Genomic DNA, 42,720 nt, shown 5'->3' on the forward strand with positions numbered 1-42,720 from the left:
GGGTGGTGGATGACGGGCGGGGTCTGGTGAGGGGCGAACGGTGAATGGAACGGTCCGGCGGAGCTGGACGAGTCAGGTGAGTCGGTTGAGTCGGCTGAGCGGATCTAGCGGTCTATCCAGTGGATCTACACGGGGGTTCGAATGAGCAAGGCGATGCAGGTGCGAGTACGGGTGGCGGGCAGGCTGCAGGCCCTGGCGGACAGGGCGTGGGCGGTGCCGGCGGCCTGGGTGGTGAGGAGGACTTCGGCGGCGCGGAGGGATGCCGGAATGGTGACCTCCGAGTACGCGATGGGGCTGATCGCGGCGGTGGGGTTCGCCGCGCTGCTCTACGAGGTGCTGACCAGTGGGCAGGTCAAGGGGGCTCTGCAGGACATCGTGGAGCGGGCACTCAATGGCCAGTTCTGAGGCGGGGGCGGCCCGTCCAGTACGGGGCCGAGGGCTGGGCCCATTCGTGACCGAGGACCGAGGGTTCGTGACAGCGGAGGCGGCTGTGGTGCTGCCGGTGCTGGTCGCGTTCACGATGGCGCTGGTCTGGGCCCTGTTGGCCGCGTCCGCGCAGATCCAGTGCGTGGACGCGGCCCGGGCGGGGGCACGTGCGGCGGCCCGCCAGGACCCGCCGGACACGGTGATGACGGTGGCCCGGCAGGCGGCGCCGAGCGGGGCGCGGGTCACGGTTCAGCGCGAGGGCGACCTGGTGCGCGTGCGGGTTGCGGCGGAGCCGCCCGGCCCCGACGCGCTGGCCCTCGACCTGGAGCACGAGGCCGTGGCCCTGGCCGAGGAGACGGTGGGGGCGGGCGGATGACGAGGAGAGGCGAGCGATGGTGGGGTGCGCGTAGGAGAGCGTTGTCCTCGGACCGGGGCTCGGCGACAGTCTGGGCCGTCGGCGCTATCGCGGTGCTGTGCGTCGTCTTCGGCGTCGTCCTCGCGATGAGCCAGGCGGTGGTGTTCCGCCACCGCGCGGGTGGCGCCGCCGACTTGGCGGCGCTGGCGGCGGCGGACCACTGGATAGAGGGCGGTACGGCAGCCTGCGCCCAGGCAGGCCGGGTGGCGCGGGCCCAGGGCACCCGCATGGTGCGCTGCGCCGTCTACGGCGAGATCTCGGACGTCAGGGTCGCGGCGGGGCGCGGGCCGTTCACCGCCGAGGTCAGGTCTCGGGCAGGGCCGGCGGGGCCGGTGCCTCCGACGGGGTCTGAGGGGGTGTTGGCCCCGGCGGGATGAGGGTGCAATGGCTCCGTCTCGCCTCTCGGGCGAAGCGGTCGAGCCGGCAGAGGGAGTGACCCGCTGGAGAGGGCCGGTCTCGCACTGGTGGTGGGCCGGGCTCGTACTGGCGGGGGCCGGTCTCGCACCGGTGGTGGACCGGCCTCGCACTCGACGGTGGGCCGGTCTCCCACGGGAGCGTGAGGGGCTGACGTCACCGCCGCGTGTGAGCGGCCGACGTCGCACCGAGGGAAGGGCTGAGCCCCGCGCCGGAGGTGACACCATAGCCGCCCGGCCTCCCGGCCTCGTGCCGACCCCGGTACCCCGGCGCCCGAGCCGGCGGCGGAAGCCGGCGTCCTACTCCTCCGCCCCCTCGCCACCAGCACCCGCTCCCGAGGGGACCCCGGGCTCACGCCCCTCCGGCGCCCCCCGCAGCAGAACCGTCAGCAACCGCACAGCCCCCCGCTTGTGCAGTGGGTCGTTGCCGTTGCCGCACTTGGGGGACTGGATGCAGGACGGGCAGCCGGCTTCGCATTCGCAGGAGGCGATGGCCTGACGGGTGGCGGTGAGCCACTCGCGGGCCGTGTGGAAGGCGCGTTCGGCGAAGCCCGCGCCGCCGGGGTGTCCGTCGTACACGAAGACCGTCGGGAGGAGGGTGTCCGGGTGCAGGGGGATCGAGACGCCGCCGATGTCCCAGCGGTCGCAGGTGGCGAACAGCGGCAGCATGCCGATCGACGCGTGCTCGGCGGCGTGCAGGGCGCCGCCGAGGATCTCCGGGTTCACGCGGGCGGCGTCGAGCTGGTCCTCGGTGACCGTCCACCAGACGGCGCGTGTGCGGAGCGTACGAGGAGGGAGGTCGAGTTTCGTCTCGCCGAGCACTTCGCCGGTGATGACACGACGACGCAGGAAGGAGACGACTTGGTTGGTGACTTCGACGGAGCCGTAGCACAACCGGCCCTCGCCCCAGGGGACTTCGACGTCCGTTTCCAGGACGGAGATGGCCGTGGTGTCGCGGGCGACCGTCGAATACGGCGGGTTGGCCTCTTCGACCAGGGCGACGGAGTCCTCGAGGTCCAGTTCCCTCACCAGGTACGTACGGCCCTGGTGCAGGTGGACCGCCCCGTCGTGGACGCTGGTGTGCGCGGCGCCGGCGTCGACCGTGCCCAGCAGCCGTCCCGAACCGGCCTCGACGACCTGCACCGGACTGCCGCCCCCGCCGCGGATGTCCGTGAGGTCGGCGGCCCGCTCCCGGCGCGTCCAGTGCCACGCCTTCGTACGGCGACGCAGCAGCTTCGCGGCCTCCAGCTGTGGAAGCAGATCGGCGGTAGCCGGGCCGAACAGCGGCAAGTCCTCGTCCGTCAAAGGCAGTTCGGCTGCCGCGGCGCACAAGTGGGGCGCGAGGACGTACGGGTTGTCGGGATCGAGGACGGTGGACTCCACCGGCTGGTCGAACAGGGCCTCCGGGTGGTGGACGAGGAACGTGTCCAGTGGGTCGTCACGGGCCACCAGGACCGCGAGGGCGCCCTGCCCGGAGCGTCCCGCACGGCCCGCCTGCTGCCACAGCGAGGCCCTCGTACCCGGGTAGCCCGCGATGATGACGGCGTCCAACCCGGATACGTCGATGCCGAGTTCGAGGGCGGTGGTGGCGGCGAGGCCGAGGAGTTCGCCCGAGTGGAGGGCCTGTTCGAGGGCGCGGCGTTCCTCGGGGAGATAGCCGCCGCGGTACGCGGCCACGCGCCGGGCCAGGGAGCGGTCGACCTCGGCGAGCCGTTCCTGGGCGATCACCGAGATCAGTTCGGCGCCCCGGCGGGAGCGTACGAACGCGACTGAGCGGACGCCCTGCACGGTCAGGTCGGTGAGGAGGTCCGCGGTCTCGGCGGTGGCGGTACGGCGGACCGGGGCGCCCTTCTCGCCGTGGAGTTCGGTGAGGGGCGGCTCCCAGAGAGCGAACACCAGTTCGCCGCGCGGTGAGGCGTCGTCCGCGACCTCGACGACAGGGAGGCCGGTCAGACGGCGAGCGGCCACCGACGGCTCGGCGGCGGTCGCGGAGGCCAGCAGGAAGACGGGTGACGAGCCGTACCGCGCGCACAGGCGGCGTAGCCGGCGCAGCACCTGGGCGACATGCGAGCCGAAGACGCCGCGGTAGGTGTGGCACTCGTCGATGACGACGTAGCGCAGAGCGCGCAGGAAGGAGGACCAGCGGGGGTGTGAGGGCAATATCCCGCGGTGCAGCATGTCGGGGTTGGTCAGGACGTAGTTGGCGTACTGGCGTACCCACTCGCGTTCCTCGACGGGTGTGTCCCCGTCGTAGACGGCGGGGCGCACCGCGTTGCCCAGAGGATGTGAAATTTCCTTCACGGATCGGCACTGGTCCGCCGCGAGCGCCTTGGTCGGGGCGAGGTAGAGGGCGGTCGCGCCACGGCCGTTCGGGGCTTCGGATCCGTCGAGCAGACACGACAACACCGGTGCCAGATACGCCAGCGACTTGCCCGAGGCCGTGCCTGTGGCGACGATCACGGAGTCGCCGTCCAGGGCGTGCTCGGCGGCTTGTGCCTGATGGGCCCAGGGGTGCTCGATGCCCGCGGCCTGCACCGCGGCGATGACCTCGGAGCGGATCCGGTCGGGCCAGACGGCATGGCGGCCCTCGCGCGGGGGCAAGTGCTCCGTATGAGTGATGCGCGAAGCCCGGCTCGGCCCCGAGGCGAGCCGGTCCAGGACCGCGCCCGGATCGGGGCGGGAAGCAGTGTCCGTCGAGGGTCGATCGGATCGGGGATTCTTGGCCATCGGCATCGAGTGTGTCACTGGCGTGACGGACAATGGGCCTAAGGCGTCGTGCGCGCCTGCCGGTAAGTGATTGAATGCCATCGCGGCTGGCGAACAGTCCCGGGGGCTCTGAAGAGGTGTCCCGAGGGGCGACCGCTCGATAGCAAGGTGCTGGAGGATCCGTGGACCTGTCCCTGTCGACACGTACCGTCGGCGATCGTACGGTCGTCGAAGTCGGTGGCGAAATCGATGTATATACCGCGCCCAAGCTGCGCGAGCAGCTGGTCGAGCTGGTGAACGACGGCAGTTTTCACCTTGTCGTCGACATGGAGGGCGTGGACTTCCTCGACTCCACCGGACTCGGCGTGCTGGTAGGCGGCCTGAAGCGGGTGCGCGCCCACGAGGGCTCGCTGCGACTGGTCTGCAACCAGGAGCGCATTCTGAAGATCTTCCGCATCACCGGCCTCACCAAGGTGTTCCCGATTCACACCTCGGTCGAGGAAGCGGTAGCGGCCACCGACTGAGCGGTCCTCGGTCATGACCGAGCGGCCCTTGGCCGAAGGCCGGTTCCGGGCCCTGTGTCCGGGACGGAAGAAGTCAACGAGGGGGGTTCGGGCCTCGGCGGCCCGGCCCCCTGACAGCACGCCCGAAGTTCCGAGGGGGATGCATGGCCACCGTTGAACTCCGCTTCAGCGCGCTGCCCGAGCACGTCAGGACCGCCCGACTGGTGGCGGCAGCGGTGGCGCGCAGGGCCGGAGTGGACGAGGCCGTCCTCGACGAAGTCAGGCTCGCCGTCGGCGAGGCCTGTACGCGTGCCGTCGGTCTGCACCAGAGCGGCGGCATCTCGGCGCCGGTTCGGGTGCTGCTGATCGAGGAGGAGAAGCAGTTCTCCATCGAGGTCGGCGACGAGGCGCCGCGTACGGTTCCCGGCGAAAAAGTGCCGGGTGCCGACGGCGGAGCCGGCGAGTCGGACGTTGAGACCGAGGAGGACGAGATGGGCCTCGCGGTCATCAGCGGCCTCGTCGACGACGTGGAGGTCACCGCCGGTGAGAACGGCGGACTGATCAGGATGAGCTGGCCCACCACGCCGCCGGCCACGCTCATCTCCTGACCCCCTCGCTCACATAGTTCGGAAAGGGCCCTGCTCAGCAGGGCCCTTTCTCGTGCCCGCGCGATGCCCAGTCGATGCTCTGACGGTGCGCGCACAATGCTCGCGCGTTATCGTGAATGAATTCACGATCAGCCTTATGATCGGCTTTACCGCCCGTCGCGCGTCAACGGATCAAGCGTCAATGCTTTTGGGGCATTACCACTTTCGGGTTCCATGATGGTCCGTGGATCATTTACTGAAGAGCACGTGAAGGCCGATTCCGCTTACCGCGCACTGTTTTGATCAGGTTCCGGTACCTACAATCCGTCCACATCTTGAGCTCAGCCCAAGCGTCAAGGAGGACGAATGGCGGGGCTTTCTACCCCTCATCAGTTTGACCAGCCCACAACTCTCGCGGCCGCGGTTCTGACCGACGACAACCGCCTCATCGTGATCTTCATCGCGGTCGTCGCCCTGGCGGCTCTGGTGGTCGCGGGGATCCTGGTACGCCAGGTGCTCGCGGCCGGCGAGGGCACCGACAGCATGAAGAAGATCGCGATGGCGATCCAGGAGGGTGCGAATGCCTACCTGGGGCGGCAGATGCGCACGCTCGCGGTATTCGCCGTCGTGGTGTTCTTCCTGCTCATGCTGCTGCCCGCGGACGACTGGAATCAGCGCGCCGGCCGATCGGTCTTCTTCTTGATCGGCGCGGCGTTCTCGGCGGCCACCGGCTATATCGGCATGTGGCTCGCCGTACGAAGTAATGTCCGCGTGGCCGCCGCGGCACGGGAAGCGACTCCGGCGGAGGGTGAGCCCGAAAAGGATCTCACCGCCGTCTCGCACAAAGCCATGAAGATCGCTTTCCGCACGGGCGGCGTCGTCGGCATGTTCACGGTGGGGCTCGGTCTGCTGGGCGCCTCCTGTGTGGTGCTCGTCTACGCGGCCGACGCGCCGAAGGTCCTGGAGGGCTTCGGTCTCGGCGCCGCGCTGATCGCCATGTTCATGCGTGTCGGCGGCGGCATCTTCACCAAGGCCGCCGACGTCGGCGCCGACCTGGTCGGCAAGGTCGAGCAGGGCATTCCGGAGGACGACCCGCGCAATGCCGCGACCATCGCCGACAACGTGGGCGACAACGTCGGCGACTGCGCCGGCATGGCCGCCGACCTCTTCGAGTCGTACGCCGTCACGCTCGTCGCAGCGCTGATCCTGGGCAGCGCCGCGTTCGGCGACTACGGGCTCGGCTTCCCGCTGATCGTGCCCGCGATCGGCGTGATCACGGCGATGATCGGCATCTTCGCGGTGGCCCCGCGCCGGGCCGACCGAAGCGGCATGAGCGCCATCAACCGCGGCTTCTTCATCTCCGCGGTGATCTCGCTCGCGCTGGTGGCCGTGGCCGTCTTCGTCTACCTCCCGTCCTCGTACGCGGACCTGGACGGCGTCACGGACCCGGACATCATCGGCAAGGGCGGCGACCCGCGGATCCTCGCGCTCGTCGCGGTCGCCATCGGCATCGTGATGGCCGCGCTGATCCAGCAGCTGACCGGCTACTTCACCGAGACCACCCGGCGTCCCGTACGGGACATCGGCAAGAGCTCGCTCACCGGAGCGGCCACCGTCGTCCTCGCCGGTATCTCCATCGGTCTCGAATCGGCCGTCTACACCGCTCTGCTGATCGGCCTCGGCGTGTACGGCGCCTTCCTGCTCGGCGGTACGTCGATCATGCTGGCGCTCTTCGCGGTGGCACTGGCCGGTACCGGTCTGCTCACCACGGTCGGCGTGATCGTCGCCATGGACACCTTCGGGCCGGTCTCCGACAACGCGCAGGGCATCGCCGAGATGTCCGGTGACGTCACGGGCGCGGGCGCGCAGGTGCTCACCGACCTGGACGCCGTGGGCAACACCACCAAGGCCATCACCAAGGGCATCGCCATCGCCACCGCCGTCCTGGCGGCGGCGGCGCTCTTCGGCTCGTACCGCGACGCGATCCTCACGGCCGCGACCGACGTGGGCGAGACGGTCTCCGGCGAGGACGCGCCGCTGAACCTGATGATGGACATCTCACAGCCCAACAACCTGGTCGGGCTCATCGCGGGCGCCGCGGTCGTCTTCCTCTTCTCGGGGCTGGCGATCAACGCGGTCTCGCGGTCCGCCGGGGCCGTGGTCTACGAGGTGCGGCGGCAGTTCCGCGAGCACCCCGGGATCATGGACTACAGCGAGAAACCCGAGTACGGGCGCGTCGTCGACATCTGCACCAAGGACGCGCTGCGCGAACTGGCCACCCCAGGCTTGCTCGCCGTACTGACGCCGATCGCGATCGGCTTCACCCTCGGAGTCGGCGCGCTCGGCTCGTTCCTCGCAGGCGCCATCGGCACCGGCACGCTGATGGCCGTCTTCCTCGCCAACTCCGGCGGCGCGTGGGACAACGCGAAGAAACTCGTCGAGGACGGCCACCACGGCGGCAAGGGCAGCGAGGCCCATGCCGCGACGGTGATCGGCGACACGGTCGGCGACCCCTTCAAGGACACCGCGGGACCCGCGATCAACCCCCTGCTGAAGGTGATGAACCTGGTGGCGCTGCTCATCGCGCCCGCGGTAGTCAAATTCAGCTACGGCGACGACGCGAGCGTGGGGATGCGGATTCTCATCGCGGTGCTCTCGCTCACCGTCATCGTCGGCGCGGTGTACGTGTCCAAGCGGCGCGGGATCGCCGTGGGTGACGAAGACAACTCCGAACAGGTCGCCAAGTCCGCGGATCCAGCGGTGGTTTCGTAGGCGGCTGCTTCAAGGCCTGGCCTTAACGGCTGGTCAGGTTCCGCTCAACGGGCGGGCGGATGGCGCGTATTGACGTGCTGTCCGTCCGCTCTTGCCGTGTTCACGCCGGGTTCGTGAGCCTTCTCTCGCTTGGTGCAAATGGCTACAATAATGGACCAATCGGACGTTCGTCACGCGGGTGTCGCCCACTTGGCGTGTATGTTCCGGGGCCGAGAGCCATGGAAGGGACCAATCCGGTGAACAAGAAGCTCGCGGCCGCACTGTCCGGCGGTGCGGTACTGGTACTGGCGCTGTCGGGATGTGGCGGCGACGACAGCAGCGACAAGCTGAATTCCTGGGCGAAGCAGGTCTGTGACGCGGTACAGCCGCAGGCGAAGAAGATCGAGGCCGCCAACACCGCGATCCAGAAGCAGACCTCGGACAACAGCACGCCGGCGGACGTCCAGAAGACCGACTCCCAGGCCTTCCAGGACATGTCCGACGCCTACAAGGCGATCGGTACCGCCGTGAACAAGGCCGGGGCGCCGGACGTCGACGACGGCGAGAAGAAGCAGGCCGACGCCGTCAAGGAGCTCAACGGCATCTCCTCGTCGTACGCCGGCCTCAAGAAGCAGGTCGACGCTCTCGACACCAAGGACCAGGGGAAGTTCGCGGACGGGCTCAAGGACATCGCCACCGAGCTGGACAAGCTGAGCCAGAGCGGCAACGTCGCCCTCAACAAGCTGCAGGAGGGCGAGGTGGGCAAGGCGATGGCCAAGCAGGAGAGCTGCAAGTCCGCCTCCGGGTCACCGTCGGCGACCAACGGCTGACCTCAGGGAGACCGATCGTTCGTCAACCGAAAGAGGGCCCGGTACGCGCGCGTGCCGGGCCCTCGGCATGTTGTCCACAGGGGCGCGCGCCCCGTCGGCGCGAGCGGACACAATGGGGGCGTGAGTAACACCAGCCTGGCACCGCTGCCCTCGTCCGACCGTTCCGACGTCACCGCGCGGCTGCGGGACGCCCTCCTGGGGGCCTCCTTCAGCGCCGACGGCCTGCTCGATCTGCTGGGTGCCTCCGCGTACGCGGCGCTGGCCCGGAGCGAGACCGTGCCCGCCCTCCGGGCCACCCGGGGCGACACGCCGCTGGAGACGCTCGTACGGCTGTTCCTGTTGCAGCAGCCCGTGCCGCACGCGCGCGTGGCGGACGTACTGCCGGTTCAGGACTGCCTGGAGGGCGGCTGGCTGACCCGGACCGGCGGTGACGAGGTCGCGGCGGCGGTCGACGTCCGGCCGTACGGCGGACCCGGTGGCGAGGACTGGTTCATCGTGTCGGACCTGGGCTGCGCCGTCGGCGGAGCCGGAGGCATCGGCAACCGTGACGAACGTGTCGTACTCGGTGTGGGCGGCGCGTCCACGACCCTGGCGGGCATCACGGTGCGTACGCCCGTCGCGTCGGCGCTCGATCTCGGCACCGGCTCCGGAATCCAGGCGCTGCATGCCGCACAGCACGCCACGCGCGTGACCGCGACCGACCTCAACCCGCGCGCGCTGCACATCACCGCGCTCACGCTCGCCCTGTCCGGCGCCCCGGCGGCCGATCTGCGCGAGGGCTCGCTGTTCGAGCCGGTGGCCGAGGAGACGTACGACCTGATCGTCTCGAACCCGCCCTTCGTCATCTCTCCCGGTGCCCGGCTCACCTACCGCGACGGCGGGATGGGCGGGGACGATCTGTGCCGCACGCTCGTCCAGGCAGCGGGCGACCGCCTGAACGAAGGGGGGTATGCGCAGTTCCTCGCGAACTGGCAGCACGTGGAGGGCGAGGACTGGCAGGACCGGCTGCGGTCCTGGGTGCCGCGCGACTGCGACGCGTGGATCGTGCAGCGCGAAGTGCAGGACGTCATGCAGTACACCGAGCTGTGGCTGCGGGACGCGGGCGACCACCGTTCGGATCCGGTCGAGTACCAGGCTCGGTACGACGTATGGCTCGACGAGTTCGAGGCACGGAAGGTCAGGTCCGTCGGCTTCGGGTGGATCACCCTGCGGAAGTCGGGAGCCGCACAGCCCTCGGTCGTCGTGGAGGAGTGGCCGCATCCCGTCGAACAGCCGCTCGGCGAGACCGTGCGCGCGCACTTCGACCGCGTGGACTATCTGCGCGCGCACGACGACGCGGCCCTGCTCGCCGGGCACTTCAAGCTCGCGGACGAGATCGTGCAGGAGCAGGTCGGGCTGCCCGGCGCCGAGGACCCGGAGCATGTCGTGCTCCGCCAGAACCGCGGAATGCGGCGGGCCACGAGGGTGGACACGGTCGGCGCGGGCTTCGCCGGTGTGTGCGACGGCACACTGAGCGCGGGGCGCATTCTGGACGCCATCGCCCAGCTGGTCGGCGAGGACCCGGTCATGCTGCGGGACCGTACGCCCGCGCAGATCCGGCTGCTGATCGAACAGGGGTTCCTCGAGCCTGCCGGGTGACGTGGGGCCGACACGGGTGACGCGAACGTGAAGCCGCCACGGTTGGCGTGAAATCGTTGCGGCCACATATTCGAGCCGGGTCGGCGGGGCGGTGTGCAGCGTGAGCCGCACAGCTCTGTCCTCCCGGCGTTCACCGTGGGTTGGTGTGCTCGATTCCCAGAGGTGTCAGCCTCCCGTCCTTGGGCACCCAAGGGCGAAGGGAATGAACCATGGAGAACGGACCGGCGGTCTTCGCGGGATCGGTGTTCGCCCTGTTCGGAGGCGGACTGCTGGTGTGGACCGCGGCCCGGCTGCGGCATCGCGAGCCCGTCGCCGAAGGGGTGAGCCAAGCCGCGTCGGCGATGGTCGCGAGCTTCGCCGGGGCGGCCGCGCTGCTCCTCGCGGTGTGGTGCTTCACGCGCATCTGAGGAGCGCGGGCTGCGGCGCGACTCCCGTCCTGAAGGGTCCCTGGAGCCATGGCCTCCGGTGTGACTTCCGTCCCCGGGACATCGGCCTCCGGCCATGGGACCGCGAGCCTCGGGTCTCCGCAGTGGCGGCCTCCGGCGCTCCGGGGTGTTGGCCTCCGGCGGACCGGAGTTGTCGCTACCGACAGGCCCGGGGCGAGATCTCCAGGGGTCGCGATCTCGTCGTTCCGGTAACTGAGAGGTCACACTCCGGATAGAGCAGAAATGGCAGGTCGGCACTCCGGGCGGCAGGAATGCCGGGAGTCGGGTTACCGTTCGAGTGGCCGTTGCGGGCTTTTCCCGTTTGACACGGGGGCGGGATGTACCGTCACACTCCGCAGCGTCAGCACGACCCGACCCCCGGGACCAGCGTCCGGGGCAGACCCCCTGCGTCGACCGGAGAGAAGAGCGAAGTTGTCCCCGACCAGCGAGACCGCACACGGCGGCCGCCGACTCGTCATCGTCGAGTCGCCTGCCAAGGCGAAGACGATCAAGGGCTACCTCGGCCCTGGCTACGTCGTCGAAGCGAGCGTCGGGCACATCCGCGACCTCCCCAACGGCGCCGCGGAGGTGCCCGAGAAGTACACCGGCGAGGTGCGCCGCCTCGGCGTGGACGTCGAACACGACTTCCAGCCCATCTATGTGGTCAACGCCGACAAGAGGGCGCAGGTCAAGAAGCTCAAGGACCTGCTGAAGGATTCCGACGAGCTCTTCCTCGCCACCGATGAGGACCGCGAGGGCGAGGCCATCGCCTGGCACCTCCAGGAGGTGCTCAAGCCCAAGGTCCCGGTCAAGCGGATGGTCTTCCACGAGATCACCAAGGCCGCGATCCAGGCCGCCGTCGCCAACCCGCGCGAGCTCAACCAGAAGCTCGTCGACGCCCAGGAGACCCGCCGCATCCTCGACCGCCTCTACGGCTACGAGGTCTCGCCGGTCCTGTGGAAGAAGGTCATGCCGCGCCTGTCGGCAGGCCGTGTCCAGTCCGTGGCGACCCGCATGGTCGTCGAGCGGGAGCGGGAGCGCATCGCGTTCCGTTCCGCCGAGTACTGGGACCTGACGGGCACCTTCGGCACGGGCCGCGTCGGCGACAAGAGCGACCCGTCCTCCCTCGTCGCACGCCTGACGACGGTCGACGGCAGGCGCGTCGCCCAGGGCCGCGACTTCGACTCGCTCGGGCAGCTGAAGAGCGCCAACACGCTCCACCTGGACGAGGCGAACGCTCGCGCGCTCGCCGCCGCCCTGGAGAACACGGACTTCTCCGTACGGTCCGTCGAGTCGAAACCGTATCGTCGCTCGCCGTACGCGCCGTTCCGTACGACGACGCTCCAGCAGGAGGCCTCGCGCAAGCTCGGCTTCGGCGCGAAGGCCACGATGCAGGTGGCGCAGAAGCTGTACGAGAACGGCTTCATCACCTACATGCGTACGGACTCCACGACCCTGTCGGACACCGCGGTCGCCGCGGCCCGCGCGCAGGTCACGCAGCTGTACGGCGCCGACTACCTGCCGGAGAGGCCGCGCACGTACGCCGGGAAGGTCAAGAACGCGCAGGAGGCGCACGAGGCGATCCGCCCCTCCGGGGACCGTTTCCGCACGCCCGCCGAGACCGGCCTGACCGGCGACCAGTTCAAGCTGTACGAGCTGATCTGGAAGCGGACCGTCGCCTCCCAGATGAAGGACGCGACCGGGAACTCGGTCACGGTGAAGATCGGTGGCCGCGCCGCGGACGGCCGGGACGCCGAGTTCAGCGCGTCCGGCAAGACCATCACCTTCCACGGCTTCCTGAAGGCGTACGTCGAGGGCGCGGACGACCCGAACGCCGAGCTGGACGACCGCGAGCGCCGGCTCCCGCAGGTCAACGAGGGCGACCCACTGTCCGCCGACGAGATCTCGGTCGACGGCCACGCCACCAAGCCCCCGGCCCGCTACACCGAGGCCAGCCTGGTCAAGGAGCTCGAAGAGCGCGAGATCGGGCGACCGTCGACGTACGCGTCGATCATCGGGACCATCCTCGACCGCGGCTATGTCTTCAAGAAGGGCACGGCCCTGGTGCCGTCCTTCCTGTCCTTCGCCGTGGTCAACCTTCTGGAGAAGCACTTCGGACGGCTCGTCGACTACAGCTTCACGGCCAAGATGGAGGACGACCTCGACCGCATCGCGCGGGGCGAGGCGCGGGCCGTGCCGTGGCTGAAGCGCTTCTACTTCGGCATGGGCGCCGATGGCGTTCCCGGTGCCGCGGACGCCGGGAACGGCGACGGGGACCACCTGGGCGGTCTCAAGGAGCTCGTCACCGACCTGGGCGCGATCGACGCCCGCGAGGTGTCGTCGTTCCCGGTGGGCAACGACATCGTCCTGCGCGTCGGGCGCTACGGCCCGTACGTCGAGCGCGGCGAGAAGGACTCCGAGAACCACCAGCGCGCGGATGTGCCGGAGGATCTCGCCCCGGACGAGCTGAGCGTCGAGTACGCGGAGGAGCTGCTCGCCAAGCCGAGCGGCGACTTCGAGCTGGGGGCCGACCCGGCCACGGGGCACCAGATCATCGCCAGGGACGGCCGTTACGGGCCGTACGTCACCGAGGTGCTCCCCGAGGGCACCCCGAAGACCGGCAAGAACGCCGTCAAGCCGCGTACGGCCTCCCTCTTCAAGTCGATGTCCCTGGACACGGTGACCCTGGACGACGCGCTCAAGCTGATGTCGCTGCCGCGCGTCGTCGGCAAGGACGCCGAGGGCGTGGAGATCACCGCGCAGAACGGGCGCTACGGGCCGTACCTGAAGAAGGGCACGGACTCGCGCTCGCTGCAGTCCGAGGACCAGCTCTTCACGATCACGCTGGAAGAGGCCCTCGCGATCTACGCCCAGCCCAAGCAGCGTGGGCGCGCAGCCGCCAAGCCGCCGCTCAAGGAGCTGGGCACGGACCCGGTCAGCGAGAAGCCGGTCGTCGTCAAGGACGGGCGCTTCGGGCCGTACGTCACCGACGGCGAGACCAACGCGACCCTGCGGTCCGGCGACAGCGTCGAGGAGATCACTCCGGAGCGCGGTTACGAACTGCTCGCGGAGAAGCGGGCGAAGGCGCCCGCCAAGAAGACGACGAAGAAGGCCGCCGCCAAGAAAACGGCCACCAAGAAGGCCCCTGCCAAGAAAACGGCAGCCAAGAAGACGGCGACTTCGAAGACGGCCGCCAAGAAGGCGCCTGCCAAGAAGGCAGCCACGAAGAAGGCGGCGGCTTCGGAGGGCTGAGCTTGGGAGGGCTGAGCCTCGGAGGTCTGGCCTTCGCAGGTCGGACCTTCGCAGGTCTGACCTTCGGAGTGGCCGTCCGGCACGGAGGGAAAGCGCCTGCGGAGGCTCCGCGTCCGGATGTATCGGCCGCCCCTTCGGCGTGTCAGAGCCTCCCGATAGGCTGAAGACATGACGCGAGCGGAGCAGCCAACGGCCCACACCCCGGCCCCAGACGACGCCCTGGTCGCAGATTCACGTGAGCGCGCCGTCCGGGCGCTGCTCCGCGTACCGCAGTTGCGGCGGCTCTGGAGCGCCCAGCTCGTGGGAAGTACCGGTGACGCCCTCGCACTGCTCGTCCTGGTCGTGCTGGCGCTCCAGGCGGCGGTCGCGGAAGGCTCCTTCGGGGGCAACTACCGCGGAGTGGCCTTCGCGGTCTCCGCGGTCTTCGGGGCACGGATACTCGCGACGCTGCTCTTCGGGGCCGTACTCCTCGGACCGCTGACCTCCCTGACCTCCCCGGAGGGGCCCCTCGACCGCCGCTGGACCATGGTCGGCGCGGACGGAGTTCGGGCCGCGCTGCTGATCATCGCGCCCCTGTGGATCGACTGGACGCCCGACGACGCCCTGGCCGTGATCCTGGTGACCGCGTTCGTGACCGGGGTCGCCGAGCGCTTCTGGACGGTGTGCCGGGAGAGTGCGGCGCCCGCGCTGCTGCCCGCGCCGCCCTTGGAGGGCGCTGCGATACGGCCGCTGCCGGACCACACGGAGACGCTGCGGCGCCTGTCGCTGCGTACGGGATTCGTCGCAGTGCCCCTCGCGGGCGCCGGCCTCGTCGTGGCCGGGCTCCTCAACAACCTGCTGGGCGCCGGGATGGCCTGGTTCGACCAGCATCAGGCGGCGCTCGCGTCGTACGTCTCCGCGGGTCTTTTCGCCGCGTCCCTGTCGGTGCTGACCTTCCTCGAGCTGCCCGATGCGCGCACTCCGCGCGCGCGGTCGCCGCTCGAGGGCCTGCGCCGCCCCAAGACGGGCTCCGGCGTCGACAAGGGGCGTACCGGCTCGTTTCCGCTGCTGGTCCTGGCCTGTGGGGCCGTGGCCGGGGCGGTCGCGGCCGCGGTCGCCGTCTCCGTGCTGCACGCCAAGGACCTGGGCGGCGGGCCGGTGACGTACGGGCTGCTGGTGCTGGCCCTGACGGGCGGTGTCGTGATCGGCATCCGCATGGCTCCGAAGGTGCTGCCGCCGCTGTCACGGCGTCGGCTGCTCGCGCTGGCCATCGCCTTCACCGGAGTCGCGCTGCTTGCCGCCGGGCTCGTCCCTGACGTGACCACGGTGATCCTGATCACGGCGCTCGCCGGCATCGGCGCGGGCGTCGCAGCCAACACCGGGCACACGCTGCTCGACCAGGAGGCCGAGGACTTCCGGCGGGCGCGCACGACGGAACATCTGCACGCGGTCGTACGGGTCTACGTCGCCCTGGGGGCACTGGTGGCCCCCGTGCTGGCGGCGGCGATCGGGCCGCACCGGCTGGAGAACGGCAAGTTCGTGTTCGCGCACGGCGGTGCGGCCTTCACGCTGATGCTGGTCGGCGCGCTCCTGCTGCCGGTCGCCGCGCTGGTCCTGGCCAAGGTCGACGACCGGTCCGGGGTACCGCTGCGGCACGACCTGCGGGACGCGCTGCGGGGCGGGGACGATCCGGTGCAGGCGCCTGCCGCGAACGGGTTCTTCATCGCCCTGGAGGGCGGTGACGGGGCCGGGAAGTCGACGCAGGCCGAGGCGCTCGCGGAATGGATCCGGTCCAAGGGGCACGAGGTCGTGCTGACGCGCGAGCCGGGGGCCACGCCCGTGGGGAAGCGGCTGCGGTCGATCCTCCTGGACGTGTCGTCGGCCGGTCTTTCGCACCGGGCGGAGGCGCTGCTGTACGCCGCCGACCGCGCCGAGCACGTGGACACGGTGGTGCGGCCCGCGCTGGAGCGGGGCGCGGTGGTCATCTCGGACCGTTACACGGACTCGTCCGTGGCGTACCAGGGGGCCGGGCGCGATCTGTCCCCCACCGAGATCGCACGGATCTCGCGATGGGCGACCAACGGTCTTGTGCCTCATCTGACCGTGCTGCTCGATGTGTCGCCGGAGGCCGCGCGGGAGCGGTTCACGGAGGCGCCGGACCGGCTGGAGTCGGAGCCCGCCGAGTTCCACGCGCGCGTGCGGTCCGGTTTCCTGACGCTCGCGGCCGCCGACCCCACGCGCTACCTGGTGGTCGACGCCGGTCAGGAGCCCGAGGCCGTCACCACCGTCGTCCGGCATCGGCTCGACATGATGCTGCCGCTCTCCGAGGCCGAGGTGAAGGCCCAGGAGGAGGCCCGCAAGGCGGCCGAGGAGGAGGCGCGGCGGCGCGCCGAGGAAGAAGCCGCCCGCAAGGCCGAGGAGGAGCGCCTTGAGCGCGAGCGGCAGGAGCAGCTCGCCCGGCTGCGCGCGGAGGAAGAGGAACGCAAGCGGCGCGAGCTGGAAGAGGCCCAGCGGCGCGAGCTGGAGCGGCAGGCCGAGGTGGCCAGGCAGCAGGCCGAAGAGGCGCGTCGGCGGGCCGAGGAGGAGCGGGCGCGGCGGCTCGCGGAGGAGCAGGCCCGCGCGGCCGAGCAGGTGCGCCTGCGCAAGCAGGCCGAGGAGGAGGCGCGGCTCCGGGCGGAGGCCGAGGAGCGGCGCCTGGAGAAGCAGCGGAAGGCCGAGGAGGCGTTGCTTCGGGCCGAGGAGGCCCGCAGGGCGGCTGAGGCTTCGGCGGCTGCGGCGTCGGCTGCTGCTCCTGCCGATACGGAGGAGTCCGGTTCCCCGGCGACCGCGCCCGACAACGAGGTCACGGTGCCGACGCCCATAGTGACTCCGACGAACGCGTCCGGCGGGCCGGCGGACGAGACCGCCGTGCTGCGTCCCGTACCGTCCCAAGACGCTCCCGAGGAAGGGCCCGACGCGGAGGAGACGGCCGTGCTGCCGCAACCTCCGGCGCCTGAGGGAGCGGCCGACGAAACGGCGGTGCTGCCTCCGGTGGAGCAGGGCTCCGGCGCGGACGCGGACGAGACGGCGGTACTTCCTCCCGTAAGGGAGGACCAAGCCGTGCGCGACCAGGCCGTACGGGACGACCGTGCGGGCGAGCGGGGGAGCGACCCGGCGGACCGGGTGCCCCCGGGGTACTTCCGCGACGAGCAGTCGGCGCCCGACGGGTCCGACGCCCGCACCCGCGAGCTGCCCCAGGTCGAGGCGGAGGGCGGCTCGCGCCGGCGGACCCGCTCGGACTGGGCCGAGGAGACTCCGCTGGACGATCTTCCGACGCTGGCGGACGAGTTGCTCGGCCCGCGTGAGGACGATGACCGCGACGACGGGCGGGGGCGCCGGGGGCGCTGACGCGCGGCGGGGGCGCCGACGTCAAGCGTGGGCCCTGACGTGAAGCGTGGGCGCTGACGTGAAGGCGTGACGCTGCGTTGTCAGTGGTCTCCCGCACAATGGGACGCGGCAAGGCAGATGTGCGACGGAAGGGCGGCAACCCATGCCCGTTTGGGACGACCTGGTGGGTCAGGAGAAGGTGAGCGAGCAGCTCAGTGCCGCCGCCCGGGACGCCGACGCCCTGGTCACGGCGGTGGCCGCCGACACCCCGCTGCCCGAGGCGTCGAAGATGACGCATGCCTGGCTGTTCACGGGGCCGCCGGGCTCGGGCCGTTCCACCGCGGCGAGGGCCTTCGCGGCGGCGCTCCAGTGCGTGAGCCCCGACCGCGCCCTCGGCGGAGTTCCCGGCTGCGGGTTCTGCGACGGCTGCCACACGAGCCTGGTCGGCACCCACGCCGACGTGCAGATCATCCGCACCGACCTCCTCTCCATCGGCGTCAAGGAGACCCGCGACCTGGTCCGCCGAGCCCAGATGTCCCCGGCCAACGGCCGCTGGCAGGTCATCGTCATGGAGGACGCCGACCGCCTCACGGAGGGCGCGGGCAATGTCATTCTGAAGGCCGTCGAGGAGCCCGCCCCCCGCACGGTCTGGCTCCTGTGCGCGCCCTCCATCGAGGACGTCCTGCCCACGATCCGCTCCCGCTGCCGCCTCCTCACGCTCCGGACGCCTCCCGTGGCCGCGGTCGCCGACATCCTCGTACGCCGTGACGGCATCGAGCCGGAGGTCGCGGCGGTCGCCGCCCGTGCCACCCAGGGCCACATCGGCCGCGCCCGCCGCCTGGCCACGGACGCGGCTGCCCGCGAGCGCCGTGCCGCCGTCCTCAAGCTCCCGCTCCGCGTCGACGACGTCGGCGCCTGCCTCAGGTCGGCCCAGGAGCTGATCGACGCGTCCTCCGAGGACGCCAAGCAGATGGCCGAGGAGACCGACGCCAAGGAGACCGAGGAGCTGAAGAACGCCCTCGGCGCGGCTCAGGGCGGCCGTATGCCGCGCGGCACCGCGGGCGTGATGAAGGAACTGGAGGACAAGCAGAAGCGCCGCAGGACGCGTACGCAGCGCGACAGCCTCGACCTCGCCCTGATAGACCTCACCGCCTTCTACCGTGACGTCCTCGCCCTCCAGTTCGGCACCAGCCTCGCCCTCGCCAACACGGAGATGCAGGACACGCTGGAGCGTCTTGCGCGCGGTACGACCCCCGAAACCACCCTGCGCCGCATAGAAGCGATCGCCGCCTGCCGCGAGGCCCTCGACCGCAATGTGGCGCCGCTGCTGGCGGTGGAGGCGATGACGATGGCGTTGCGGGCGGGGTGAGTGCGGCGGGGACTGCCGTGTGGCGGGTTGACGGCGTCACTCGTACGAGGCGCTGCGGCGACCCTCGGCGATCGAGTCGTCGCACAGGGTTACGCTCATTCGATGCACATCAGGCGCCAGTTCAGACTGATCCGGGACCGGTCAATCCCGGCCAGAATCCCGGTCAGGCCGATCCGTTCCCACCGTTCCCTCCGAGTGTGCGGCTCTCTGCTCGCCGCCGCCGCACTGCTCATCTCCGCCTGCTCCGCGTGGAGTTCGACGAGTTCCGCGAGCCGCGCGGGGGTGCCGGTGCTGGCCGCGCTGCCCAAGGCGACACCGTCGGAGCTCGTTCCGTACTACGGACAGAAGTTGAACTGGCGCAGCTGCGGCGTCCCCGGCTTCCAGTGCGCCACGCTGAAGGCCCCGCTCGACTACGCCAGGCCGGCCTCCGGCGACATCAGACTGGCCGTCGCCCGCAAGAAGGCCACGGGCCCTGGCAAGCGGCTCGGTTCGCTGCTGGTGAACCCGGGGGGTCCGGGCGGCTCGGCGGTCGGCTACCTCCAGTCGTACGCGGGCGTCGGCTATCCGGCGGAGGTCCGCGCCCGCTACGACATGGTCGCCGTCGACCCCCGCGGCGTCGCCCGCAGCGAACCGGTCGAATGCCTCAGCGGCCGGCGGATGGACACGTACACACAGACGGACCTGACCCCCGACAACCGGCGCGAGACCGGTCAACTGGTGGATGCCTTCAAGACGTTCGCGGAGGGCTGCGGGCAGCGCTCGCCCGACGTGCTGCGGCATGTGTCCACGGTCGAGACGGCCCGTGACATGGACGTCCTGCGGTCCGTGCTGGGCGACGAGAAGCTGACGTACGTCGGTGCCTCGTACGGCACGTTCCTGGGTGCGACGTACGCGGGCCTGTACCCGGACCGGGTGGGGCGGCTGGTCCTGGACGGCGCGATGGACCCGTCGCTGCCCGCCCGCCGCCTGAACCAGGACCAGACGGCCGGCTTCGAGACGGCCTTCCGGGCCTTCGCGAAGGACTGCGTACGCCGCTCGGGCTGCCCGTTGGGAGGCAAGGGCACGACACCGGACCGGGCCGGCAAGAACCTCAAGGCCTTCTTCCGGCAGCTCGACGCCGCGCCCATCAAGGCAGGCGACGTGGACGGCCGCAAGCTCGGGGAGGCGCTGGCGACGACCGGCGTCATCACGGCGATGTACGACGAGGCGGCCTGGCCGCGACTGCGCGAGGCCCTGACCGCGGCCATGAAGAACAAGGACGGCGCGGGCCTGCTCACCCTCTCCGACACCTACTACGAGCGCGACGCCGACGGCCGGTACACGAATCTGATGTTCGCGAACGCGGCGGTGAACTGCCTGGACCTGCCCGCCGCCTTCTCCTCCCCGCACGCGGTCGAGCGAGCCCTCCCCTCCTTCGAGAAGTCTTCCTCGGTCTTCGGCGAGGGACTGGCCTGGGCCACCCTGAACTGCGCGTACTGGCCGGTTCATCCGACCGGCGAACCCCACCGCATCGAGGCGAAGGGCGCCGCCCCCATCGTCGTGGTCGGCACCACCCGCGACCCTGCGACTCCGTACGCCTGGGCGCAGTCCCTGGCCGCCCAGCTGTCCTCCGCCACCCTCCTCACCTACGAAGGCGACGGCCACACCGCGTACGGCCGCGGCAGCGCCTGTATCGACTCCACGATCAACCGTTACCTCCTCGCAGGAACCCCTCCCACCAAGGGAAAGCGCTGCTCGGCAACCTGATCGCGAGGCCCACCGGGGGTGCTCCGTACGTGCCCCCAGGGCACGTACGGAGCACCCCCGGAAACTGTGTAGACTTACCGACGTTGCCGATCGCACCATAGTGCGGGCAGCAGGCCGCCTTAGCTCAGATGGCCAGAGCAACGCACTCGTAATGCGTAGGTCTCGGGTTCGAATCCCGAAGGCGGCTCTGTGGAAGCCTCAGGACTCACTCGCCGTGACCTGGGGCTTTTGCTTTTACCGGACGCACCGCAGACCAGCCCCGACCTCGCCTGCGGCTCCGACATCGCCGACATCGGTGACCAGACCGGCGGTGGCCATCACAGCGATCTGGCACGAGGGCCCGCTCCTGCTCATCTAGTGCTGTTCGCGGCGTACTTGGTGCCGGCGGTCACCCCCTGGCAGCACCGGCTCCCGCCCCGGGGGATCTGCCGCCCAGCCCCGGGACCAGCACCACCGCCACCGCCAGGTGCATCAGAGCCAGGGAGATCCGGGTGCCGTCGTCCATGCCGTCGCCGATGAACGGCAGGAAGGACACGGCCAGTACGGCGCCGGCCACCCCGGTCCAGATGGCGCGGGCGCGCCGCGCCCCGAACCGCTCCAGGGCGGCCAGCAGTCCCCAGCCGCAGAGCGACGCGAGCAGTGCGACGACCGCCACGGGCACGGCGCCGATGTCGAGCGTCTGCTCGCCGTCGGCGATCCGTAGCCGGTGCCCCAGCAGGGGGTCCGCGACCAGCCACACCAGGACGGGGGCCAGGACGGCCAGGGCCGTAACCCCCAGGCGCCTTCTCCGCGCGCTCACTTGGCGCGCTCCGAGAGCGCCCCGTGCAGGAAGACCTCCACCAGCTCCTGCGGGGTCAGGTCGGGCTCGTCCTCCGTACGCGGCTGGATGAAGAGCAGCCCGAAGAAGAGGGCCGCGATCTGCTCCGGTGGCCGGCGCAGGGCGGCCTTGTCGGGCTCCAGCAGCTCCGCGAGGGCCGCGCGGATACGGGTCGTCGACTCGTCACGGCCCGCGCCGCGCACCGTGCCGGGGTGCTTGCCGCCGCGATGCCCCAGCGAGCCGATGATCGCGCCCATCCTGGACATGTGCGCCTGCAGCGCCTCGGCCGCCTCCGCGAGCCGGTCGGGCAGCGGCTGGGATACGTCGATCGCGTCGAGTTCGCGGACCGCGTGCTCGGGGGAGAGCGCCTCGGCAATGCAGGCCTGCAACAGCTCGTCCTTGTCGGCGAAGACCCGGAAGATCGTGCCCTCGCCGATGCCCGCGGCGCGGGCGATCTTCGCGGTCGTCACCGCGGCGCCGTACTCGGCGATCAGCGGGATCGCGGTCTGGATGATCATCGCGCGCCGCTCCTCCGGCGACATGCCGGGGGCGCGGCGGCGGGTGGTCTGGTTTTCCTTAGGTGCTGTCATGACCGCGAGAGTACGGAGTGAGGACTCACTCCGTCAATGAGTGAGTCCTCACTCCGATCACTTCCGCCCACTCGGCTGCCGGTCGTGGTGGCAGACGCGGGGCGCCCGGACGCGGCTGTCTATGCGCGATCTGAACGTGGTGTGGCGGGGTCGCCTGAGGGTGTTTCGGGTTTTGTGTGGAGGATCTCGCGGGCCTGCTCCGCGGCGCGGGCGGTGCTTTCGGAGACGAAGTCGAGGAAGCGGGCGATGTTCTCCAGGCGGGAGCCGGCCGGGGTGCCGGAGCCGAGGACGCCCACGCCCTGCTGTGCGACCCCGACGAGTTGGGCGATGGACCGGGCGCTGGCCATCATCGACTGGTACATGATGTCGTCGTCGACGACGTAGCGCTCGCGGCGGCGTTCGTCGCGTTCCCGGCGGACGAAGCCCTGGCTCTCGAGGAACGCGATCGCCTTGGAGATGGACGCCGGGCTGACCTGGAGATGCTGGACGAGCTCGGACGCGGTGAGGCTGCCGGTGTCGGTGGTGATGAGGCAGGCCAGCACCCGGGACATCATCGTGGGCATGCCCGAAGCCATCATGACGGTGGTGAACCCCTCCTGGTACTCGCGCACGGCCTCGGCGTCGCGCCCGTGTGCCTGCGGGAGCGCCTCCGGCCCTCGGGGAGCGGCCTGCTGCCTGCGCCGGTGAGCGCGGCGTTCGGTGGCGCGGTGGGCAAGATCCGCGCGGTAGGCGGTGGGGCCGCCGTTGCGCATCACCTCGCGTGTGATGGTCGAGGTGGGGCGGTCGAGGCGTCTGGCGATCTCCGCGTAGGCGAGGCCGTCGGCCAGACCCAGCGCGATCTGCTGGCGTTCCTGCTGGGTGAGCCTGCCTCCCGGCATCGCGATCTCCTTCATGCTCCGTGGTGCCTCCAGGATAGCGTTCATCTCCAGCCCATTGCAACGAGCATGTCACCTTCGTTGCGTTAAAGTCCAGTCCATTGCAATGATTTAGGTGCTCTCACCTGCGTTGATGCTGATTCTGTGCAACGAAAGCGTTGCTGGATCTTTGAATGCAACGTAGCTTTTCCAACGTCAGAAACGACCAGCCAAGGAGAGCACAATGCAGAAGTTCGACACCCCCGCCCCGATCTCCGCCGTCCTCGACATCCCCGCGGGACGCATCCGGTTCATCGCCGCCGATCGGGCCGACACCACGGTCGAGGTCCTGCCCGCAAACGCCTCGAAGGGCCGCGACGTGCAGGCGGCGGAGCAGAGCACGGTCGAATACGCCGACGGCGTCCTGCGGATCGACGCCCCGGCGGCGAAGAACCAGTACCTCGGCCCCTCCGGATCCATCGAGGTGACCATCCAGCTGCCCGCCGGCTCCCACATCGAGGCGAAGGCGGCCAGCGCCGAGTTCCGGGCCGTCGGGCGCCTTGGCGACGTCGTCTTCGAGGGCGCGCACGGCACGATCAAGATCGACGAGGTCGCGAGCATGCGCCTCACCGCTGCCGCCGGTGACGTTTCCATCGGCCGCCTGGGCGGCACCGCCGAGATCAGCACTCAAAAGGGCGACATCCAGATCGCCGAGGCGGTGCGCGGCGCGGTCGTGCTGACCACCCAGATGGGCGACGTGTCCATCAGCGCCGCCCACGGAGTCTCCGCCTCCCTGGACGCCAGCACCGGCTACGGCCGGATCCACAACGCGCTGAAGAACACCGACGGCGCCGCCGCGGACCTGAACATTCGCGCGACCACGTCCCACGGCGACATCACCGCCCGCAGCCTCTGATCCGCAGCTTCTGACCCGCAGCCTCTGAGGAGCACTCATCATGACCAACCTGGCCATCGCGGCGAACGGACTGCGCAAGTCGTACGGCGACAAGGTCGTGCTCGACGGCGTCGACCTGGCGGTTCCGGTCGGGTCCGTGTTCGCCCTGCTCGGCCCGAACGGTGCCGGCAAGACCACCGCCGTGAAGATCCTCTCCACGCTCATCTCCGCCGACGCCGGTGAGATGCGCGTCGGCGGGCACGACCTCGCCGCCGATCCGCACGCGGTGCGTGCGGCGATCGGTGTCACCGGGCAGTTCTCCGCCGTCGACGGGCTGATCACCGGCGAGGAGAACATGCTCCTCATGGCCGACCTGCATCACCTCTCGCGTAGCGAGGGGCGGCGGGTCGCCGCCGAGCTGCTGGAACGGTTCGACCTGGTGGAGGCGGCGAAGAAGCCTGCCTCCAGCTACTCCGGCGGGATGAAGCGTCGTCTCGATCTCGCCATGACGCTGGTCGGCGACCCGCGGATCATCTTTCTCGACGAGCCGACCACCGGTCTCGATCCGCGCAGTCGGCACAACATGTGGCAGATCATCCGTGAGCTGGTCACGGGCGGGGTGACCGTCTTCCTCACCACCCAGTACCTGGAGGAGGCCGACGAGCTCGCCGACCGTATCGCGGTGCTCAACGACGGCAAGATCGCCGCCGAGGGGAGCGCCGATGAGCTGAAGCGGCTCATCCCGGGTGGGCATGTGCGGCTGCGGTTCACCGATCCGGCCGCGTACCGGAGCGCTGCCTCCGCGCTGCGCGAGGCCTCCGGGGACGACGAGGCGCTGGCGCTGCACATTCCCAGCGGCGGCAGCCAGCGCGAGCTGCGCTCCATCCTCGACTGGCTGGACTCGGCCGGTGTCGAGGCGGACGAGCTGACCGTGCACACCCCCGACCTCGACGACGTCTTCTTCGCCCTGACCAGCGGCACCGACCGGCCCAAGGCCAACCAGCCGAAGGAGGCTGTCCGATGAGTACTCCCCTGGCTCCCGCCCGCCCGACCCGGTTCTCCCTCGCCGTCCGCGACTCGTCCACGATGCTGCGCCGCAACCTGCTGCACGTACGGCGCTACCCGTCCATGACCCTGAACCTGCTGCTCACGCCGATCGTGCTGCTGCTGCTCTTCGTCTACGTCTTCGGGGGCGTGATGAGCGCGGGCATCGGTGGCGGCGGCGCGGACCGCTCCGACTACATCGCCTATCTCGTCCCGGGGCTCCTGCTGATGACCGTCGGCAGCACCGTGGTCGGGGCCGCGATCTCCGTCTCGATGGACATGACCCTGGGCCTCATGGCCCGCTTCCGTACGATGGCGGTCTACCGCGGGTCCGTGCTCGTCGGGCACGTCGTCGGCAGCGTGCTGCAGGTGCTCGCCAGTCTGGTCCTCGTCGGTCTCATCGCCGTGGCCATCGGCTTCAGGTCCACGGACGCCACGGCCGTGGAGTGGCTGGCGGCGTGCGGCCTGATCGCGCTGTTCTCCCTGGCGCTCACCTGGATCGCGGTCGGGATGGGCATGGCCAGCCCGAACCCCGAGGCGGCCAGCAACATGACGTACCCGCTGATCCTGCTGCCGCTCATCTCCAGCGCCTTCGTCCCCATCGACGCGATCCCGGGCTGGTTCCAGCCGATCGCCGAGTACCAGCCGTTCACGCCCGCCATCGAGACCCTGCGCGGCCTGCTGCTCGGCACCGAGATCGGCAACAACGGGTGGATCGCGCTCGCCTGGTGCGTCGGCCTGACCGTGCTCGGCTACCGCTGGTCGACGGCGCTGTTCAACCGCGACCCGAAGTAGCCGAGGTGATCGCGCGGGCTGCCTCGCGCAGCTCGTCCCGCCCCAGGGCGGCGTACTCCGACACGGCGTCGGCGTACGCCGCCCTGTCGGCTTCCTCGGCCGCCTTCCGGGCGCGGTCCGCCGACATCGTCGGCTGGAAGTCGCGCATCACCCGCAGCCGTTGGGCCAACGCGATCATCCGTACGGCGGTGGCGTCGCCGGACGCGAGCTCCGCCATGCCGAGTGCGTGCAGCACCGTCCCGAGCACCAGGAGTTCCGTGGGCGAGCCGGGCGGACCGGAGAGCAGGGTCCGCAGCCCCTGCCGCAGCCGGTCGACCGGCTCCGTGACCAGCTCGAGACGCCCGGCGTGCGCGTGCGCCGTCACCGCCACCGCCAGGATCTGCAGCACCCACCGGTCGAAGAAGGGGTCGCCGCCGTGTATCGCGCCGACTGCGGGCAGCGGCTGCACGGCGCTGCGCCACAAGCCGAGCCCGACCTCCGTCAGTCCGCGGGCGAGCGCGATCTCGGCGCGCCCGAGGACGTCCATGCCGTAGTTGTCCTGCTGCGTGGTGTCGGCGCCCTCCGCCTGCCGCAGCCAGTACTCGGCCTCGTCGGGGTCGCCGCGCTGCAGGCAGGCGAGGACGAGGCTCCAGCGGACGCCGATGATGTCGTGCTCGTCGCCGAGCCGCGGCAGCGCCTCGAGCGTCGCCTTGAGGTGCCCGTACGCTTCCTCGCCCCGCTCCGTCTGCAGGCACAGCTCGCTCAGCCGGGCGTGGCCCATGACCTGAAGGAACGGGTTGTCGGCCGGCGCCAGTGCGGTGGTGATCCGGCGAGCCGAGGCGAGCGCGCGGTCGGTGTGGTGCTCCGACTCCCAGACGTAGGTGGCGACGCACTCTGCGATGCCGGCGAGCAGCGGCTGCTCGCTGTCGCAGAGCCTCTGCAGCACGTCGTAGTCGGGAGGCAGCATCTCGGGGATCCTGCTCAGCACGATCGCGGCGGCCCGCAACAGCGTGTCCGGCGGGGCCGGGGGCAGCCGCCTGAGGGTGACGAGATGGCGTACGGCGACCGGGCCGTAGCCCATGAACAGGTTCGCCGTGCAGAAGACCGCGGCGGCGCGGGCGACTTCGACGTATTCGGGCTCGGGGTGGTAGTGCGACAGCGGCGGGCCGGTGTCGGTGGCGAGGGCGACGAGGCGGAGGTAGTTGGAGCCGGTGGACCACAGGGCGGCGAGGACGGCGGTGAGGGCGGCGGTGGTGGGGCCGTCCGCACGGGCCAGGGCGTGCCGCAGGGCCAGCACGAGGTTGTCCTGCTCGGCCCTGATCCGCTCCCAGGCGGTCAGCGGTTCCGAGCGGAAGAGCCAGTCGTGGTGCGCGGCCCCGAAGTCCCGCGCCCAGGCGAGGAACCGGCCGATGGTCTCCTCTTCCTCGCCTGCCTCCGCGCGCCGGGCCGCACTGAACTCCCGTACGGTCTCCAGCATCCGGAACCGCACATCGGCCCGGGTCTCGGCGACGGTGAGCAGCGACTGATCGGTCAACTGCTCCAGCAGGAACAGCGCGTCCTCGCCGAGCACCTGCTCCGCCGCTTCACCGGAGAAGCCGCCGGGGAACACGGACAGCGTGCGCATCGCTGCCCTGGCCTCGTCGTCGAGGAGGTTCCAGCTCCACTCCACGACGGCGTGCAGTGTGCGGTGGCGCTCCGGCACGTCCCGCGCCCCGCCGCGCAGCAGCGCGAACCGGTCGCCGAGGCGGCGGGCGATCTCCGGTACCGAAAGCACCCGCACCCGTGCCGCGGCCAGCTCCACGGCGAGCGGCAGCCCGTCGAGGTGGCGACACAGCTCGGCCACCGCGTCCGGCGGCAGCTCCACGCCGGTCCTGGCGGCCCGGGCCCGCTGCGTGAACAGCTCGACCGAGGTGTCGAGACCGAGCTCCGGCAGCACGTACACCGCCTCCGACGTGAGGCCCATCGGGGCCCGGCTGGTGGCCAGCACCCGCAGGTCCTTCGAAGACGAGACCAGGGCCTGTACGAGGCCGGCGGCGCCCCCGATGACCTGCTCGCAGTTGTCCAGCGCCAGCAGAGCGGGCCCGGAGCCGAGCACGCCGAGGATGGCGGACACCGGGTCGGCCGAGGTGGGTCCGCCCATGCCGCCGTGCCGCCCCTCGCCCGCGCCGAGCGCGGAGGCCACCTCCGTGGCCACGTCCTCGTCCGCGGTGACGCCGGCGAGCGGCACGAAATACACCACGCGCTGCTCGGCCCGGCGGCTGACGGCGTGCGCGAGCCGGGTCTTGCCGAGGCCGCCGGGTCCGACGACCGTGACGGCGCGGGAAGCGCGCAGCAGCCGCTCCACCTCCGCGATGTCCTCGTCCCGGCCGAGCAGCGGGTTCGGCTCGTGCGGTACGCCGTGCCTGACCACCGGCGCCTCGCCGCGCAGCAGCTCCCGCTGTACGGCCTTGAGCCCGGCTCCCGGATCCGTGCCGAGCGTCTCGCGCAGCTCACGGCGGTACGCCTCGTACCGCGTCAGCGCGGCGGACGGGCCCGCCGTCGCCGCCTCGCCGCGCAGCAGCTCGGCGAGCACCTCCTCGTCGCGCGGACGCTCCGAAGCGACCGCGGCCAGCGGCCCGGTCGCCTCCGCGTGTCGTCCGAGCCGGGCGAGCGCGAGCGCCCGTGCGCGGACGAGCGTGTCGCGGACGGGGGCGCGTTCGGTGCGCAACGCGGCCACGGGGTCTGTGCTTTCGCCAGGCCCGCCGGCCCCGTCAGGGGTGCCCTCCCACAGCGCGAGCCCGGCCTCGGCCGCGGCCAGCGAGCCCGCGTGGTCCCCGGCCCTGGCCCGGTCCGCGCTCGCGGCGGCGTGCAGCAGCAGGGCGGAGCTGTCGACCTGGTCCTCGGTGAGGGCGAGCCGGTATCCGGTCGGCGTGCCGGCGAGGACGTCGGCGCCCAGCTGCGCCCGTGCCCTGGACACGAGGACCTGCACCGCCTTCGCCGGCCTCTCCGGCAACTCGTCCGGCCACAGCCCTGCCACCAGCCGCTCGGTGCTGCAGCCCGTGCGCAGGTCGCCCGCGAGCAGCGCGAGCAGACCCCGCAGCCGGGGCGCGGTGACCTCCTGTCCGCGATAGGCGACACGCGGCAGCAGAGTCAGGTCGGTGGTCACTCGTGCAGGTTAGCCAAGGCGCCGGCCGCCCGAACTCCCGCTGCGCGTGCGGCGGGTACTTGTATCCACCGCACGCAACGCGCATCGTGGCCATGCGCCGTTGGGGACGGAGGGTCACGCGTATGCCGCAGGAGAACCCGGAGCTTCACATCGTGTTCCACCCGGTCGTCGGTGAGCCGCTGGCCGTCAAGAGCCGTGACTTCGCGTCGCTGGAGTCGGCCGTGGACGCGGTGACCGAGGCGCTGGAGGCGGGGCACACGCTGCGTTTCGAGCTGAACGGCCGTGACGACGTCGACAGTGGGACCGCGCTGGTGAACTGTTCCAACGTCGTCGCGGTCAAGGTACGTCCCGTATCGGCGAAGGGTGCCGACGACGGCCAGTACCTGTGATCACGTACTGCTGATCAGGCTACGGCTGATCACGTATTGGCGATTGCGCAGTGCTGATCACGTGGTGGGGGTGACCTCGGGATCTCCGGAGCCATCCGGCTCGTAGAGCTCGAACCAGATGCTCTTGCCCTCGCCCCGCGGGTCCACCCCCCATGCGTCCGCGAGCAGTTCCATGAGCATCAGCCCCCGCCCGGAGGACGCCAGTTCGCCGGGCTGTCGCTTGTGGGGCAGGGCGTCGCTGCAGTCGGTCACCTCGACCCGCATCCGGCGGGAACCCGCGTCGCCCGTCATCTCGGCGACGAGCAGCGCGTCGGCGTCCGTGTGCACGAGTACGTTCGTGACCATCTCCGAGACCAGGAGGACCGCCGAGTCGACCTGGTCCTCGGAGGCCCAGTCGTGCAGCAGCTCGCGCAGCTGGTGGCGCGCTCCCGCGACCCGCTCGGGTTCGGCCTGCGCGACGGTCAGCACGGTGCGGCGTACGGACGTCGGTGTCGCCGGCTGGTCGCCGCAGCCGCAGCCCTTCCCCTGCCGGCACAGCAGCAGGACCGCGATGTCGTCCTCGCGGCGGTCCACCAGAGGCCCGGTCGTGTGGTGCGAGGAGGGGCCGTGCACGGCCTGGACCAGCGCGTCGGCCAGCTCCTCCAGGTGGCTCTCTTCGCCGTCGTGGCTCTCCAGGATCTTGCGGATCCGGAGCCAGCCGGTGTCGAGGTCGTGCCCACCGGTCTCGATGAGCCCGTCCGTGCAGATCAGCATCGTCTCGCCGGGTTCCAGGGCGAGCCGTGTCGTCGGATAGTCCGCGTCCGGGTCGATGCCCAGGGGCAGCCCGCCCGCGGTCGGCCGGGTCAGCACGGTCCCGTCGGCCATCCGTATGGCCGGGTCCGGGTGCCCGGCGCGGGCGATGTCCAGTACGCCGGTCGCGGGGTCGACCTCGACATACAGGCAGGTCGCGAAGCGCAGGTCGGCGACCTCCTCGTCGTGCGTGATCCCGCACAGGAACCGTGAGGCGCGCGACAGCACGGCGTCCGGGCGGTGCCCTTCGGAGGCGTACGCCCGCAGCGCGATCCTCAGCTGGCCCATGAGACCGGCGGCTCGTACGTCATGGCCCTGGACGTCGCCGATGACGAGGGCGAACCTGCCGGTGGGGAGCGGGATCATGTCGTACCAGTCGCCGCCGACCTGGAGGCCGCCGCCGGTGGGCACGTACCGTGCGGCCACGCTCATGCCCGGGATCTGCGGCCCCAGGTTGGGCAGCATCGAGCGCTGGAGGCCGTCGGTCAGCTCCCGCTCGGACTCGGCGGCCCCGGCGCGCGAGAGGGCCTGCGCCAGCATGCGCGCCACCGTCGTGAGGACCGAGCGCTCGTCGGGCGTGAAGGAGACGCGGTATGTGAAGGCCGCCATCCACGCGCCCAACGTGCGCCCCGCGACGATGAGCGGCAGAAACGCCCATGACTGCCGCCCGAAGCCCCGGGCGAGCGGCCACGCGGCGGGATAGCGCTCCTGGTAGTGCTTCGGCGAGGACAGATAGACCGCACGGCCGGTGCGTACGACCTCCGCGGCCGGATAGTCCGTCTCGACCGACATCGCGGAGAACGGTCCTTCGTCACCGCCGGCATGGTGCCCGTGGTGGCCGATGAGCGTCAGCCGGTCGCCCTGCACGCCGAAGACGGCCAGGCCGTCCGGCGAGAACCCGGGCATCGACAGGCCGGCCGCGACCCGCAGCACCTCCTCCGTGGACCGCGCCTCGGCCAGCGCGCGCCCCGCGTCCAGCAGGAACGCCTCGCGCGAGCGGCGCCAGTCGCCCGTGACGGGTGTGCGCGCGGCGGCACCCGGCGGTGGCTCCGACACCTCCTGAAGGGTGCCGACCAGCTGGTAGGAGGCCGTTTCACGGTCGTAGGTCGGCTTGGAGCGGCTGCGCACCGTGCGCAGCACATGTCCCTGCCCGTCCATGACCCGCATCCGGAGTTCGGCGATGGTGCCTTCGGAGGCGGCGAGCTGGACGACCGGTTTGACCTCGTTCCAGTCGACCGGGTGGAAGCGGGCGCGGGCGCCGGCCTCCGTGACCGTTGTCGGCTGGGCGGGCAGCCCGAGCAGCCGTGCGGCCTCGGCATCCAGAGTGACCAGCTCGGCCGCGTTGTCCCACCGCCACAGGCCGGTCGCGAGGGCGGCAAGGACGTCCCCCACGGCGGGCAGGGGCTCACCAGTGCGCATCGCCCCACTGTAGGAAGAGGTGATCGTGGGCGGCCACCGAAGGGAGGAAGGCCACCCATCGGGCGCCGGACCGTGACCGGTCCGTGATGGTCGTGACCCGTCCGTAATGGTGGGGAGGCGGGCTGTGGCTCCCCGGTACGCTTGGGTCTGTGTTTTTGGGTCTGTGTTTCACGTGAAACACAGACCGTGACACACAGGCCCTGAGACACAGGCCGTGACATACACCCCGATCCGCGAAGACTGGATGAACGACGATGCATCGGTACAGGTCCCACACCTGCGGCGAGCTCCGCGCCTCTGACGTCGGCAGCGACGTCCGGCTGAGCGGCTGGCTGCACAATCGGCGCGACCTGGGCGGCATCCTCTTCATCGATCTGCGCGACCACTACGGCATCACGCAGCTCGTCGCCCGCCCCGGCACGGCTGCGTACGAGGCGCTGGACAAGCTCTCCAAGGAATCGACCGTCCGTGTCGACGGCCAGGTCGTCTCGCGCGGCGCCGAGAACATCAACCCGGACCTGCCCACCGGCGAGATCGAGGTCGAGGTCGGCGAGGTCGAGCTGCTGGGCGCGGCCGCCCCGCTGCCCTTCACGATCAACACCGAGGACGGTGTGAACGAGGAGCGGCGTCTGGAGTACCGCTTCCTGGACCTGCGCCGCGAGCGCATGCACCGCAACATCATGCTGCGTACGGCGGTCATCGCCGCGATCCGCAACAAGATGACGACGCTCGGCTTCAACGAGCTGGCGACCCCGATCCTGACGGCCACGTCGCCGGAGGGCGCCCGCGACTTCGTCGTGCCGTCCCGTCTGCACCCGGGCAGGTTCTACGCCCTTCCGCAGGCCCCGCAGCAGTTCAAGCAGCTGCTGATGATCTCCGGCTTCGACCGCTACTTCCAGATCGCGCCCTGCTTCCGGGACGAGGACGCGCGCGCGGACCGTTCGCCGGGCGAGTTCTACCAGCTCGACGTGGAGATGTCCTTCGTCGAGCAGGAGGACGTGTTCCAGCCCATCGAGCAGCTGATGACGGAACTCTTCGAGGAGTTCGGGAACGGCCGCCACGTCACCTCCCCCTTCCCGCGGATCCCGTTCCGCGAGGCGATGCTGAAGTACGGCTCCGACAAGCCGGACCTGCGGGCCCAGCTGGAGCTCGTCGACATCACCGATGTCTTCGAGGGCTCGGAGTTCAAGGCCTTCGCGGGCAAGCACGTACGGGCGCTGCCCGTGCCGGACGTGTCGTCGCAGCCCAGGAAGTTCTTCGACCAGCTCGGTGACTTCGCGGTCTCGCAGGGCGCGAAGGGCCTGGCGTGGGTGCGGGTCGCCGAGGACGGTTCGCTGACGGGCCCGATCGCCAAGTTCCTGACGGAGGACAACGTCGCGGAACTGACGAAGAGGCTTTCCCTGGCGGCGGGCCACGCGGTGTTCTTCGGCGCGGGCGAGTTCGACGAGGTCTCGAAGATCATGGGCGCGGTGCGGGTGGAGGCCGCTCGTCGCGCCGGCCACTTCGAAGAGGACGTCTTCCGCTTCTGCTGGGTCGTCGACTTCCCGATGTTCGAGAAGGACGAGGAGACGGGTCGTATCGACTTCTCCCACAACCCCTTCTCGATGCCGCAGGGCGGGATGGAGGCCCTGGAGACCCAGGACCCGCTGGACATCCTGGCCTGGCAGTACGACATCGTCTGCAACGGCGTCGAGCTGTCCTCCGGCGCGATCCGGAACCACGAGCCCGACATCATGCTCAAGGCCTTCGGTATCGCGGGCTACGAGGAGGAGACGGTGGAGCGCGAGTTCGCCGGCATGCTCCGCGCGCTTCGCTTCGGTGCGCCTCCGCACGGCGGCATCGCGCCGGGCCTGGACCGCATCGTCATGCTCCTGGCCGACGAGCCCAACATCCGCGAGACGATCGCCTTCCCGCTCAACGGCAACGCCCAGGACCTGATGATGGGCGCGCCGACGGAGCTGGAGGAGGCGCGGCTGCGGGAGCTGCACCTTTCGGTACGCAAGCCGCAGCCGAAGTAGCTCCGCTGGTGGTGCAGTGATTCGGCTGCGGGTCGGTGGGGGCTGGTCGCGCAGTTCCCCGCGCCCCTAAGGAGGCCTGCGGCCTCCTTAGGGGCGCGGGCAACCTGTGAGAGTCACGTGGAATCGCACAGTCCGTACCCATGTTGCTGACAGGCGCCGTCCCTAACGTCCTGCCCATGACTGGGACCGAGACTCAACAGCCGAAGCACAAAAGGAACATGACGCGGCGCAAGGTCGTCGTGGCAGGTGGCGCGGCCGTGGCCGCGGTGGGTGTGGGCGGCGGTATCGCCGCGACCGCGAACGCGGGCCAGACGACGAGCGCGAACACCGATGCCTCCCCGCTTGCCGCCGGCAGCGCCGCGGAGGAGTGCTACAAGCTCACCTCGGAGACCACCGAGGGCCCGTACTACATCGACGCCGACAAGCTCCGGCAGGACATCACCGAGGACAAGGAGGGCATCCCGCTCACCCTCCGCCTCAAGGTGATCGACAACGAAACCTGCAAGCCCGTCAAGAACGCCGCGGTCGACATCTGGCACTGCGATGCGCTGGGCATCTACTCCGGGTACGAGGACGTCTCTACCGGCGGCGGTGGCGGTACGCCGCCCAGCGGCACCCCCTCCGGCACGCCGACCGGCTCCCCGCCCGAGGGCGGGAGCCCTGGCGGTCACCAGGAGCCGACCGACGACGAGCGCTATCTGCGCGGCACCTGGCGGACGGACAGGAACGGCTTCGTCACCTTCAAGACGATCTTCCCGGGCTGGTACCGGGGCCGCTGCGTCCACATCCACACGAAGGTGCACGTCAACGGCGAGTGGACGGACGCCGGTTACGAAGGCGGCAACACCTGCCACACCGGCCAGTTCTTCTTCGACGAGGAGTCCGTCCTCGCCTCCGCCGAGGTGGAGCCGTACTCGACGTCGACGACGGAGCGCACCACGCTCACCGAGGACACGATCTACGACCAGAGCGGCACGACCGGCGGCCTGCTCAAGCTCAAGTACCAGAAGAACAACATCGCCAAGGGCGTCGTCGGCTCCATCACGATGGGAGTCGACCCGGAGGCCACCCACGAGGGCACGGACGACGCGGTCCAGCCGGGCGCGTAGGAGACAGCGGCGGCTTCGGCTTCGGCGAGCTGACGGACGTTCAGCTCGCTCGGCGTACCCAGCGGTAGTGACCTTGGCCGGATGCACGTTGGGCCTGCCCGTGGATTGTTGAGCGGCAGGCCCAACGGGTATGAGCTTCTCGCGCGTACAGCGGCGGCATGCCCGGCACGCAGATCTCCGGTGCCACGCCCATCCGTATTCCGGCGAAGCACTCCTGGTAGCGGGCGACCCAGGCTGTCGTGACCGCCTGTCGTGACCGCCTGCCGTGAACGGGAGGGCCTGGAGGGTGACTCGTTCTTCGGCGTTCTGAGGTTGCTGAAGCGTCACTGATTCAGCGGAATGTGCCGCATCTCCTCCCTTGTCCCGGCGCGCGGCTTAGGGTGACCGGACCGTAGGCCGGGTGGGGCACAGCAGAGGTGGGGTGGCCGGGGCATGACAGAGCTTGGCAAGGGTGGGAACACGGCTCTGGGTGCGGGGCGTGTCACCGCCGAACTGCACAGCGTGGGTGACCCGGTCGATCTCAGCGCACTGCTGGTCGGCGCGGACGGCAAGGTCAGGTCCGACGACGACATGGTCTTCTACAACCAGCCCTCCGCCGAGGCCGGCGCCGTGCGTCACCTCGCGGCCGACGCCGGCGGCCCGGAGCGCGTCGAGGTGGACCCGGCCGCCCTGCCCGCCGACGTGGACCGGGTCGTGCTGGTCGGCAGCTGCGATCCCGACGACGCGGCCCGCACCTTCCGCGAGGTGAAGGAGGTGAGGATGCGTGCCGTCCAGGACGGGGCGGCGCCCGTCGACTTCCGTCCCCCGGCCCTCATCGACGGCGAACGTGCCGTGCTCCTGCTGGAGATCTACCGCCGGGGCGACGCGTGGAAGCTCCGCGCCATCGGCCAGGGGTACGCCGAGGGCCTCGCGGGCCTCGCCACCGACTTCGGGGTACGGGTGGAGGAGCCCGAGGCCACGGACGAGGACCCCTCCTATACGGATGAGGACCCCACACCCACTCCTGCGCCTGCGCCTGCGCCCAGCCTGGTCAAGCCCCCGCTCGGCGCCATCAGCCTCGACAAGGGCGGTCAGGCATCGATCAGCCTGGACAAGCGGGACCGCGAACTGGTGGTCACCGCGTCGCTGGAGTGGGACGGGGGCAGCGAGCAGCGGCGCAAGAAGGGCGCGGATCTCGATCTGTACGCCCTGTTCGTACCGGCTTCGAAGGCGCTACGTGGCGACAAGGCACCCGGCACACTCGTCAAGGCCGCGCCCGCGGCTGCGAAGGGCACCGCGAAGAAGGGGACGGACGAAGGGGCGGACAAGGGGGCGGACAAGGCCGCCGGCGTCGTGTACTACAACCGCCTCGGCTCGGTGGAGAGCCGGCCCTTCATACGCCTGGACGGCGACGCACGCGTACCCGGCCGCGAGACCGTCCAGATCGTCCGCCCCGACGAACAGGGCTACGTCCTGCTCTGCGCGTACTCCGCGGTCAGCAACGGATTCGGCTCCTTCCGCAGTTTCGGCGCGAAGGTCGTCGTCACGGACGGCCGAGGCTCCACCGTCACCGTGCCCCTCTTCGAGAACACCAAGACCCGCTACTGGGTCGCCATCGCGCTGGTCGACTTCACCGACCCCGACGGAGCGGCCATCCGCCACATCGAGGCCTACAGCGGCCGAATGACGGAACGCCGCCCGGTCCTCCACCCGGACGGCACCATCGAGATGAACGGCGGCCCGGTGGAGTTCAAGAGGCGCTGATCCGCCGGCCACGAGCTCACGTCACGCTCCAGATGCGCCGGTAGAAGTCGGTCCGATGCGGATCGGGTTCGATGCCGTATCCCTCGAGGAGGGTGTCGTCCCAGCCCGGGCCGTAGTTCCACTCGGTGCTCCAGGTGGCGACGGCCAGGTCGGCCCAGCGGTCGGCGAGACCGAGGGCGCCCATGTCGACGTGACCGGACCAGGAGCCGTCCTCGTACAGCAGGGTGTTCGGAGCGCAGGGGTCGCCGTGGCATACGACGAGGCGGTCGACCGGCGGCGGATCGGGCAGGTCCGCGGGTATCTCCATGCCCGCCCGCCGGGCACGCTCCAGGCGGTGATCGACAGACCAGCTGAACGGGCAGTCGGCCACGGGCAGAGCCTCGTGCAGGGCCCGCAGTCCGGCGCCCAGGGCGCGTACGGCCGTTGCGGCATCTGCCTTCCACCGCGGGCTGACGGCGCTCTCGCCGGGCAGCCCATGGGTGACGAGCCAGGTTCCGTCCTCGTCGCCTCCGTGGTCCCGGACACGAGGTACGGGTGTGAAGTGCCCGGCCCAGCGCAGCCGTTCCGCCTCGGCGGCCAGGTCAAGGCCGGAGCCCGCCGGCGCCCACTTGGCGAACAGCGGCTCCCGACCGTCGCCGCCGATCCGGAACGTCAGGCCGCCCAACTGGTTCAGCCACACGGGCAGCAGGGGCCGGTCGCCGGCCAGCTCGGCGATCGGCGCGGGCACGCGCACGGCGGAGGACGGCGGTCCGGCGGGCATGGGCATGGGTGTGGGCATGGGCGCATGATCCCCTGCGTACCGCTCCGCGAGCGAGCGGTTTTCCGCTGCCGCTCAGGGTCTGCGCGACCTCCTCGGTATCGAGGTGCCGGTGATCTGCGCTCCCTTCGGCCCCTGGGAGGAGGTGGGGCTCGCCGCCGCCGTGTGCGAGGCGGGTGGTCTTGGCAGCCTCGGCACGGCGGTACGGTCCGTCGACGAGCTCAGGGAGCAGTGGTCCGCCCTGCGGGTGCCGGCCGGCGAGATCGTGCGCCGGATGGCGGAGGAGGCAGAGGCCGTCCTGACGAGGCTCGCACCCGCCGCGCGATGAACGGTGCCACCCACCAACTTCCGCCCGCCTCCCACCTTCCCGAACCTGACGGCAACCTTTCCGTCCCCCGTGACCACAGATGAGACGGAAGCCCCGTTCCCCCCACCGGGGCTTCACGAACTACGTGCACGTTCCGCAACGCGTGCACGCGCACCCGAACCACGTAAGGACTCATCCGTGGCATCACCTTCGCACCGCCGGTCCCTCCGTCGGAGACGCACCGCGCTGTTATCCGTCGCCGCTGTGGTGGCCGCCGGGCTCGGCGCGGTTCCCCTTGTGATGAACGCGAACGCGGGTCCCGTAGAGCCGGCCCGCCAGTCGCTGCCCGCCAAGGACGGCTGGGCGGCGAGCGGCTCCGGTACGACGGGCGGCTCGAAGGCCGACTCCGTGCATGTCCACACCGTCAGCACCCGCGCCGAGCTGGCGAAGGCCCTGGGCAACGGCTCCGACTCCACGCCGAAGATCATCAAGATCAAGGGCACGATCGACGCGAACGGCGGCAGCAGCTGCGCCGACTACGCCGCCGGCACCGGTTACTCGCTGGCCGCCTACCTCAAGGCGTACGACCCGGCGACGTACGGCAAGAAGATGCCGTCGGGCACGCAGGAGACGGCCCGCGCCGCCGCCCAGGCCAAGCAGAAGAAGAACATCGTGTTCCGGGTGCCGCCGAACACCACGCTCGTGGGCGTACCGGGCAGCAATGCCGGGATCAAGGGCGGCAGCCTGCTGGTGCAGAACGTGGACAACGTCATCATCCGCAATCTGGCCCTCACCGCCACCGAGGACTGCTTCCCGCAGTGGGACCCGACGGACGGTTCCTCCGGCGAGTGGAACTCCGCCTACGACTCGGTCACCCTGCGCGGCGCGACCCATGTGTGGGCCGACCACAACACCTTCAGCGACGCCCCGACGTACGACAAGGCGTTGAAGACGTACTTCGGCCGCAAGTACCAGATCCACGACGGTGCCCTCGACATCACCAACGGCTCGGACCTGGTGACCGTCGAGCGCAACCAGTTCACCAACCACGACAAGACGATGCTGATCGGCAGCAGCGACACCGACAGCACCGGCAAGCTGCGCGTCACCATCCACCACAACGTGTGGAAGGGCATCGTCCAGCGCGCCCCGCTGGCCCGGATCGGTCAGATCCACCTCTACAACAACGTCTACGACACGACGACCGTCAACGGCTACGCGCCCAAGTACAGCCTCGACTCCCGGGCGAAGGCCCAGGTCGTCGCCGAGCACAACGCCTGGAAGCTGCCGGCTGGCGCGAAGGTCGCGAAGCTGCTGAGCGGCGACGGCACGGGTTCGGTCGCGGGCGGCGGCAATCTCGTCAACGACGAGGCGACGGACATAGTCGCCGCGTACAACTCCGCGAACTCGTCGAAGAAGCTGAAGACGACGGTGAACTGGAAGCCGACGCTGTCCGCCGGCCTCCAGACCTCGGCGAAGAGCCTGGTCACGGAGCTGGCGACCACGACCGGCGCCGGGATCCTGAAGTAGCGCCCGCCACCTGCTGAGCGCCGTGGCGGCGCGCTCCTGAAAACGGCTGGGCCCCGGGGATGAATCGACTCTCCCCGGGGCCCAGCTTGGTACGGCTCACGCCTCGAACTCGGTGAGATCGATCGCGTGGACGCGCAGGTGGTGGCCGTACTCCGGGTGGACGGTCTCGCGTTCCAGGGTCATGCCGAGCTTGCGCATCACGTTCTCGGAGGCGTCGTTGCCCGCCTGGGTGATGCTGACGAGGCGGTCGAGGCCGCGGTCCTGGAGAGCGAACTCCATCGAGGCCTGGGCGGCTTCGGACGCGTACCCCTGGCCCCAGAACTGCCGGCCGAGCCGCCAGCCGATCTCCACGGCCGGCAGGATCTCCGGCAGGAAGTGGGGCACGGACAGGCCCGTGAAACCGGCCAGTTCACCGGAGGAGAGCAACTCGACGGCGAAGAGCCCGAAGCCCTCCTCGTCCCACTCCTCCTCCCACCGCTCGATGTCCTCCGCAGTCTGCTCGAGGTCGCGGACGGAACCGTCTCTGATCCAGCGCATGACCTCCGGATCGGCGTTGATCTCCGACATGGGAACCAGGTCGTCGTCGTGCCAGCGACGGAGGAGCAGGCGAGGGGTACGGATCTCGGTCATGGGACCGATCCTGCCGGAGACGGGGCCGGCAGGGGTAATCGGCGGTCCGGCCCCAGGAGCGGTGGTGCATGGATTACGCGGTCGGCTTCTCCTCCAGGCGTGGGAAGAGCACCTCCTCGGCGCCCAGGGAGTCCCAGAGCCTCTGGGAGGTCTCCGGCATGATCGGGTTCAGCAGGACCGCCACCGCGCGGAGCGACTCGGCCGCCGTGTAGAGGATCGTGGTGAGGCGGGCCTTGCCCTCTTCCGACTGGTCCTTGGCCACCTTCCACGGCTCCTGCTCCGTGATGTAGCCGTTGACCTGCTTCACGAAGTCGAAGACGGCGAGGATGCGCCCTGGAAGTCCAGGTCGTCACCGATGCGGCGGTACTTGTGCGGCGACCCGAGAACGGTCATCCGCGATGCCCTCTGTTCTGTGGCCGATCTGGCCCGGCCCAGAGAGGTCGCGGTGCACGGCGGTGTGGAGCCGTACCGCAACGGGGTGCGCATGCGGAGAGTGCGAGGGCTCGTGACCAGGCCGGAGCGAACGGGCCGTCGACCAGGCTTCCGTGATCGATGCGGGAAGGACGGGCGTTCGTGTCAGGCCGGTCACCCGGCCCTGCCCGACCGCGCGTACCGCCGTCGGGCAGGGGCCTCCGCCGACCTCAGTGGCTACTCGTCCGTGAAGATCTCGTCGGCGGAGCGGGCGATGATGGCCCGCCGGTGCCAGTGGCGCAGGGTCTCTGGGTCGTCGCAGCTGGTGATGCGCTCGCGGACTGCTTCGGGGACGTCGAGGCCGCGCACATCGAAGACATCCAGGATGTCCTCGGCCCGGCCCTGCGCCTGGCCCTGCGCCCGGCCTTCGTCGCGGGCTTCTTCAAAGATGGGCGACTTGTAGAAAGAAAGGTCCACGGCCACTAGTTTCCTCCACAGTGCTGCGGCGGGCAGCTTGCCCAGGCCCTGACAGATGATTTCGATGACGGGGTCGATGTCCGGATTCTTGCAAGGGCCACTGGGGAGGCCCGAAGGTGACCGGGCGCGCTGCCCACTCGGCGGTCGCGCGGTCCTGGCAGACGACCAGCAGCATTGGCTGCAGCCGGTATTTCGTGAGCAGGTACGAGGCGTAGTACGCCCAGCTCGCGGGCTTGTGCGGGTCCTTCTTGCCCTGGGCCTCGGCGGCGAGGAGAAGCGGCTCCTCGTCCTCCGTCTCCAGCCGCAACAACGTGTCGACGCGGCGTTCCAGCGGGCGGGTCTCGGTGAGGTCGGTCGGCAGGATCGTGACCGAGGTGGGACGGGCGAAGCGGACGCCGAGCACCTCGGACACCCCGGAGAAGAGGCCCGGGTGGTCTTGGAAGAAGGTTGATGGAAGTCACCTGTGGCACATGCCTTAGGCAAGTTCTGTGGCGAGCGTAAGGCAGCAACACGCCCTAAAAGGGGCTCAGTTGGTGAGATTCACCCGCAGGGGTGAGCTTGCGGCGTTCCGTCAGACAGCCCTGCGGGCGGGTGGCCGGAGCTCGTGACAGTTGCGGCAGCATGCGCCGGGTTCGGGCGAGCAGAAGCCGTGTCGCAGCGGTCCCCAACTTCCTTCAAACGCGAGGGCCCGGTCACGTCGTACGACGTGACCGGGCCCTCGCGCTGGTTACTCCGCTGCGCCGCCGAAGCGCTCCTTGTACGTCTCCAGGTCCTCGTCCGTGATCTTGGCGAAGAGGACCGGGGGGACCGTGAAGGGGGTACCGGTGGGGAGGAAGGACAGGGCTCGGGCCTCCTCCGGCGTGACCCACGGCGCCGAATCGTCCTGGAGAGCGAACGCCGAGCGCATCGCCTTCGCCGACGCCGGGATGAAGGGCTCCGAGATCACCGAGTAGAGGTGGATCAGGTTCATCGCCGTACGGAGGGTCAGGGCCGCGCTCTCCGGGTTGGTCTTGATCTCCAGCCAGGGGGCCTTCTCCTCCAGGTACGAGTTGCCGGCCGACCAGAGTGCGCGCAGGGCCGCCGCCGCCTTGCGGAACTGGATGGCCTCCATCTGCTCCTCGTACTCCGCGAGCAGGCGGGCGATCTCCTCGCCCAGCTTGGCCTCCGCCTCGCCGGGCTCGCCGCCCGCGGGGACGTCGTCGCCGAAGCGCTTGCGGGAGAAGGACAGGACGCGGTTGACGAAGTTGCCCAGCGTGTCCGCCAGGTCCTTGTTCACCGTGGCCGTGAAGTGCTCCCAGGTGAACGATGTGTCGTCCGACTCGGGGGCGTTCGCCATCATGAAGTAGCGCCAGTAGTCGGCGGGCAGGATCTCCAGCGCGTCGTGCGTGAAGACGCCGCGCTGCTGCGAGGTGGAGAACTTGCCGCCGTAGTAGTTGAGCCAGTTGAAGGCCTTGATGACGTCGACCTTCTTCCACGGGGAGCGGGTGCCCAGCAGGGTCGCCGGGAACATCACGCTGTGGAAGGGGACGTTGTCCTTGCCCATGAACTGCGTGTAGCGGACGTCGGCCTCCGACTCCCACCACCACGAACGCCAGTCACGGTTCTCCGGGTCCTTGTCCGCCCACTCCTTCGTCGCGCCGATGTACTCGATCGGGGCGTCGAACCATACGTAGAAGACCTTGCCCTCGGCTGCCAGGTCCGGCCAGGTGTCGGCCGGGACCGGGACGCCCCAGTCCAGGTCACGGGTGATGGCCCGGTCGTGCAGGCCCTCCGTCAGCCACTTGCGGGCGATGGAGGAAGCCAGCACCGGCCAGTTGTCGGCGCGCTCGTCGACCCAGGCCTCGACCTCGCCGGCCAGCGCGGACTGGAGGAGGAAGAGGTGCTTGGTCTCGCGGATCTCCAGGTCGCTGCTGCCGCTGATCGCCGAGCGCGGCTCGATGAGGTCGGTCGGGTCCAGTACGCGCGTGCAGTTCTCGCACTGGTCGCCGCGGGCCTTGTCGTAGCCGCAGTGCGGGCAGGTGCCGATGATGTAGCGGTCCGGCAGGAAGCGGCCGTCGGCGTTCGAGTACACCTGGCGGATCGCCCGCTCCTCGATGAACCCGTTCGCCTTCAGTTCGCGGGCGATCTCCTGCGTGATGTCGCGGTTCTGCGGGGACGAGCTGCGGCCGAAGTAGTCGAAGGCCAGCTGGAAGCCGTCGTAGATCGCCTTCTGCTGGTCGTGCGCCTGCGCGCAGAACACGTCGACCGGGATGCCCTGCTCCTTGGCCGCCAGTTCGGCCGGGGTGCCGTGCTCGTCGGTCGCGCAGATGTACAGGACGTCGTGGCCGCGCTGGCGGAGGTACCGGGAGTACACGTCCGCCGGGAGCATGGACCCCACCATGTTGCCCAGGTGCTTGATCCCGTTGATGTACGGAAGGGCGCTGGTGATGAGGTGTCGAGCCATCGGGGGCTGCTCCCAAGTCGCTACAGAGGGTGACGACGGTGACTGTGAGGTCTTCGGGGTCGTCTATGGAACCTTGAAATCGTAGCCGACATGGGTGGGCCGCCCGCTTCCCGTTTTCGGCGTGGGAATGGGAAGCGGACGGCCTGGGTCGTGCGGGGTGGGTGGTGCCGGGT

31 protein-coding genes, 1 tRNA gene and 2 pseudogenes are annotated in these 42,720 nt (G+C 70.3%); 23 read left to right on the forward strand and 11 right to left on the reverse strand.

Translation table 11 applies throughout. The features are described 5' to 3' along the window. The first annotated feature begins 141 nt into the window (after nucleotides 1-141). The 3 genes from G5C60_RS53240 to G5C60_RS24545 are packed head-to-tail and all read left to right on the forward strand — an operon-like array spanning nucleotide 142 to nucleotide 1,218. Nucleotides 142-405, forward strand: a complete 264-nt coding sequence (locus G5C60_RS53240) for a DUF4244 domain-containing protein (RefSeq protein ID WP_420907405.1) — start codon at nucleotides 142-144, stop codon at nucleotides 403-405. Then, entirely contained in the window at nucleotides 392-802 is a 411-nt protein-coding gene (locus G5C60_RS24540) for a TadE family type IV pilus minor pilin (protein ID WP_165262895.1), read from the forward strand. The genes G5C60_RS53240 and G5C60_RS24540 overlap by 14 nt, the downstream gene beginning before the upstream one ends. Further along, on the forward strand, nucleotides 799-1,218 hold the full coding sequence (locus G5C60_RS24545) for an Rv3654c family TadE-like protein (protein ID WP_165262897.1): 420 nt from the start codon (nucleotides 799-801) through the stop codon (nucleotides 1,216-1,218). The genes G5C60_RS24540 and G5C60_RS24545 overlap by 4 nt, the downstream gene beginning before the upstream one ends. Before the next feature lie 336 nt (nucleotides 1,219-1,554). On the opposite strand, the gene G5C60_RS24550 is transcribed toward G5C60_RS24545, so the two are convergent. Continuing rightward, entirely contained in the window at nucleotides 1,555-4,062 is a 2,508-nt protein-coding gene (locus G5C60_RS24550) for a DEAD/DEAH box helicase (protein ID WP_165262899.1), read from the reverse strand. Between the two features lie 80 nt (nucleotides 4,063-4,142). Here G5C60_RS24550 and bldG point away from each other — a divergent pair, with 80 nt between their 5' ends. From bldG to G5C60_RS24605, 11 genes are all read left to right on the forward strand, one after another. After that, nucleotides 4,143-4,484, forward strand: a complete 342-nt coding sequence (gene bldG, locus G5C60_RS24555; RefSeq protein ID WP_003975386.1) for an anti-sigma factor antagonist BldG — start codon at nucleotides 4,143-4,145, stop codon at nucleotides 4,482-4,484. 143 nt (nucleotides 4,485-4,627) lie between these two features. Then, nucleotides 4,628-5,071: an ATP-binding protein gene (locus tag G5C60_RS24560; protein ID WP_165262901.1), complete on the forward strand. Its 444-nt coding sequence runs from the start codon at nucleotides 4,628-4,630 to the stop codon at nucleotides 5,069-5,071. Between the two features lie 345 nt (nucleotides 5,072-5,416). After that, a complete protein-coding gene (locus G5C60_RS24565; RefSeq protein ID WP_165262903.1) occupies nucleotides 5,417-7,822 on the forward strand; it encodes a sodium-translocating pyrophosphatase in 2,406 nt (801 codons plus the stop codon). Nucleotides 7,823-8,040: 218 nt separating this feature from the next. After that, the gene (locus G5C60_RS24570; protein ID WP_165262905.1) at nucleotides 8,041-8,631 is read left to right on the forward strand and encodes a small secreted protein; all 591 of its coding nucleotides are present in this window, start codon (nucleotides 8,041-8,043) and stop codon (nucleotides 8,629-8,631) included. 120 nt (nucleotides 8,632-8,751) lie between these two features. Beyond that, nucleotides 8,752-10,269 (forward strand): DUF7059 domain-containing protein, encoded by a 1,518-nt coding sequence (locus tag G5C60_RS24575; protein ID WP_165262906.1) that lies wholly within the window; start codon nucleotides 8,752-8,754, stop codon nucleotides 10,267-10,269. Between the two features lie 209 nt (nucleotides 10,270-10,478). After that, the gene (locus tag G5C60_RS24580) at nucleotides 10,479-10,676 is read left to right on the forward strand and encodes a hypothetical protein (RefSeq protein ID WP_165262907.1); all 198 of its coding nucleotides are present in this window, start codon (nucleotides 10,479-10,481) and stop codon (nucleotides 10,674-10,676) included. 450 nt (nucleotides 10,677-11,126) lie between these two features. Beyond that, the gene (gene topA / locus G5C60_RS24585; protein WP_165262908.1) at nucleotides 11,127-13,946 is read left to right on the forward strand and encodes a type I DNA topoisomerase; all 2,820 of its coding nucleotides are present in this window, start codon (nucleotides 11,127-11,129) and stop codon (nucleotides 13,944-13,946) included. 168 nt (nucleotides 13,947-14,114) lie between these two features. Continuing rightward, nucleotides 14,115-17,312, forward strand: coding sequence for a dTMP kinase (gene tmk, locus G5C60_RS24590; protein ID WP_165262909.1), 3,198 nt, complete (start codon nucleotides 14,115-14,117; stop codon nucleotides 17,310-17,312). Nucleotides 17,313-17,454: 142 nt separating this feature from the next. After that, nucleotides 17,455-18,660, forward strand: a complete 1,206-nt coding sequence (locus G5C60_RS24595) for a DNA polymerase III subunit delta' (protein ID WP_165262910.1) — start codon at nucleotides 17,455-17,457, stop codon at nucleotides 18,658-18,660. A gap of 102 nt (nucleotides 18,661-18,762) precedes the next feature. After that, nucleotides 18,763-20,406, forward strand: a complete 1,644-nt coding sequence (locus G5C60_RS24600; protein ID WP_165262911.1) for an alpha/beta hydrolase — start codon at nucleotides 18,763-18,765, stop codon at nucleotides 20,404-20,406. Between the two features lie 113 nt (nucleotides 20,407-20,519). Beyond that, a tRNA-Thr gene (locus G5C60_RS24605) sits at nucleotides 20,520-20,593 on the forward strand. 201 nt (nucleotides 20,594-20,794) lie between these two features. Here G5C60_RS24605 and G5C60_RS24610 read toward each other — a convergent pair. The 3 genes from G5C60_RS24610 to G5C60_RS24620 all read right to left on the reverse strand — a co-directional run bounded on the left by G5C60_RS24610 (nucleotide 20,795) and on the right by G5C60_RS24620 (nucleotide 22,691). Next, nucleotides 20,795-21,205 (reverse strand): DUF6069 family protein, encoded by a 411-nt coding sequence (locus G5C60_RS24610; protein WP_338145914.1) that lies wholly within the window; start codon nucleotides 21,203-21,205, stop codon nucleotides 20,795-20,797. Beyond that, a complete protein-coding gene (locus G5C60_RS24615) occupies nucleotides 21,202-21,813 on the reverse strand; it encodes a TetR/AcrR family transcriptional regulator (RefSeq protein ID WP_165262912.1) in 612 nt (203 codons plus the stop codon). The genes G5C60_RS24610 and G5C60_RS24615 overlap by 4 nt, the downstream gene beginning before the upstream one ends. A gap of 119 nt (nucleotides 21,814-21,932) precedes the next feature. Then, nucleotides 21,933-22,691, reverse strand: a complete 759-nt coding sequence (locus G5C60_RS24620) for a helix-turn-helix domain-containing protein (protein WP_165262913.1) — start codon at nucleotides 22,689-22,691, stop codon at nucleotides 21,933-21,935. A 220-nt stretch (nucleotides 22,692-22,911) separates the two neighbouring features. Here G5C60_RS24620 and G5C60_RS24625 point away from each other — a divergent pair, with 220 nt between their 5' ends. Genes G5C60_RS24625 through G5C60_RS24635 form a run of 3 tightly spaced genes read left to right on the forward strand, consistent with a single transcriptional unit; the run spans nucleotide 22,912 to nucleotide 25,401 of the window. Further along, nucleotides 22,912-23,583 (forward strand): DUF4097 family beta strand repeat-containing protein, encoded by a 672-nt coding sequence (locus G5C60_RS24625; protein ID WP_165262915.1) that lies wholly within the window; start codon nucleotides 22,912-22,914, stop codon nucleotides 23,581-23,583. 40 nt (nucleotides 23,584-23,623) lie between these two features. Next, entirely contained in the window at nucleotides 23,624-24,586 is a 963-nt protein-coding gene (locus G5C60_RS24630; RefSeq protein WP_165262917.1) for an ATP-binding cassette domain-containing protein, read from the forward strand. Next, nucleotides 24,583-25,401, forward strand: coding sequence for an ABC transporter permease (locus G5C60_RS24635; protein ID WP_165262919.1), 819 nt, complete (start codon nucleotides 24,583-24,585; stop codon nucleotides 25,399-25,401). The genes G5C60_RS24630 and G5C60_RS24635 overlap by 4 nt, the downstream gene beginning before the upstream one ends. Here G5C60_RS24635 and G5C60_RS24640 read toward each other — a convergent pair. Beyond that, nucleotides 25,382-28,525 (reverse strand): BTAD domain-containing putative transcriptional regulator, encoded by a 3,144-nt coding sequence (locus G5C60_RS24640; protein WP_165262921.1) that lies wholly within the window; start codon nucleotides 28,523-28,525, stop codon nucleotides 25,382-25,384. The genes G5C60_RS24635 and G5C60_RS24640 overlap by 20 nt on opposite strands. Nucleotides 28,526-28,647: 122 nt before the next feature. On the opposite strand from G5C60_RS24640, the gene G5C60_RS24645 reads away from it, so the two are divergent. After that, on the forward strand, nucleotides 28,648-28,914 hold the full coding sequence (locus tag G5C60_RS24645) for a hypothetical protein (protein WP_165262923.1): 267 nt from the start codon (nucleotides 28,648-28,650) through the stop codon (nucleotides 28,912-28,914). Nucleotides 28,915-28,971: 57 nt separating this feature from the next. On the opposite strand, the gene G5C60_RS24650 is transcribed toward G5C60_RS24645, so the two are convergent. Beyond that, nucleotides 28,972-31,122, reverse strand: a complete 2,151-nt coding sequence (locus G5C60_RS24650; RefSeq protein ID WP_165262925.1) for a SpoIIE family protein phosphatase — start codon at nucleotides 31,120-31,122, stop codon at nucleotides 28,972-28,974. Between the two features lie 254 nt (nucleotides 31,123-31,376). On the opposite strand from G5C60_RS24650, the gene aspS reads away from it, so the two are divergent. The 3 genes from aspS (at nucleotide 31,377) to G5C60_RS24665 (ending at nucleotide 35,992) form a co-directional block, all read left to right on the forward strand. Continuing rightward, nucleotides 31,377-33,140, forward strand: a complete 1,764-nt coding sequence (gene aspS, locus G5C60_RS24655; RefSeq protein ID WP_165262927.1) for an aspartate--tRNA ligase — start codon at nucleotides 31,377-31,379, stop codon at nucleotides 33,138-33,140. Between the two features lie 176 nt (nucleotides 33,141-33,316). Beyond that, complete coding sequence (locus G5C60_RS24660) at nucleotides 33,317-34,249, forward strand: intradiol ring-cleavage dioxygenase (protein ID WP_165262929.1); 933 nt, start codon at nucleotides 33,317-33,319, stop codon at nucleotides 34,247-34,249. Nucleotides 34,250-34,681: 432 nt separating this feature from the next. Then, nucleotides 34,682-35,992, forward strand: coding sequence for a TerD family protein (locus G5C60_RS24665; protein WP_165262931.1), 1,311 nt, complete (start codon nucleotides 34,682-34,684; stop codon nucleotides 35,990-35,992). Nucleotides 35,993-36,008: 16 nt separating this feature from the next. Here G5C60_RS24665 and G5C60_RS24670 read toward each other — a convergent pair whose 3' ends face one another. Then, the gene (locus G5C60_RS24670; RefSeq protein ID WP_241267037.1) at nucleotides 36,009-36,770 is read right to left on the reverse strand and encodes an aminoglycoside 3'-phosphotransferase; all 762 of its coding nucleotides are present in this window, start codon (nucleotides 36,768-36,770) and stop codon (nucleotides 36,009-36,011) included. Nucleotides 36,771-36,831: 61 nt separating this feature from the next. Between G5C60_RS24670 and G5C60_RS24675 the strand changes: the two genes are divergently transcribed. After that, complete coding sequence (locus G5C60_RS24675; RefSeq protein ID WP_165262945.1) at nucleotides 36,832-37,077, forward strand: nitronate monooxygenase; 246 nt, start codon at nucleotides 36,832-36,834, stop codon at nucleotides 37,075-37,077. Nucleotides 37,078-37,254: 177 nt separating this feature from the next. After that, nucleotides 37,255-38,586: a pectate lyase family protein gene (locus tag G5C60_RS24680; protein WP_165262933.1), complete on the forward strand. Its 1,332-nt coding sequence runs from the start codon at nucleotides 37,255-37,257 to the stop codon at nucleotides 38,584-38,586. Between the two features lie 96 nt (nucleotides 38,587-38,682). Here G5C60_RS24680 and G5C60_RS24685 read toward each other — a convergent pair whose 3' ends face one another. The 4 genes and pseudogenes from G5C60_RS24685 to metG form a co-directional block, all read right to left on the reverse strand. Next, nucleotides 38,683-39,216, reverse strand: a complete 534-nt coding sequence (locus tag G5C60_RS24685; RefSeq protein ID WP_165262935.1) for a GNAT family N-acetyltransferase — start codon at nucleotides 39,214-39,216, stop codon at nucleotides 38,683-38,685. A gap of 73 nt (nucleotides 39,217-39,289) precedes the next feature. After that, nucleotides 39,290-39,579: pseudogene (locus tag G5C60_RS24690) on the reverse strand (class I tRNA ligase family protein); the annotation flags it as partial. Nucleotides 39,580-39,864: 285 nt separating this feature from the next. After that, nucleotides 39,865-40,516: pseudogene (locus G5C60_RS24695) on the reverse strand (hypothetical protein). A 315-nt stretch (nucleotides 40,517-40,831) separates the two neighbouring features. After that, nucleotides 40,832-42,547, reverse strand: coding sequence for a methionine--tRNA ligase (gene metG / locus G5C60_RS24700; protein ID WP_165262937.1), 1,716 nt, complete (start codon nucleotides 42,545-42,547; stop codon nucleotides 40,832-40,834). Between the last annotated feature and the right edge of the window lie 173 nt (nucleotides 42,548-42,720).

This window comes from Streptomyces scabichelini (assembly GCF_011045015.1).
GTDB classification, from domain to species: Bacteria; Actinomycetota; Actinomycetes; order Streptomycetales; family Streptomycetaceae; genus Streptomyces; species Streptomyces scabichelini.

What these genes read in the sequence shown, in the direction of transcription:
- G5C60_RS53240 (WP_420907405.1), top strand. Translation starts at nt 142, where the DNA reads ATGAGCAAGGCGATGCAGGTGCGAGTACGGGTGGCGGGCAGGCTGCAG.
- G5C60_RS24540 (WP_165262895.1), top strand. Translation starts at nt 392, where the DNA reads ATGGCCAGTTCTGAGGCGGGGGCGGCCCGTCCAGTACGGGGCCGAGGG.
- G5C60_RS24545 (WP_165262897.1), top strand. Translation starts at nt 799, where the DNA reads ATGACGAGGAGAGGCGAGCGATGGTGGGGTGCGCGTAGGAGAGCGTTG.
- G5C60_RS24550 (WP_165262899.1), bottom strand. Translation starts at nt 4,062, where the DNA reads ATGGCATTCAATCACTTACCGGCAGGCGCGCACGACGCCTTAGGCCCA.
- G5C60_RS24560 (WP_165262901.1), top strand. Translation starts at nt 4,628, where the DNA reads ATGGCCACCGTTGAACTCCGCTTCAGCGCGCTGCCCGAGCACGTCAGG.
- G5C60_RS24565 (WP_165262903.1), top strand. Translation starts at nt 5,417, where the DNA reads ATGGCGGGGCTTTCTACCCCTCATCAGTTTGACCAGCCCACAACTCTC.
- G5C60_RS24570 (WP_165262905.1), top strand. Translation starts at nt 8,041, where the DNA reads ATGGAAGGGACCAATCCGGTGAACAAGAAGCTCGCGGCCGCACTGTCC.
- G5C60_RS24580 (WP_165262907.1), top strand. Translation starts at nt 10,479, where the DNA reads ATGGAGAACGGACCGGCGGTCTTCGCGGGATCGGTGTTCGCCCTGTTC.
- tmk (WP_165262909.1), top strand. Translation starts at nt 14,115, where the DNA reads ATGACGCGAGCGGAGCAGCCAACGGCCCACACCCCGGCCCCAGACGAC.
- G5C60_RS24595 (WP_165262910.1), top strand. Translation starts at nt 17,455, where the DNA reads ATGCCCGTTTGGGACGACCTGGTGGGTCAGGAGAAGGTGAGCGAGCAG.
- G5C60_RS24600 (WP_165262911.1), top strand. Translation starts at nt 18,763, where the DNA reads ATGCACATCAGGCGCCAGTTCAGACTGATCCGGGACCGGTCAATCCCG.
- G5C60_RS24615 (WP_165262912.1), bottom strand. Translation starts at nt 21,813, where the DNA reads ATGACAGCACCTAAGGAAAACCAGACCACCCGCCGCCGCGCCCCCGGC.
- G5C60_RS24620 (WP_165262913.1), bottom strand. Translation starts at nt 22,691, where the DNA reads ATGCCGGGAGGCAGGCTCACCCAGCAGGAACGCCAGCAGATCGCGCTG.
- G5C60_RS24625 (WP_165262915.1), top strand. Translation starts at nt 22,912, where the DNA reads ATGCAGAAGTTCGACACCCCCGCCCCGATCTCCGCCGTCCTCGACATC.
- G5C60_RS24630 (WP_165262917.1), top strand. Translation starts at nt 23,624, where the DNA reads ATGACCAACCTGGCCATCGCGGCGAACGGACTGCGCAAGTCGTACGGC.
- G5C60_RS24635 (WP_165262919.1), top strand. Translation starts at nt 24,583, where the DNA reads ATGAGTACTCCCCTGGCTCCCGCCCGCCCGACCCGGTTCTCCCTCGCC.
- G5C60_RS24645 (WP_165262923.1), top strand. Translation starts at nt 28,648, where the DNA reads ATGCCGCAGGAGAACCCGGAGCTTCACATCGTGTTCCACCCGGTCGTC.
- G5C60_RS24650 (WP_165262925.1), bottom strand. Translation starts at nt 31,122, where the DNA reads ATGCGCACTGGTGAGCCCCTGCCCGCCGTGGGGGACGTCCTTGCCGCC.
- aspS (WP_165262927.1), top strand. Translation starts at nt 31,377, where the DNA reads ATGCATCGGTACAGGTCCCACACCTGCGGCGAGCTCCGCGCCTCTGAC.
- G5C60_RS24660 (WP_165262929.1), top strand. Translation starts at nt 33,317, where the DNA reads ATGACTGGGACCGAGACTCAACAGCCGAAGCACAAAAGGAACATGACG.
- G5C60_RS24665 (WP_165262931.1), top strand. Translation starts at nt 34,682, where the DNA reads ATGACAGAGCTTGGCAAGGGTGGGAACACGGCTCTGGGTGCGGGGCGT.
- G5C60_RS24670 (WP_241267037.1), bottom strand. Translation starts at nt 36,770, where the DNA reads ATGCCCACACCCATGCCCATGCCCGCCGGACCGCCGTCCTCCGCCGTG.
- G5C60_RS24685 (WP_165262935.1), bottom strand. Translation starts at nt 39,216, where the DNA reads ATGACCGAGATCCGTACCCCTCGCCTGCTCCTCCGTCGCTGGCACGAC.
- metG (WP_165262937.1), bottom strand. Translation starts at nt 42,547, where the DNA reads ATGGCTCGACACCTCATCACCAGCGCCCTTCCGTACATCAACGGGATC.